Annotated in this window: 50 protein-coding genes (1 of these 50 running past the window's edge); 27 read left to right on the top strand and 23 right to left on the bottom strand. The window is 63.5% G+C overall.

The window, feature by feature from the left end:
* A protein-coding gene (locus TRIHO_RS22730) for a glycosyltransferase family protein (protein WP_068249052.1) crosses the window boundary here: on the top strand, positions 1-813 show its 3' portion. It extends 414 nt beyond the left edge of the window; only the last 813 of its 1227 coding nucleotides appear in the window; its start codon lies beyond the left edge, outside the window; its stop codon occupies positions 811-813.
* A 31-nt stretch (positions 814-844) separates the two neighbouring features.
* On the opposite strand, the gene TRIHO_RS22735 is transcribed toward TRIHO_RS22730, so the two are convergent.
* On the bottom strand, positions 845-2596 hold the full coding sequence (locus TRIHO_RS22735) for a sugar phosphorylase (protein ID WP_068249054.1): 1752 nt from the start codon (positions 2594-2596) through the stop codon (positions 845-847).
* Positions 2597-2937: 341 nt separating this feature from the next.
* Between TRIHO_RS22735 and gap the strand changes: the two genes are divergently transcribed.
* Complete coding sequence (gene gap, locus TRIHO_RS22740) at positions 2938-3942, top strand: type I glyceraldehyde-3-phosphate dehydrogenase (protein ID WP_068249055.1); 1005 nt, start codon at positions 2938-2940, stop codon at positions 3940-3942.
* Positions 3943-4050: 108 nt separating this feature from the next.
* Here gap and TRIHO_RS22745 read toward each other — a convergent pair whose 3' ends face one another.
* Both TRIHO_RS22745 and TRIHO_RS22750 read right to left on the bottom strand, forming a co-directional pair.
* A complete protein-coding gene (locus TRIHO_RS22745) occupies positions 4051-4686 on the bottom strand; it encodes a ChrR family anti-sigma-E factor (RefSeq protein WP_068249056.1) in 636 nt (211 codons plus the stop codon).
* Positions 4683-5210: a sigma-70 family RNA polymerase sigma factor gene (locus tag TRIHO_RS22750; protein ID WP_232367869.1), complete on the bottom strand. Its 528-nt coding sequence runs from the start codon at positions 5208-5210 to the stop codon at positions 4683-4685. Before TRIHO_RS22750 ends, TRIHO_RS22745 begins: the two co-directional genes overlap by 4 nt.
* A 271-nt stretch (positions 5211-5481) precedes the next feature.
* Here TRIHO_RS22750 and TRIHO_RS22755 point away from each other — a divergent pair, with 271 nt between their 5' ends.
* From TRIHO_RS22755 to TRIHO_RS22775, 5 genes are all read left to right on the top strand, one after another.
* Positions 5482-6792 carry an NAD(P)/FAD-dependent oxidoreductase gene (locus TRIHO_RS22755; RefSeq protein ID WP_068249058.1) on the top strand — a complete coding sequence of 437 codons (1311 nt, stop codon included), beginning with the start codon at positions 5482-5484 and terminating at the stop codon, positions 6790-6792.
* Positions 6789-7553 carry a DUF1365 domain-containing protein gene (locus TRIHO_RS22760; protein ID WP_068249059.1) on the top strand — a complete coding sequence of 255 codons (765 nt, stop codon included), beginning with the start codon at positions 6789-6791 and terminating at the stop codon, positions 7551-7553. The genes TRIHO_RS22755 and TRIHO_RS22760 overlap by 4 nt, the downstream gene beginning before the upstream one ends.
* Entirely contained in the window at positions 7553-8713 is a 1161-nt protein-coding gene (locus TRIHO_RS22765) for an SAM-dependent methyltransferase (protein WP_068249060.1), read from the top strand. Before TRIHO_RS22760 ends, TRIHO_RS22765 begins: the two co-directional genes overlap by 1 nt.
* A gap of 72 nt (positions 8714-8785) precedes the next feature.
* Positions 8786-9343 carry a DUF3833 domain-containing protein gene (locus TRIHO_RS22770; RefSeq protein ID WP_068249061.1) on the top strand — a complete coding sequence of 186 codons (558 nt, stop codon included), beginning with the start codon at positions 8786-8788 and terminating at the stop codon, positions 9341-9343.
* A 120-nt stretch (positions 9344-9463) separates the two neighbouring features.
* On the top strand, positions 9464-11425 hold the full coding sequence (locus TRIHO_RS22775) for a sensor histidine kinase (protein ID WP_068249142.1): 1962 nt from the start codon (positions 9464-9466) through the stop codon (positions 11423-11425).
* A gap of 26 nt (positions 11426-11451) precedes the next feature.
* Here the strand turns inward: TRIHO_RS22775 and TRIHO_RS22780 are convergent, their stop codons facing one another.
* From TRIHO_RS22780 to TRIHO_RS22815, 9 genes are all read right to left on the bottom strand, one after another.
* Positions 11452-12801: a sigma-54-dependent transcriptional regulator gene (locus TRIHO_RS22780; RefSeq protein WP_068249063.1), complete on the bottom strand. Its 1350-nt coding sequence runs from the start codon at positions 12799-12801 to the stop codon at positions 11452-11454.
* A 13-nt stretch (positions 12802-12814) separates the two neighbouring features.
* Entirely contained in the window at positions 12815-12940 is a 126-nt protein-coding gene (locus TRIHO_RS24345) for a hypothetical protein (RefSeq protein ID WP_269745374.1), read from the bottom strand.
* A 199-nt stretch (positions 12941-13139) separates the two neighbouring features.
* On the bottom strand, positions 13140-14357 hold the full coding sequence (locus TRIHO_RS22785; protein WP_068249144.1) for a formate dehydrogenase subunit gamma: 1218 nt from the start codon (positions 14355-14357) through the stop codon (positions 13140-13142).
* Between the two features lie 121 nt (positions 14358-14478).
* A complete protein-coding gene (gene fdh3B, locus TRIHO_RS22790) occupies positions 14479-15072 on the bottom strand; it encodes a formate dehydrogenase FDH3 subunit beta (RefSeq protein WP_068249064.1) in 594 nt (197 codons plus the stop codon).
* A gap of 12 nt (positions 15073-15084) precedes the next feature.
* Complete coding sequence (locus TRIHO_RS22795; RefSeq protein WP_068249065.1) at positions 15085-18120, bottom strand: formate dehydrogenase subunit alpha; 3036 nt, start codon at positions 18118-18120, stop codon at positions 15085-15087.
* Between the two features lie 118 nt (positions 18121-18238).
* Positions 18239-18427, bottom strand: a complete 189-nt coding sequence (locus TRIHO_RS22800) for a twin-arginine translocation pathway signal protein (RefSeq protein ID WP_068249066.1) — start codon at positions 18425-18427, stop codon at positions 18239-18241.
* 124 nt (positions 18428-18551) lie between these two features.
* The gene (locus TRIHO_RS22805; RefSeq protein WP_068249067.1) at positions 18552-19160 is read right to left on the bottom strand and encodes a TorD/DmsD family molecular chaperone; all 609 of its coding nucleotides are present in this window, start codon (positions 19158-19160) and stop codon (positions 18552-18554) included.
* A 14-nt stretch (positions 19161-19174) separates the two neighbouring features.
* Entirely contained in the window at positions 19175-19873 is a 699-nt protein-coding gene (locus TRIHO_RS22810; RefSeq protein WP_068249069.1) for a DUF3306 domain-containing protein, read from the bottom strand.
* Entirely contained in the window at positions 19870-20403 is a 534-nt protein-coding gene (locus TRIHO_RS22815) for a DUF3305 domain-containing protein (protein ID WP_068249146.1), read from the bottom strand. Before TRIHO_RS22815 ends, TRIHO_RS22810 begins: the two co-directional genes overlap by 4 nt.
* Positions 20404-20771: 368 nt before the next feature.
* Between TRIHO_RS22815 and TRIHO_RS22820 the strand changes: the two genes are divergently transcribed.
* From TRIHO_RS22820 to TRIHO_RS22835, 4 genes are all read left to right on the top strand, one after another.
* Positions 20772-22730: a 4Fe-4S binding protein gene (locus TRIHO_RS22820; RefSeq protein WP_068249151.1), complete on the top strand. Its 1959-nt coding sequence runs from the start codon at positions 20772-20774 to the stop codon at positions 22728-22730.
* A 177-nt stretch (positions 22731-22907) separates the two neighbouring features.
* A complete protein-coding gene (gene apbC, locus TRIHO_RS22825) occupies positions 22908-23972 on the top strand; it encodes an iron-sulfur cluster carrier protein ApbC (protein ID WP_068249071.1) in 1065 nt (354 codons plus the stop codon).
* Positions 23969-24673: a biotin/lipoate--protein ligase family protein gene (locus TRIHO_RS22830; protein WP_068249073.1), complete on the top strand. Its 705-nt coding sequence runs from the start codon at positions 23969-23971 to the stop codon at positions 24671-24673. Before apbC ends, TRIHO_RS22830 begins: the two co-directional genes overlap by 4 nt.
* A gap of 13 nt (positions 24674-24686) precedes the next feature.
* The gene (locus TRIHO_RS22835) at positions 24687-25166 is read left to right on the top strand and encodes a DUF6505 family protein (RefSeq protein WP_068249075.1); all 480 of its coding nucleotides are present in this window, start codon (positions 24687-24689) and stop codon (positions 25164-25166) included.
* A gap of 61 nt (positions 25167-25227) precedes the next feature.
* On the opposite strand, the gene TRIHO_RS22840 is transcribed toward TRIHO_RS22835, so the two are convergent.
* From TRIHO_RS22840 to TRIHO_RS22855, 4 genes are all read right to left on the bottom strand, one after another.
* Positions 25228-26691, bottom strand: coding sequence for a hypothetical protein (locus tag TRIHO_RS22840; protein WP_068249077.1), 1464 nt, complete (start codon positions 26689-26691; stop codon positions 25228-25230).
* Between the two features lie 13 nt (positions 26692-26704).
* On the bottom strand, positions 26705-27124 hold the full coding sequence (locus TRIHO_RS22845; RefSeq protein ID WP_232367865.1) for a GtrA family protein: 420 nt from the start codon (positions 27122-27124) through the stop codon (positions 26705-26707).
* On the bottom strand, positions 27124-28101 hold the full coding sequence (locus TRIHO_RS22850) for a glycosyltransferase family 2 protein (RefSeq protein ID WP_082705289.1): 978 nt from the start codon (positions 28099-28101) through the stop codon (positions 27124-27126). Before TRIHO_RS22850 ends, TRIHO_RS22845 begins: the two co-directional genes overlap by 1 nt.
* A gap of 242 nt (positions 28102-28343) precedes the next feature.
* Positions 28344-30335, bottom strand: a complete 1992-nt coding sequence (locus TRIHO_RS22855) for a CocE/NonD family hydrolase (RefSeq protein WP_082705290.1) — start codon at positions 30333-30335, stop codon at positions 28344-28346.
* 147 nt (positions 30336-30482) lie between these two features.
* On the opposite strand from TRIHO_RS22855, the gene TRIHO_RS22860 reads away from it, so the two are divergent.
* Positions 30483-31283, top strand: a complete 801-nt coding sequence (locus tag TRIHO_RS22860; RefSeq protein ID WP_068249079.1) for a helix-turn-helix transcriptional regulator — start codon at positions 30483-30485, stop codon at positions 31281-31283.
* Positions 31284-31300: 17 nt separating this feature from the next.
* On the opposite strand, the gene TRIHO_RS22865 is transcribed toward TRIHO_RS22860, so the two are convergent.
* The 6 genes from TRIHO_RS22865 to urtA all read right to left on the bottom strand — a co-directional run bounded on the left by TRIHO_RS22865 (position 31301) and on the right by urtA (position 38736).
* Complete coding sequence (locus TRIHO_RS22865) at positions 31301-32413, bottom strand: CaiB/BaiF CoA transferase family protein (RefSeq protein WP_068249081.1); 1113 nt, start codon at positions 32411-32413, stop codon at positions 31301-31303.
* A gap of 240 nt (positions 32414-32653) precedes the next feature.
* Positions 32654-33349 carry an urea ABC transporter ATP-binding subunit UrtE gene (gene urtE / locus TRIHO_RS22870; protein ID WP_068249083.1) on the bottom strand — a complete coding sequence of 232 codons (696 nt, stop codon included), beginning with the start codon at positions 33347-33349 and terminating at the stop codon, positions 32654-32656.
* A gap of 4 nt (positions 33350-33353) precedes the next feature.
* Entirely contained in the window at positions 33354-34094 is a 741-nt protein-coding gene (gene urtD / locus TRIHO_RS22875; RefSeq protein WP_068249154.1) for an urea ABC transporter ATP-binding protein UrtD, read from the bottom strand.
* Between the two features lie 5 nt (positions 34095-34099).
* Positions 34100-35266 carry an urea ABC transporter permease subunit UrtC gene (gene urtC, locus TRIHO_RS22880; protein ID WP_068249085.1) on the bottom strand — a complete coding sequence of 389 codons (1167 nt, stop codon included), beginning with the start codon at positions 35264-35266 and terminating at the stop codon, positions 34100-34102.
* 81 nt (positions 35267-35347) lie between these two features.
* Positions 35348-37348 (bottom strand): urea ABC transporter permease subunit UrtB, encoded by a 2001-nt coding sequence (gene urtB / locus TRIHO_RS22885; protein WP_068249087.1) that lies wholly within the window; start codon positions 37346-37348, stop codon positions 35348-35350.
* 107 nt (positions 37349-37455) lie between these two features.
* Positions 37456-38736: an urea ABC transporter substrate-binding protein gene (gene urtA, locus TRIHO_RS22890; RefSeq protein WP_068249089.1), complete on the bottom strand. Its 1281-nt coding sequence runs from the start codon at positions 38734-38736 to the stop codon at positions 37456-37458.
* A gap of 613 nt (positions 38737-39349) precedes the next feature.
* Between urtA and TRIHO_RS22895 the strand changes: the two genes are divergently transcribed.
* From TRIHO_RS22895 to ureG, 10 genes are all read left to right on the top strand, one after another.
* Positions 39350-40180 carry an urease accessory protein UreD gene (locus tag TRIHO_RS22895; RefSeq protein ID WP_068249091.1) on the top strand — a complete coding sequence of 277 codons (831 nt, stop codon included), beginning with the start codon at positions 39350-39352 and terminating at the stop codon, positions 40178-40180.
* Between the two features lie 21 nt (positions 40181-40201).
* Positions 40202-40504 (top strand): urease subunit gamma, encoded by a 303-nt coding sequence (locus TRIHO_RS22900; protein WP_068249093.1) that lies wholly within the window; start codon positions 40202-40204, stop codon positions 40502-40504.
* A 23-nt stretch (positions 40505-40527) separates the two neighbouring features.
* Entirely contained in the window at positions 40528-40698 is a 171-nt protein-coding gene (locus TRIHO_RS23630) for a peptidase M23 (RefSeq protein WP_106406221.1), read from the top strand.
* Complete coding sequence (locus tag TRIHO_RS22905; protein WP_068249095.1) at positions 40695-41000, top strand: urease subunit beta; 306 nt, start codon at positions 40695-40697, stop codon at positions 40998-41000. The genes TRIHO_RS23630 and TRIHO_RS22905 overlap by 4 nt, the downstream gene beginning before the upstream one ends.
* Positions 40997-41317 carry a hypothetical protein gene (locus TRIHO_RS22910; RefSeq protein WP_068249097.1) on the top strand — a complete coding sequence of 107 codons (321 nt, stop codon included), beginning with the start codon at positions 40997-40999 and terminating at the stop codon, positions 41315-41317. Before TRIHO_RS22905 ends, TRIHO_RS22910 begins: the two co-directional genes overlap by 4 nt.
* Before the next feature lie 86 nt (positions 41318-41403).
* Positions 41404-43140 (top strand): urease subunit alpha, encoded by a 1737-nt coding sequence (gene ureC, locus TRIHO_RS22915; protein WP_068249099.1) that lies wholly within the window; start codon positions 41404-41406, stop codon positions 43138-43140.
* A 378-nt stretch (positions 43141-43518) separates the two neighbouring features.
* Positions 43519-43746: a hypothetical protein gene (locus TRIHO_RS22920; RefSeq protein ID WP_068249101.1), complete on the top strand. Its 228-nt coding sequence runs from the start codon at positions 43519-43521 to the stop codon at positions 43744-43746.
* 49 nt (positions 43747-43795) lie between these two features.
* Entirely contained in the window at positions 43796-44332 is a 537-nt protein-coding gene (gene ureE, locus TRIHO_RS22925; RefSeq protein WP_068249103.1) for an urease accessory protein UreE, read from the top strand.
* The gene (locus TRIHO_RS22930) at positions 44322-44978 is read left to right on the top strand and encodes an urease accessory protein UreF (RefSeq protein ID WP_068249105.1); all 657 of its coding nucleotides are present in this window, start codon (positions 44322-44324) and stop codon (positions 44976-44978) included. Before ureE ends, TRIHO_RS22930 begins: the two co-directional genes overlap by 11 nt.
* Positions 44975-45616 carry an urease accessory protein UreG gene (gene ureG / locus TRIHO_RS22935; RefSeq protein WP_068249107.1) on the top strand — a complete coding sequence of 214 codons (642 nt, stop codon included), beginning with the start codon at positions 44975-44977 and terminating at the stop codon, positions 45614-45616. Before TRIHO_RS22930 ends, ureG begins: the two co-directional genes overlap by 4 nt.
* Positions 45617-45679: 63 nt before the next feature.
* On the opposite strand, the gene TRIHO_RS24350 is transcribed toward ureG, so the two are convergent.
* Positions 45680-45811, bottom strand: a complete 132-nt coding sequence (locus tag TRIHO_RS24350; RefSeq protein ID WP_269745375.1) for a hypothetical protein — start codon at positions 45809-45811, stop codon at positions 45680-45682.
* Between the two features lie 376 nt (positions 45812-46187).
* Between TRIHO_RS24350 and pgi the strand changes: the two genes are divergently transcribed.
* The 5 genes from pgi (at position 46188) to TRIHO_RS22960 (ending at position 53202) form a co-directional block, all read left to right on the top strand.
* The gene (gene pgi, locus TRIHO_RS22940; RefSeq protein ID WP_068249109.1) at positions 46188-47798 is read left to right on the top strand and encodes a glucose-6-phosphate isomerase; all 1611 of its coding nucleotides are present in this window, start codon (positions 46188-46190) and stop codon (positions 47796-47798) included.
* Between the two features lie 69 nt (positions 47799-47867).
* Complete coding sequence (gene zwf, locus TRIHO_RS22945; protein ID WP_068249111.1) at positions 47868-49319, top strand: glucose-6-phosphate dehydrogenase; 1452 nt, start codon at positions 47868-47870, stop codon at positions 49317-49319.
* A 32-nt stretch (positions 49320-49351) separates the two neighbouring features.
* Positions 49352-51163, top strand: a complete 1812-nt coding sequence (gene edd / locus TRIHO_RS22950; RefSeq protein ID WP_068249113.1) for a phosphogluconate dehydratase — start codon at positions 49352-49354, stop codon at positions 51161-51163.
* 3 nt (positions 51164-51166) lie between these two features.
* The gene (gene eda, locus TRIHO_RS22955) at positions 51167-51817 is read left to right on the top strand and encodes a bifunctional 4-hydroxy-2-oxoglutarate aldolase/2-dehydro-3-deoxy-phosphogluconate aldolase (protein WP_068249114.1); all 651 of its coding nucleotides are present in this window, start codon (positions 51167-51169) and stop codon (positions 51815-51817) included.
* Between the two features lie 353 nt (positions 51818-52170).
* Positions 52171-53202, top strand: a complete 1032-nt coding sequence (locus TRIHO_RS22960; protein WP_068249115.1) for an AraC family transcriptional regulator — start codon at positions 52171-52173, stop codon at positions 53200-53202.
* Positions 53203-53296 lie beyond the last annotated feature (94 nt).

Below are 53296 nucleotides of genomic sequence, written 5' to 3' on the forward strand. Positions count from 1 at the left end.
GCGGAAAGCTCCGTCGTTGCAATACATGATTGCGACATCACCACCTATTCCAAGGAAATGCTCGCCCGGCTGGTCTACCCGGTGGCCCACCCTGCGTTTTCCTATCAGCTTTCCAAGGGGTTCTATGCCCGCATCGGCGGTGGCAAACTGAATGGGCGGGTGTCGCGACTGCTCGTTTCGCCCCTGCTGATCGCGCTCAAACGCACGATTGGAGACCGCGATTACATCGATTACCTGCGCAGCTTTCGCTATCCTTTGTCGGGGGAAATGGCCATGCGGACGCCGCTGCTGCCGGATTTGCGCATCCCGTCAGACTGGGGGCTGGAAATTGGCGTCCTGTCCGAGGCATGGCGCAATCTTGGCCGCAAGGCCGTCTGCCAGGTCGAGATCGCCGACAACTATGACCACAAGCACCAGACCCTCAGCCCCGAGGACGCCACAGCGGGTCTGAACCGGATGTCGACCGACATCTGCAAGGCGATTTTTCGCAAGCTGGCCGCCGATGGCACCGTTTTCACCCCGAATGTCTTTCGCACGCTCAAGGCGACCTATTACCGTTCCGCGCTGGATTTGCTGGAGGCCTATTCACATGATGCCATCATGAACGGGCTTGAAATGGACCGCCACGGCGAGGAAAAAATGGTCGAATTGTTTGCCAACAATATCATGACAGCCGGCCAGGTGTTTCTGGAAAACCCGCATGAATCCCCCTTCATTCCGAACTGGAACCGCATTCACTCCGCCAATCCCACCTTTCTGGGCGACCTGAAGGCCGCAGCCCTTGCGGATGATGCGGAATTCGCAACGCCCTGAGGGTTTGAACGAAGTCACAGCGGCGCCTCCCTTACCGGCGGCGCCCCCGGTTTGTGATCCAGCGACACTGATAGGGTGCAAGCGACGTTACGCCCTCGGCTTCGAACGCCTCGCCCGTCAGCAGGTCGTACCAGTCTTCGCCCTCGATCAGGTTCAACGCGGCCGGTGGCAAGTCAATCTCATCGGCGCTGACATTGTGAAGGGCAAAGATGGATTGCGACCGGTCCAACGACTGGCGCCAAAGCCCGAACACCCGATCATCCAGTTGCAATGTGAACTGCGTCGCGTTCGGATGGAACGCCGGCTGGCGTGCCCGCAAACGCAGGCGCGTGGACAAAGCCGACAGGACCTGTGCCTGCTCGGTCTCCGGATCGTCCAGCCGTGCCATCAGTTCGGGATAATCCCAACGGTGCCGATTGATCGCCCGGTTCATGCCGCGACGCTCCACTGCCTCATGGTCGTTCGGGGTCGCCAGCATCGCGTGTATATAGAAGGCCGGAATGCCTTCCAGACTCATCGGGATGGTTTGCGAACAGATAAACCGCGCGATTTTCAGATCATCTGGTCCGTCAAAGGTCCGGGACATGGCATCAAAGAAGGTACAATTCACCTCATACGGCGCCTCGCCTCCCCCCGGCAACGACCGCATCGACACGACGCCGCCGCTGTCACGAATGGTGTCGATCATCTGGTCGACCGCCTCTTGCGGCAGCACACCCTCGGCCGGCCGCATCCCGATGCCGTCATGGCTCGCGGTGAAATTGAGATAGGCGCAACCAAGCGGCGCCGGTGGCATCGCCCGGGCCCATTTCAACAGGTACGCAACCGACCCCGCCATCATCGCATGCAGGATCAGCGGCGGCAGCGGGAAGTTATAGACAACATGGGCCTCGTTGCGATTGCCGAAATAGCTCAGGTTCTCGGCCCGCGGCACATTGGTTTCCGTCAGCAACACCACCGTCTCTGTCGCGTAATCGGCCAACAGGCGCAACAGCTGCACGATCGCGTGGGTCTCCGGCAGATGGATGGAATTGGTTCCCACCTTTTTCCAGATGAAGGCAACCGCATCCAGGCGGATGATCCGCACCCCCTGGTCGATGTGCATCCGGATGATGCGCAGGATCTCCAGCAGAACCTCCGGGTTTTCAAAGTTCAGATCCACCTGGTCGTGACTGAACGTACACCAGACGTGTTTGGCGCCATTTGCGGTTTCGACCTCTTGCAGCAGCGGGGTGGTCCGCGGGCGCACCACTTCGCTTAGGTCATCCGAGGGATCGGCCTCGTAGAAAAACCGGTCAAAGGGCGGCTGCCCCTGCCGATAGGCGTTGAACCATGGGCTTTGCGACGACACGTGGTTCAGCACCATATCCGACATCAGGTGGAACGCCGCGCCGATCCGGCGAATATCCGCCCAGTCTCCCAGTTCGGGATTCACCTTGCGATAATCCGTGACCGCAAAACCGTCATCCGAGGTGAACGGGAAAAACGGCAGGATATGAACCCCGTCCACCACCCCCTTCATGTGCCGCAGCAGGAAATCATGCAGCAGGTCCAGCGGCTTGTGCGCACCGTCCACAATGGAATTGCCATACGTGATCAGCAGCGCATCCGCCTCTGACCACAATCCGTTGCCCGGCACACGCGGGCGCTTGCGCCGGTGGGTCTCCTCCGGCCAAAAGGCTTCCACGACCTTGGAGGCCAAAATTTCACTGTCCAGCTCTGGATAGATTTCGCACAAAAGCCGTGACAGGCGGGCCCCGAACGACGCGCTGCCTGATGCCATCTTGTTATTCTCCCACGTTCCGCGACGCTTTTTTCTCTTTCGCTCAGATGCTTCCGCTGCACCAAGCCATCACTTCCAGTTTAGTCCCAGCCGTCACCCGCCGTAAACCTTCGCCGCACAATCTTGCGCCACGCGACAAAAGTTTGACCAATTTGCGGGCATCCCGCAGGACTCTGGCCGCCGCAGCCCTACCATCCCTCTTGCCAACACAGGCGATCCACCACCGCAGCCCGACGCATGAAGGGCTTGATCGGCCTGATCGTTAGCGATAACGATGTCCCCGAGTGATAGCGGTATCAATAGGGTGCCGCGCCCGGAAAACCAAACCGGAGTTTTGTCCGATGACCCTGAAAATTGCGATCAATGGATTCGGCCGGATTGGCCGCAACGTGCTGCGTGCCCTTCTGGAAAACGACACCGCCGATGTCGAAGTGGTGGCGATCAACGATCTTGCAGCCCCCGCCACCCAGGTCCACCTCCTGAAATACGACAGCGTTCATGGCCGCCTTGCCGCCGATGTCGTGGTCGAAGGCGACACCATGAAGGTCGGTCGCCACGAAATCCGCCTGACGGCAATCCGCAACCCGGAGGAGCTGCCCTGGTCCGACGTCGATGTGGCCTATGAATGCACCGGCCTCTTCACCTCCCGCGAAACCGCCGCGCGGCACCTGAAGAACGGCTCGCAACGGGTTCTGGTCTCGGCCCCCGCGTCCGATGTGGACCGCACCGTGGTCTTTGGCGTCAACGATGGCGCGCTGACCGCCGAGGATGTGATCGTCTCCAACGCCTCCTGCACCACCAACTGCCTGGCCCCGGTGGCAAAGGTGCTGGACGACGCCTTTGGCATCAAGACCGGCTACATGACCACGATCCACGCCTATACCGGCGATCAACCCACCCATGACACGACCCACAAAGATCTCTACCGCGCCCGCGCCGCCGCCCTGTCGATGATCCCGACCTCCACCGGGGCCGCCCGCGCGATCTCCCTGGTGTTGCCGCATCTGAAAGGCCGCCTCGAAGGCTCCGCGATTCGCGTCCCGACCCCCAACGTCTCGGTCGTCGACCTGACCTTCGTGCCCGAAAAGACGGCCACCGTCGACGGCATCAACGCCGCGATCAAGGCCGCAGCCGCAGAGGGCCCCCTCAAAGGGATCCTTGGCTACGAAGAGGAACCGCTGGTCTCGATTGATTTCAATCACGACAAACGCTCGTCCATCTTTGCCGCACCGCAAACCGCCGTGACCTCCGAAGGTCTGGTGCGCGTTGTCAGCTGGTATGACAACGAATGGGGCTTCTCAAACCGCATGATCGACACCGGTCGCGCAATGGGCAAATTCCTCTGATCCGACGCCGGGTCAAACCAGAACATGGAAAGGGCCGGTGCAGATGCAGCGGCCCTTCATCTTTTTGAAAATACCTCGGAGCGCGAGGCAGCGCCTCGCTCCCGCCCTTCAAATCCGAAAGAACGGCTGCAACAGGCGCGGCACCAGGGATCGGAACCGCAGCGACGCATCGGTGACCGCCAGACAGATGCAGGCCGGTCCGTCCTCAGCCACCGGCTCATGCTCCAGCTCGCCGTCCGCAACCTCCACATCGCCGACGCCATATCGGCCGGTCTCATCCCGGAATGCGCCCTGCAGCACCATCGTCAGCTCCAGACCATTGTGCCCGTGATCCGGCACCCCCTGCCCGCCAGGAATATATAGCAACCGCGCGCTTCCCTCGGCGGTGTGGCTGAGGATCATCTGCCGCACACCCAGACCGAGCGGTTTCCATTTCGGCGGCAATCCCCGCAGCGCCGCCATCACCGGGGCGGGAAATATGCCCGACCGGTGATAGGTTTTCTCGGCGGCGACCGGGGCGTCCAGCCCGTCAAGCACCCGTGCGCGCAGATCTTCGGCGACAGTTTCGCTCGGGGTCTCCTCCAGCAACGTGCCGCCCAGCGCCTCATGCGCCTCAAGCTGGGCCCGACAGTCGTCACACATCGACACATGCGCAGCCACGGCCAGCGAGAATACCGACGACAGGCTGCCCGCCGCATAGGCAATCAGCAGCTCGTCCGGAATATGGTGGGTAATGGCGGTCATTTGCGATCCGTTCCCTTCAATTCATGACGCAGCTTTTCCAGCCCCAGCCGAATTCGTGATTTGATCGTGCCAAGTGGCAATCCAGTCTCCGCCTTGATCTCTGCATGGCTCAGCTCGCCAAGATAGGCCCGCTCCACCATCACGCGTTGCGCCGGTTTCAGCCTCTTTAGCGCCGCCCGCAACGCGCGTGTTTCCTGTTCCAATGCCAGGACTTGCGCGGCGTCGACATCGGTTTGCTCGACCTGGCGCAGCTCTTCCGGCACCGGGCGGCGCTCTTTGCGCACAATGTCGATCTGACGGTTGCGCGCAATCTGAAAAATCCAGGCCGCCACCTGCGCCCGCCCCGGATCAAACAGATCCGCCTTGCGCCAGACCGTCAGCATCACGTCCTGCACGATGTCCTCAGCCTGTGCCGCAGGCAGACCGGAGCGGCAAATCATGCCCTTCAGACGCGGTGCGAAATGATCGAACAGCCGACCGAAGGCCACTTTGTCCCGGTGATCTCGCACCGCCAGCATCCACATTGTCGTCTCGGCGTAATCCTTGCCCGTCACCTTGCTGCGCTCCCCGGCACGATTTGCGCCGCTGACCACCGTAGCGGTCAACGGGCCCTCCTCAAGAACAAGATCTGCTTCAGCTTCGAACATGTTGAAAATACGCCACGCCATGGCCACTGGATCAAAAAAATCTCGCGACGCGGCAGGTCGGCACATCGGGTGATCCGCCTTTTCTTTTCTCTTTTTGATCCGAACCGGCCCATTGCATCGTAAGCTTCTGAAAATGGATGGAGATTACATGTCGTTTGATGCGCTGACCTCACCCCGCCGCCGGATCGCGATCATCGGCGGCGGAATTTCCGGCCTGGCGGCGGCCTGGCTTCTGGGGTCACGCCAGGATGTGACCCTGTTTGAAGCCGCCCCGCGCTTTGGCGGTCACGCGCGCACGGTGATGGCCGGGATCCGGGGGGATCAACCGGTGGACACCGGGTTCATCGTGTTCAACTATGTCAACTACCCCCATCTGACGCGCATGTTTCAGGCACTCGACGTGCCGGTTCAGCGCAGCGATATGTCCTTTGGGGCCACGATCCAGGATGGGGCAATGGAATACGGGCTCAAGGACCTCTCTGCCCTGTTCGGTCAGCGCAGGAACCTGACCCGGCCTGCGTTCTTTGGAATGGTCCGCGACATTTTGCGGTTCAATGCCCGCGCCGAAGAGATGGCGCATGACGACAGCACCACCCTGGGCGAACTTGTCCGCGATCTGGCCCTGGGCGATTGGTTTCAGCGCTACTACCTGATGCCGATCTGCGGTGCCATCTGGTCGACCCCACCAGAGGAAATCCGCGCCTTTCCCGCCCGCGCTTTGGTCCGGTTCTTTCGCAACCACGCCTTGCTCAGCGCCTCCGGGCAGCATCAATGGTGGACGGTCAAGGGCGGCAGCATCGAATATGTCACCCGGCTCTGCGCGCATCTGCAACGGACCGGGGTTGATCTGCGCCCCGCGACCCCGGTGCGCGCGGTTGAACGCGCAGACAACAGTGTCACCCTGCGCCTGTCCGATGGTCGCGCGGAGCGGTTTGACGACGTGATCTTTGCCTGCCACTCTGATGATGCGCTGGCGCTGCTGGCCCAGCCCACCGCACAGGAGCGCGCCACGCTGGGCGTAATGCGGTATCAGGACAATCACGTCATCCTGCACCGCGACGCCGGCCAGATGCCTCGACGTCGGGCCTGCTGGTCCTCCTGGGTCTACAAGGCCGATCAGACCGACGACAGGTCGGCCGTCGGCGTCACCTATTGGATGAACAAATTGCAGAACCTGCCGGAAAGCGATCCTCTTTTTGTGTCCCTGAACCCGGTGCGGGAGGTCAATCCGCAGCTGATCTATGACGATGTCAGTTTTCGCCATCCCGTCTTTGACCGTGCCGCCGTCCGCGCGCAGGTGCAACTGGGCACGATACAGGGCCAGAACAACACCTATTTTGCCGGCGCTTACCTGCGGCATGGGTTCCACGAGGACGGCTTTGCCAGCGCGGTTCGCGTGGCCGCCGCCTATGCCGAGGCCGGCCACAACGATCAGGGCGTCGCGCGGGTGTTTGCATGACCCCTGCAAGCAACATATGGCCAGAACACCTCGCCGGATATACCACCCATGCACGGCGCGGCGGCATCCAGAATGCCTTTCGCTATGGGGTGGACTACGTCCTGATCGATCCGGCCTCTGACGCGGGGCCCACCTTGTTTTCGCGCAATGGCTGGAACCTGGCGGCGGTGCACGACAAAAACCACGGCGGCCCGCCCAAGGCCGGGCGCGGGCTGGCCTGGGCCGAGGAGGTTCTGACGAATGCCGGGCTGACCTGCGCCGGGCTGCGGATCCTGTTGCTCGCTCAACCGAGCTTTTTGGGCTATTGTTTCAACCCCGTCAGTTTCTGGCTCGCCTATGATGGCGCGACCCTGCGGGCGGTGATCGCCGAAGTGACCAATACCTTTGGCGACCGTCACAGTTATCTCTGTGCAGAGCCGGGTTTCGCGCCGATCACAGCACATTCCCGCCTGAGTGCACAAAAAATTCTGCATGTGTCCCCTTTCCAGGAGGTCGCGGGCACCTATCGGTTTATCTTTGACATAGGGACAGATCGGATCGCGATCCGAATTTCCCATGACAATGGCACCGACGGCGTGGTTGCAACGCTTGTCGGCAACCGCGCGCCGCTCAGCAATGCCCGGCTGATCACCGCAACCCTGCGCCGTCCGGCGGGGGCGTTGCGCACCGTCATCCTGATCCACTGGCAGGCGCTCAGGCTCAAACTCAAAGGGGCGCGGTATCGCAAGCGCCCGCGTCCGCCGGAACAGGAGGTCAGCTGATGCTATTCGTTACCAACCGCGTGAAACGCGATTTTCTGGACAGCTGCGCCAAGATCCGGCGCGGCAGCCTGCGCCTGATCACACCTGAAGGCGAGGTGCATGATTTTGGACAGGGCGCGCCGCAGGCGGAAATGCAGATCAACGACTGGGGCGTGGTCACCGCACTGGCCTCGCGCGGCGATATCGGCCTGGGCGAAGCCTATGTGGCCGGCCTCTGGGACACCCCCTCGATCGAGGCGGTCACGCAGGTCGCGCTCCTCAATCTGGACTACCTTGAGGCCTTTGCCTATCCAAGCCCGCTTGCGACGCTGAAATTCCGCCTTGTGGACCGCCTGCTGCGGGCCAATTCCCGCTCCGGCGCCAGCCGCAACATCAAGGCGCATTACGATGTCGGCAACGAATTCTACCAACTCTGGCTGGATGACAGCATGACCTATTCCTCCGCCCTGTTCGCACCGGGCGACAGCCATCTGGAGGATGCACAGCATCGCAAATATGATCGGATCCTGGACCGCTCCGGCGGGGCCGAAAACATATTGGAGGTCGGCTGCGGCTGGGGGGGCTTTGCGGAACGCGCCGCCGCGCAGGGGCGCCACGTCACAGGCATCACCATTTCACCCAGCCAATATGGTTTTGCAGATGCCCGTCTGGACGGGCGCGCGGATATCCAGCTGCGTGACTACCGCGACACCAAGGGCAAATTCGATGGGATCGTTTCGATAGAGATGATCGAAGCCGTCGGCGAGCGGTATTGGCCGCAGTATTTCCAGATGCTGAAGGACCGCCTGTCGGACAGCGGCCGTGCGGTGGTGCAGGCCATTACCGTGCCCGATGCCTATTTCGACATCTATCGCAAAGGCTCCGACTATATCCGGCAATACACCTTTCCCGGTGGTATGCTGCTGTCGGATGCGATGATCTCGCACCATGCAGAGCGGGCCGGATTGAAGGTGACAGACAACTTCGGCTTTGGGCTGGACTATGCCCGAACCTGCCGCATGTGGTCTGAACGCCTGTCAGATGCCTCGGACAAGGTGCTGCGGCTTGGCTACGATCAGTCCTTTCTGCGCAATTGGCAGTTCTACCTGCAGATCTGCGCCGCGTCCTTTGAAACCCGGCAGACCGATGTCGTGCAGGTGGAGCTGGCCCATGCGCCCTGACACATCAGATCCCGCACCACGCTGCTTACAGCTCCCCACGTCCCATCGCTCCGCCCCGCCAATGGGTGCTGCATGAAACTCTTTCTGGTTCTTGTAATTGTTGTCCTCCTGTTGCTGCTGCTCCGCCCGGGTTTCGGATTTCGCGCGCAACGCCCGGCGACCTATGCCGACACCGGGCCAGCGTTTGACCTGCGCACGCAGCTTTCCGGCCCGCTGATCTCCGAAGGGATGATCTACGGTCCGGCTGGCCGTGTCGTGTCCACCTTCGTGGCAGAGATGCACGGCAGCTGGGACGGGGACAACGGTCTCCTGTCGGAGGATTTCCGCTATAGCGGCGGTTCGGTCCAACATCGCAGATGGCAGCTGACACTGGGCCCCCATGCCACGTTTACGGCAGAAGCGCCGGATCTGGTCGGCACCGGTCATGGACAACAGTCCGGCGCGACCGTGCGCCTCTCCTATCGCATTCGCCTGCAGGAGGACGCCGGAGGCCATGTGCTGGATGTCACCGACTGGATGTATCTGATGGAGAACGGCACCATCATGAACCGATCCGAATTGCGCAAATTCGGGATCAAGGTTGCGGAGCTGATCGCCACAATCCGGCCGGCCCCAACCGGAGACCGGTAAAGCCAGGGCCGCGCGATCCGGCCGAGGCGCCCTTGCGCCCACCCGGGCTATGGGCAAGACTGTCCAGATCTGAGGGCAAGCCGACGGACCCGCTGCCGGAGGGAGGAGAACCCGCTTTTGCTGAATTCCGTGCGCCTGCGCCTGCTGATCCTTGCCCTCTTGCCGCTGATCGTTTTGATGCCGCTCCTGATGGTTCTGGCGATGGCCCGCTGGAATTCGGACTATGACAAGGTCCTGATCGCCAATGTCGAAAGCGATCTTCGGATTGCGGAACAATACCTTGGGCAACTTCAAAGTAACTCTGCCCGCGCGCTGCAGGGGATCGCGGATTCTGCCCGCCTTGCGGCGTTGATGGCCGGGAACGCCACGGGACTGGAGATGTTTCTGGCCGAACAACAACAAGCGTTGGAGCTGGACTTTCTCTATCTGCTGGAGGGGGAGACGCTCACACAGGCCAAGGCGAAATGGCCGGTGATCCATGCCGCCGCTGCCGGTCGCCGGTCGTCGCAGATCGACATCTTTGATGCGGCAGACCTGAAAGCCCGATCTGCCGCTCTGGCAGAGCAGGCCCGTATCGACCTGATCGACACCGAGGCCGCCATCCCCACAGCGCGCGCGGTCGAGGATCGCGGCATGGTCGTCCATTCTGCCGCGCCGGTCCGTGGCATTGGTCCTCCGCGCGTGCTGGTCGGTGGGCTTCTGCTCAATCGCAACCTGGATTTCATCGACACCATCAATGCGCTGGTCTATCTGCATGGCCAGTCCGACGTCAGCCGTCAGGGCACGGCGACATTGTTTTTGGAGGACACCCGTGTCTCGACCAATGTACGTCTGTTCGAGGATGTCCGCGCCCTGGGCACCCGTGTGTCCGCCGCCGTGCGCGCTGCCGTCCTGACCCAGGGGAAAACCTGGCTGGACCGGGCCTTTGTCGTCAACGACTGGTATATTTCCGGCTACCTTCCGCTGACGGACAGCTTTGGAAAACGGGTGGGCATGCTCTACGTCGGCTTTCTGGAATCGCCGTATCAAACCGCCAAACGTGCCGCCTATTGGACCGTTTTCGGCGCCTTCGTTTTTGTCATCGCCCTGTCAGTGCCACTGTTTTTGTGGCTGGCCAAAGGCATTTTCGCCCCGCTTGAACAAATGACGCAGACGATGGAACGCGTGGAACGCGGCGACCTGACGGCCCGCAACGGCACCCGCGGGCGCAGCGACGAAATCGGCCAGGTTGCCGCCCATCTGGACAGCTTGCTGGACCAGGTGCAGGAACGCGACCGGCGGCTGCGCAATTGGGCGGACGAATTGAACGCCCGTGTGGAGGAGCGCACCAGCGAGTTGCAAGTCGCCAATGCCAAGCTGGAGGAGACCTTTCGCCAATTGGTGATGAGTGAAAAGCTCGCCTCGATCGGCGAGATCACAGCCGGCGTAGCCCATGAGATCAACAATCCCGTTGCGGTCATCCAGGGCAATGTCGACGTGATGCGCATGACCCTTGGCACGGCGGCGGACCCGGTGCGCACAGAATTGGATCTGATCGACAATCAGGTCATGCGGATTGGTGCCATTGTCGGCAAGCTGCTCCAATTCGCCCGGCCATCAGAGTTTGGCACCTTTGCCGAAAGCGTCGATATCGCCGCAGTGGTTCAGGACTGCCTGGTCCTGGTGGACCATGTGATTTCGCGGCAGGAAATCCGGGTCCTCACCCAGTTTGAGGACACGCCGACGGTCCATATCGACCCCGGCGAATTACAACAGGTGGTGATCAATATCATCATCAACGCCAGTCAGGCGATGGAGGGGCGCGGAACGCTTGCGATCTCACTGACCGCCGAAGACCGCGATGGCATCCCCGGCGCCGCCCTGCGCATTGCCGATACCGGGCCGGGCATTCCGGCGGATCGATTCGACCAGATTTTCGATCCGTTCTTTACCACCAAACGCGGCGAAGGCACCGGCCTTGGGCTGTCGATCAGCCAGACCCTGATCCAGCGGGCCGGGGGGCGGGTCAGCGTGCGCAACCGCCGTGCGCGCGGCGCGGAGTTCCTGCTCTGGCTGCCTGAACGGTCTGCAATTTTCGACTAGGGGTTATGGCCAACCGGCGCGTCCGGTCAGACCCCCCAGCTGGCACATTTCCGATCTATCGTCTTGCGTGAAACGCCCAGTCGGCGCGACGCTTCGGCGCGATTGCCGTCGCAAGCGTCCAGCACATGCATGATGTGGCGTTGCATCACCATGTCGAGATTGTCGATTGCGGCCAGGCCCGTGACCGAGCCGGTTCCGGCAAACGTGTCGGGAAAGGCGCCCAGGATCACCGAACGTTCAATCAGATTGCGCAGCTCGCGCACGTTGCCCGGCCAGTCATAACGCGAAAATTTCAGCAGGGTCTCCTGATCCAGCTCCAGCGCCGGCATGCCGAGACTGAGCGAAAACTGTTCCATGAACAGCGCCGCCAGCTCCACGATATCTTCGATCCGGTCCTTGAGCGGCGGCATCTCGATATTGACCACATTGATCCGGTGATAAAGGTCGGCGCGAAACCGACCCTCCTGCACCGCATCCGGCAGGGCGGCATTGGTGGCAAACAGAAACCGCAAGTTCAGCGGAATATCCCGTTCGGCGCCAACCGGACGGACCTTCTGATCCTCCAGCACCCGCAACAGCGCCGCCTGAACCTGGTCCGGCATCTGGGCGACCTCATCCAGAAACAGCGTGCCGCCATCGGCATGCAGGAACAGCCCGTCCCGGCGGCGGTCCTGTGCGTCGATGACGCCGAACAGTTCCTCCGCCAGCCGTTCCGGCGACAGGCTGGCGCAGTTGACCGCCACAAAGGGTTTCTCGGCCCGGTCCGAAAGCGAATGCAGGGTGCGCGCCGCGATCTCCTTGCCGGTGCCCGAGGGGCCGGTGAACAACACCGGCGTCGGCAGGGGCGCCAGCCGTTTCAACATGTCGCGCGCTTGTTCAATCGCATCGGACTTGCCCAGCAGCCGCCCACGGGCGCCGGGGTGCTCTGCCGAAAGCGCGTGTTTCAACAGGTAATTCTCGCGCCGCAGGTATTTGCGATCCAGCGCCCGGGCCACCGCGTTCAGGATCTGATTGGCGCGAAAAGGCTTCAGCACGAAATCGGCGATCCCGATGCGCAGGGCCTGGATCGCCGTATCAAGATCCGCATAGGCCGTCACCAGGATGGTATCGGCAAACAGGCCGACGCGGCGTTGCTCGGCGACCCAGTCCAGCCCGGTTTTGCCCGGCATGATGTTATCCAGGACGATCAGATCAAAATGGGCCTTGTCGAGAATATCCGACGCTTCGCTCGCAGAGGCCGCCTGCTCCACGCGTTTGCAGCGCGGGGCCAGCACCTTGGTCATGAAGTTGCGCATTCCCGGTTCGTCGTCGATCACCAGGATCGATGCCGACGACAGGGATTCCGAGTATTCATCGCGGATCGCAGTGACATTCATGGGTGCGCGACGATCAATTCAGCCGCACCGCTGCGCCGGAGTTTCGCTCCTGCGCGGAGAACCCTGCGTAGTCGAGGGCGAAATCGGAACCCACGGCGATAGCGCCGATCAGCACAAACCCAGCCAGCATGGCTTTCATATCTGTTGTCCTCTTGATTGGTGGTCGCGGTCATCAGACCCTCTGTCAGGTCCGGGTGGTTTTGCAGCGTCATGGCCCGTTTCATCGACAGCTGGTCTGCGTCTTGTCAAACTGGACTATAGCGAGCCGGGCCAAGGTCAAACAGGGGGCACGGCCTCAGAACCGTGCCGCGCCCCCGCTGTATCACCAGGTTTGATCGCTATTCTGCCGCGGTCGCCCCTGCCTCTTGCGGCTTTGCGCGTTCTTTTTCCTGCACCTCCTCCAGCCAGATGGAATGGTGCTGATGGGCCCAGGCCTCATCGACCTCGCCGGTTCCCATGGCATCATAAGCGCCCTCCATCCCGAGGGTCCCGATGTAGATATGCGCGATGATGATCGCCATCAGCACAAAGGCGACAATCGCATGCCACAGCTGGGCCAGCTGCATTTCCTCCTGCGGCGCCAGATCTGTTGGCAGCGGGCCATAGCCCACCCAGTTTGGCAGGCCGATATCGTTCAGGATCGTGAATGTCTTGGCAAAAAGCGGCAACTCGAAGGGGAACAGCAACGACAGGCCAGAAACAGAGATCGACGCCCCGAACAGGATCACCGACCAGAAGATGAGTTTCTGACCGGCGTTGAATTTTTTCGCCGGCGGGTGCTTCTTGCCGACGATGCCGCCGAATTGCCTGATCCAGACCAGATCGAGCCGGTTGGGAATATTATGCGCCACCCACAGCACAAAGACCACGATCAGCGCCAGCATGAACGCCCAGGACACCGAATTGTGGATCCATTTGGAGCCGATCAGCAGGACGGAGTTCACCTCCTTGCCCAGCAAGGGCTGGATCGCCACCCGGCCAAAAAGTGTCAAGAGCCCGGTCACCCCCAACAGGATGAACGACCCCGCAAGCGTCCAATGTGCCATGCGTTCAAAAAACGCAAAACGGGTGACGGTGCGGCCGGTTTTTTCGGCGTCGACGCGGACACGCCCCCGCAGCACAAAAAAGATCGCCAGAAGGCCGATTGTGACCAGCAGCAGGCCACCGCCATAGGTGCGCAAAGGTCTCTGCCGGACCGACAGCCAGCGCATGCCGCCATCCTGCACCAGCACGGTGGCCACCTCGCCCCCGGCTGAAACCCGCAGATCCGCGGAATTGTAGCGCAGCGCGCGCCACAGCTCCGGGTCGGACTGACCGCCCAGGGTCCCCAGCTGGTCGGCCATCGCTGCGGCGGAATTGGGATCGCCTGTGGCCATACTGCGGAAGCTGTCGTCGATGGGCTCGCCACGTTGGCGCGCCAGGATGTCGTCGAGCGTTTGCGCGCCGCCCGTGGCGCTGCGGTCCGGCGCAGCCGGTGTCGTCGCCTCTTGAGCCATGGCGGACAGACCGCACAGCAAGGCCAACTTCAGAACGATTGCGAAAATCAGGCGCGGCATGGACATACTCCCCCGAGAGGCCGGATTTGAATTCATAGCGTGTGACTGGATACCCCGGAGGGGCCCACCAATTGGCGGGCCACCCCCGTTTCACATTGCCGATTGGATCGGTCAGACGGCCTTAGCCGCCTTTCTGATCGTAGGCCGTTCCCCAGCCCCAGGCACCGGAGCCAAAGCCCCGCGCCACGACACGTTCACGGTAGACTGCGGAGACAATGTCTCCGTCCCCCGCCAACAGCGCCTTGGTGGAGCACATTTCGGCGCAGATCGGCAATTTGCCTTCTGCGATCCGGTTGCGTCCATACTTCTGGAACTCGGCCTGAGAGTTGTTTTCTTCGGGTCCGCCAGCGCAGAAGGTACATTTGTCCATCTTGCCACGCGAACCGAAGTTGCCTGCCTGGGGATACTGCGGCGCACCAAAGGGGCACGCGTAGAAACAGTAGCCACAGCCGATGCAGAGATCCTTGGAGTGGAGAACCACGCCTTCCTCGCTCTGGTAGAAACAATCGACCGGGCAGACCGCCATGCAGGGGGCATCGGAACAATGCATGCAGGCGACCGAGATCGACCGTTCACCGGGTTTGCCGTCATTGATGGTAACCACCCGACGCCGGTTGATGCCCCAGGGCACCTCGTGCTCGTTCTTGCAGGCAGTGACGCAGGCGTTGCATTCGATGCAGCGTTCGGCGTCGCACAGGAATTTAGCTCGTGCCATTTATCCGTCTCCTTACGCTGGCATAATCTTGCAGAGAGTGGCCTTGGTCTCCTGCATCTGGGTGACCGAGTCATACCCGTAGGTCTGGGCCGTATTGGTGCTTTCGCCCAGCACATAGGGGTCGGCGCCATCGGGATATTTCGATCGCTGATCCTCGCCCTGGAAATGCCCGCCAAAGTGGAACGGCATGAAGGCGACGCCTGATCCGACCCGTTCGGTCAGCATGGCCATGACTTTGACCTTGCCCCCCTCGGGGCCTTCGACCCAGACCTGCGCCCCGTCGCGGACCCCAAGATTGTTGGCATCGCGCGGGTTGATCTCGATGAACATGTCCTGTTGCAGTTCGGCGAGCCACGGGTTGGACCGGGTCTCGTCGCCGCCGCCCTCATATTCGACCAGACGGCCGGAGGTGAGGATGATCGGATACTCCTTGGACACATCGTTTTTCTGGATCGAGGCATACATGGTGGGCAGACGGTAGAATTTCCGATCCTCATAGGTCGGATAATCCGCCACCAGATCGCGCCGGTTGGAATAGAGCGGTTCGCGGTGCAGCGGCACCGGATCCGGGAAGGTCCAGACCACGGCACGGGCCTTGGCGTTGCCGAAGGGGGCGCAGCCATGCTTGATCGCGACGCGCTGGATACCGCCCGACAGGTCGGTCTTCCAGTTGACGCCTGCGGCCTTCTCGTCAAAGTCCGACGGGAAGGGAGACATCGACTGTTCGCCCACCTCTTCGCTGGCACCCTGGGTGCCGTCACCACTGGTCAGGCCCTGGGTTTCGCCATCGTCGCTTTCGCCGACGGTGTCGCCAATCGACAGCCCCGCCACCGAGGCAATCGAGCGGCGCTCCTCATCCGTCAGATCCCCGGCCCAGCCCAGATCCACCAGCATCTGATAGGTGAACTCCGGATAACCGTCCTGGATTTCCGCACCGGGGTTGGAGACCCCATCGGCCAGCAGATTGTCGCCATCGCGTTCCACCCCGAACCGGGCGCGGAAACACAGCCCGCCCTCGGCCACCGGTTTCGACATATCATAGAGGTTCGGCGTGCCCGGATGGTTCATCTCGGGCGTGCCCCAGCAGGGCCATGGCATGCCGTAGTAATCCCCGTCTGCGGGACCGCCGATCGCCTGCAGCGTGGTGCGATCAAACGTGTGCTGGTTCTCCATGTGGAGTTTGATCCGCTCCGGGCTCTGACCGGTGTAGCCCACCGTCCACATGCCGGAGTTGAACTCGCGGGTGATGCTCTCGATGTTGGGGGTTTCCGCGTCTTCCATCTCGATATTGCGGAACAGCCGGTCGGCCCAGCCGAACTTGTTGGCGAACTTGGCAATGATCACATGGTCCGGCAGGCTCTCGAACAAAGGCTCCACCACCTTGTCGCGCCACTGGATCGAACGGTTGGAGGCCGTCACCGAGCCTCGTGTCTCGAACTGGGTTGCGGCCGGCAACAGATAGACCCCATCGGTGCGATCATGCAAAACGGCCGACACCGTCGGATAAGGATCCACCACGACAAGCATGTCGAGCTTTTCCATTGCCGTCTTCATTTCCGGCATCCGCGTCTGCGAGTTGGGCGCATGCCCCCAAAGCACCATCGCACGGACCTTGTTGGGCTGATCCATGTTTTCGGCATCTTCCAGCACGCCATCAATCCAGCGGCTGACCGGGATGCCGGTTTCCTGCATCAGGTTCTTGTCCTTGCCATCGGCGCCTTTGACGATCTCGAACTGGGACTTGAGCCAGTCCATATCCTCGCCCCAGACACGCCCCCAATGGGCCCATGCCCCGGCCGACAGACCGTAGTAGCCCGGCAGCGTATGGCTGAGAACGCCGAGGTCGGTCGCCCCCTGCACATTGTCATGTCCGCGGAAGATATTGGTGCCGCCGCCTTCGGTGCCCATGTTGCCCAGCGCCAGCTGCAGGATGCAATAGGCGCGGGTGTTGTTGTTGCCATTGGTGTGCTGGGTGCCGCCCATGCACCAGATCACGGTGCCGGGACGGTTGTTGGCAAGGGTGCGCGCCACACGTTCCAGCTGGCGGCCGGGCGTGCCGGTGACACGTTCGACCTCTTCCGGGGTCCATTTGGCGACTTCGTCACGGATCTGATCCATGCCCCAGACACGGGTGCGGATGAACTCCTTGTCTTCCCAGCCGTTCTCGAAGATGTGCCACAGGAGGCCCCAGACCAGCGCCACATCAGTGCCCGGGCGGAAGCGCACATATTCGTCAGCATGGGCCGCCGTGCGTGTGAAACGCGGATCGCAAACGATCAGCGGCGCGTTGTTCTGCTCTTTGGCCTTCAGCACATGCAGCAGCGAGACGGGATGCGCCTCGGCCGGGTTGCCGCCGATGATGAAGATCGCCTTGGAGTTATGGATGTCGTTGTAGCTGTTGGTCATGGCGCCGTAGCCCCATGTATTCGCAACACCGGCAACGGTGGTGGAGTGGCAGATCCGCGCCTGATGGTCCACGTTGTTGGTGCCCCAATAGGCGGCGAACTTGCGGAACAGATAGGCCTGTTCGTTGTTATGCTTGGCAGAGCCGAGCCAGTAGACGCTGTCAGGTCCGCTTTCTTCGCGGATCTGCATCATGCCGTCGCCGATCTCGTTGATCGCCTGCTCCCAGGAGATCCGCTTCCACTCGCCTCCCTCTTTTTTCATCGGGTACTTCAGGCGGCGTTCGCCATGCGCGTGTTCGCGCACCGAGGCCCCTTTTGCGCAATGGGCGCCAAGGTTGAAGGGGCTGTCCCAACCGGGTTCCTGACCGGTCCAGACGCCGTTTTGCACCTCTGCCACCACGGTGCAGCCGACCGAGCAATGGGTGCAGACGGATTTGATCGTCTCGACGGCTCCGGTGGCCGATGCGGCCGCGTTGGCCTGCGTTACGGTTCCACCTGTCGCACTGATCGCGGCAAGCCCGCCAATCGCGAGGCCAGATCCGCGCAGAAACGCGCGGCGGTCGACGGATGTGTCACCGACCTTGGACAGGATACTGGTCCGCTGGGGGCGTCGCGCAACCCCGTTGGTCTTTTTCCTAAGCATGTTCTACCTCCCTTGCTTGTTCCTGACATCAGGAACGCGCTGGGTTTGTTGGAAAACCTTCGCTCTGTCGGGCGTCACGCAACCAGTTGGCAAAGGCACGAAGGCATCCGGCTGAAAATCAGAACCGGGTGCTGTCGTAGTAGGCCCGCGTGTGCGCGGTATCCTGTATCTTGTCAGATGACAGGTCGGGGGTCGCGGCTTCCGCCTCGCCTCCGGTGGTGGCAAGCGCCACGGCCGCTGCCGGCGTGGTGGTTGCTGCCAGTTTCAGAAACGCGCGGCGACTGGCGCCTTCTTCGTTCCGTGCCATTGGGATCCTCCTCCTCATTGAACTGTCGGGACCCGGTTCTGCTTGGGTCCCTATCTCGGGCAGCTGGTCCGCCCTCCCCTGCGCGTGCCCCTCACGCGCGTCTGACTGAACAGATGGCGGGCCCTCAGCCCCCCAGCCGAAATCCTTCTGCCTCGATCTCCATGAAGGCGCGCCCGACCGCCCCGAGCGACGCATAAAGAACCGAATTCTTCGCCCCTTCGAGATCGGCAAAGAAATGCCCGGCCCATGGGCCGATGTGTTTGTTGAAAAAAGTCTTCTGGACCTCGAGCGTCGCGGGCGTACCGAACCGACCGGCAATCAACGCGCCCATCATCTCCATCAGGGAGGCGATGTTGTCTTCCGGCTCGAACACGTTTTCTGCGCGGCTCAGCCCCCGGGCCGTCATATCGTTGCGCAGCGCGGCCAGCGGCTTTTCGTTGAGAAACCCCGTCAGATAATAGCTGGCATAGGGCAGCAGCTCGCCGCGCCCCAGGCCGATGAACAGCGCATTGAACTCCCGTTCCACGCCCGCGGGTTTTGTTCGCTTTGCCACCCGCGCCATCTGCGTGATCGCCTGCCCAAGCGGTGTGTCATCGCCAGTCAGACCCGCCGTCTGATCCAGCAGCATCTGGTCCGGCGGGGCGGACAGCATCAGACCCAGATAGTTGTAAAGATCCGCGCGCAGGCGGTCCTCGTCGCTCACCTTCGGCATCGCCAGAGCTGCATCGGTCATCCGGTTCTCCTGTGTCATGCGGTCTCTTCCGCGCTGTCAAAGACAAACCGCATCCGACGGGGTGCCGCCTGCAACGGCATCTCGTCGTCGAATTCCTGCGGCGCGGCCTCGGCTACGGCGGTCGGGTCTGCATCGGGTTGGGGCGCCGTCCCCGCGTCGATTGGCCCCTGCGCCATGGCGGGATCTGCATCGGGCGCGGGAGCGGTTGCGGCAACGGCGAGTTCTGACTCCGCCTCGGGCGTCGCGTCACCCTCGGCACCGTCAGCCTCGGGCAGCTGCGAATCCTGGGCGGCCTTTTCGGCGGCCGCTTCCGCTTGCCGTGCCAGTTCCTCGACATGGGCAGTCATGCCCTTGCCGACCTGATACGCGGTCTGAATATGCTCCACCGCCATGGCCGCATCGGTGAAATCATCGCCGTAATCCAACAGCCCATCGACATTGGCCAGAACCGGGTTCGTGATCCAGAGACGACGCAGCGCGCGCGTCTTGATCCTCGCCGGGACGACGTCAGTCAAAAAGGCCTTGAAGTCATCGCCCGGACCCAGCGTTTCCGGGTCCGGCAGATCGAGCGACGCGAGGATCTCTGCGTCATCAACCTCGGCCAGCTCCGCCTCGCGCGCGGCGATGTCCGCATCTGCGGTCGCGCGTGCCTCAGCCTGCGCCTCCGCCTCGACCGCTGCGCGGCGGCGGTCCCAGAAGGTCCGGCCCGTCATTGCAGCCGCTCCTTGCGGGCCTTGACAGGGGCGCGGTAGACATCGGTCATCTGCGGAATACGGGCATCGCCGACACCGTCTTCTTCCAGATCGGTGCGGGTGCGGTCGCGGCGGCGTTTGCGGAATTCTTCTTCCTTGAAATGCGCCAAAGTGAAATCCCGCACCCAGGCGACCAGCCCGGCAGGCATCTCAACCTTTTCGACCTGATCCTCGCCGGTATCGGCATAGTCCTGCGCCTCAAAGGGCGAGGCCGTGACCAGCGTCAATTCGGGGCGCGCGCCGGCGCCTGTGCGCATCACCACATAGACGCTGGGCGGGCTGGCGGTCAGCCCTTGCATATAGGCCTCCGCATCGGCGCGGTGCAGTTCCAGCGGCAGGGTTGCGGCATGAAACTCGCAGGCGCCCTCGTCCTCGCGCAACGGCCGCCAGTCGGCAGGGGCGGCGCCGGGCAGAACGGCCACGGCTTTCCACGCCCATTTCGCCCAGAGCGTGACCCCCGGACTGCGTCGGATGACGATCCCCAGCGGCATCATATCGATTTTGGCCTTGGCTTGGTCCACGCGGTCATCCTTGCTCTTGCCCCGCAAGACTGCCGCAAAGTCACCCCGCTGCAAAAGGACGCTGTTCGCTGCTTGCTGCCATTTTCAGCACATTCGGACAATTTGGACCGCCTTTCGGTCACGCGTCGCCACGCCTGGACGAAATGTCTATTTTTAGTTTTTTTATCAGGCATTCAATTTTGCTGATCTCTGCGCGAATCACTTCGCCAAGGCGGGGCCGCCTGACGCGGGCCCAGCGCCGAAGCAGTGGTTTACGTGGTGGCGGAATCATGCCTAGGGTGTGCACCTGAACCGTGAAACCGGCACCCAATGCCAGCCTGACCGCCAGCGAGGAAAAGATGTCCAAACGCCTGATTTTATGTGATTGTTCTGGCTCTCAACCGCTCGACCCAAAGGCCCTGTCAGACGCCACTGGCTTTGCCTGTTCCAAAGTCCATTCCGCCCTCTGCAGCACGGAATTGGACGCCGCCGCCACCGCGCTCGGGACGGCGGACGCAGTTTTTTGCTGCACACAGGAAAGCCGGTTGTTTGCCGAACTCGCGGCCGAAATCGGGGTGGAGGCCCCCGCCGTCCTCGACCTGCGCGACCGGGCCGGATGGTCGCAAGACGCGACAAACCCTGCGGATCTGATACCCAAAATGTCCGCGCTGGTCGCCGAAAGCCAGCTGACCGGCACAGCGGCGAAGACACTCGATGTGGTCAGCGAGGGGATCTGTCTGATCGCCGGACCAGCCGAGGTCGCCCTGCACGCGGCAGAAAAGCTGCAGGACATCCTCAGCGTCACCGTGTTGTTGACCACCCCGGCAGAGCCCCCACTCGGACGCGGGTTCGACTGTATCCAGGGATCTCTGCGCAGCGCGCGCGGTGCCCTCGGCGGCTTTGTGGTGACGGTCGACGCGCTGCAACAGCTCGATGTCACGGGCCGCAGATGGTCCTGGACGCCGCCGCGCGATGGCGGCCAGTCCGCCTGCGACATTCTGCTTGATCTGCGCGGCGGGACACCGCTGTTTCCCGCCCCCGAAAAACGCGAAGGCTATCTGCGGGCTGATCCGAAATCCGCCCCCGCCCTGGCCGATGCCATTCTTGCCGCGAGCCAGCTGGTCGGGACATTTGAAAAACCGCTTTATGTGAAAACCGAACCCCTGTTATGCGCCCATTCCCGCGCCAGGCAGACCGGATGCACGCGCTGTCTTGACGTCTGTCCCACCGGCGCGATCACACCGGATGGCGACCATGTCCGCATCGATCCCATGATCTGCGCGGGCTGTGGTGCCTGCGCTTCGCTCTGTCCCTCCGCTGCGATAACCTATGATGCGCCCGCGGCGGATGATTTGTTCCGCCGTATCCAGACCCTGGCAAAGGCCTATCTGGCTGCAGGTGGACAGGGTCCGCGTTTGCTGGCCGTCGACGCCCATGGCGGCGACATGATCCGCCTGGCTGCCCGGTTCGACCGTGGCCTGCCAGCGGCGGTGATCCCGCTCGAGGTCGAGGCGTTGAATACCGTCGGTCACGCTGAAATTCTCGCCGCACGCGCCGCCGGTTTTCTCGAAGTGGCGGTGCTGCCCGGCCCCCGCACGGATCTGGCGGTGCAGGAGCGTGAAATCCAGCTGGCCAATGCCATTTCGCCCGGCGCCGCCCGCCTGATTGATGCGGCAGAGCCGGAGGCCCTGTGCGACGCGCTTTATGCCCCGCAGGACATGGCCAGCGCCGTCGCAACGCCACAGCGTCCGATGGGCACGCGGCGCCAGATCACCCGTCAGGCGGCGCTGGCGCTCAACGGGCCGGAGGCCCGGTTGCCGCTGCCCGCCGGGGCCCCGTATGGCGCGGTTCTGGTCAATCAGGAGGCCTGTTCACTCTGCCTGTCCTGTGTATCGCTCTGCCCCTCAGGCGCGCTTGTCGACAACCCCGACCTGCCGCAGCTGCGCTTTCAGGAGGATGCCTGCCTGCAATGCGGTCTTTGTGCCAATATCTGTCCCGAGGATGCGATAACCTATGCACCCCGGCTCAACCTCAGCCCGAGCGCGCTGGATCAGGTTGTGCTGCACGAAGAAGAGCCCTTTGCCTGCGTCGAATGCGGCACCCTGTTTGGGGTGAAATCCACGGTGGAAAAGATCACGGAAAAACTGGCGGGCAAACACGCCATGTTCGCCAATCCTGATGCCGCGAGAATGATCCAGATGTGCGATGATTGCCGGGTGAATGCCCAGTTCCACCAAAAGAATTCCCCTTTTGCAGGAGCCGAACGCCCCCGGGTCCGCACCACCGAGGATTACCTCAGCAAACGGCGCGACCACTAGGTGGGGCGCTGTCGTGGCCCAACCGCTGCCCCCTGCCGCAGCCGCCACGCAGCACAGGGTGGCGGGTTGCTTAATCCTGTCACTCCGGCCATCGGCCATGCTAGGAAACCAACAAGACATGCGTCACGCCCGCTCTGCGGCGCCTGACACCCAACGCCAACCAAGGAGAAGCCCCGCGTGTCCATAACCCGCGACGCCGTCCTCGACGCCCTCAAGACCCTTACCGACCCCAACAGCGGCAGCGATATCGTCGCCGCCGGCATCGTCCGTGCCCTGACGCTGGACGGGGCGAATGTCCGTTTCGTGCTGGAAATCGACCCGGCCCAATCCGAGGCCTACGCGCCGATCCGTGATCAGGCCGAGGCCCTGGTCAAGGCCTTGACCGGGGTTGGCACCGTCTCTGCCCTGATGACCGCCCATAGCACCAAGGCGCCGCCGGATCTGAAACCCTCCAAACCCGCCTCCCCCACCGGCCCACAAAGCATCCCCGGCGTCGCCCGGATCATCGCGGTGGCCTCTGGCAAGGGCGGCGTCGGCAAATCCACCGTCTCGGCCAATCTCGCCTGTGCACTGGCGCAGGCTGGACGGCGGGTCGGGCTGCTGGATGCGGATGTCTATGGCCCCAGCCAGCCTCGCATGCTGGGCGTGTCGGGTCGCCCGGCCAGCCCGGATGGCAAGACCATCCTGCCGCTGCGCAACCATGGCGTCACCATGATGTCCATCGGGCTGATGACCAATGATGACCAGGCTGTGGTCTGGCGCGGACCGATGCTGATGGGCGCGTTGCAGCAGATGATGATGCAGGTGCAATGGGGGGCGCTCGACGTGCTGATCGTGGACCTGCCGCCCGGCACCGGCGATGTGCAGATGACGCTGGCGCAAAAGGCCCACGTGGACGGGGCCATTGTGGTCTCCACCCCGCAGGATGTCGCATTGATCGACGCCCGCAAGGGCATCGACATGTTCCAGAAGCTGAACGTGCCGATCCTCGGGCTGATCGAAAATATGTCGACCCATATCTGCTCCAACTGCGGGCATGAGGAACATATCTTTGGGCATGGTGGCGTCGCCGCCGAAGCAGAGAAGCTGAACGTGCCGCTGCTGGCCGAGGTGCCGCTGCACCTGGATGTGCGTCTGGCCTCTGACGGGGGGGCGCCCATCGTGGTCTCCAAACCCGACAGCCCTCAGGCAAAGGTGTTCCACGAGATCGCCGCAGGTCTGGTGGCCCGGGGCGTGGCATGAGCGCCGAGGTCACCTTTCCTCCCCTGATGTCGGGGGAGGCCGTGGCCCCGGGGATTGATCCTTTCGACCTGGCGCGCCAGCGGGCGGAGCTGGGGGTGGACGCCGGGCTGGTTGTTCATGACCTCGGCGCCACCACCCTGCGCGCCGCGCTGGTGCTGGCCCCCGATGTGCCCCTGCACAAAGCCATGGCCATGCTGCCGGTCTGTGGCCTCGGGTTTCAGAACGCGCTTGGTGCGCTGGCCCCACCGGAGGTGGCCGTGCACCTTGAATGGGATGGAGGGCTGCGCATCAACGGGGCCGCCAGCGGCCGCCTGAAAGTGGCCGCCAGCGACACGCGCCCCGACACCGTGCCCGACTGGCTGGTGGTCGCCCTGACCCTGCCGCTCTGGCCCGAGGGCGAAGGCGGTCAGACCCCGGACCAAACCGCGCTTTTTGCGGAGGGCTGTGCCGATGTCTCGGCCCCGCGCCTGCTGGAAAGCTGGGCCCGCCATTGCCTGCACTGGATCAACCGGTGGGACGATGGCGATATGAAGGCGCTGCATGACGACTGGCGCGGCCTTGTTCACGGGATCGGCGAACAGACCACCTGCGCCGGACACAGCGGCACCTTCCTTGGTGTTGACGAGGATTTCGCCATGTTGCTGCGCGACGACAAAACCACCCATCTGATCCCCCTGACCAGCCTGCTGGTCCAGGATTGACAGGAGAGAGCCGATGAAGCTGGCCCGCGCCATTCACTTTGACGAAAGCGACATGAATGTCTTTGCCAACCCGGCCCGCACTGGCGAATGGTGCATTTCCGGTGGCTTTGAATTTTCCAACTGGACCGAAGGCGATCTGGTCGGCAAGCAGCGGCAGGCCTTTGCCAATGGCTGGATGGGTCTGGAGACCGGCGGACGGGTGACATTTGTCGCCGTCACCCAGGTGCAGACAGATGAGATCACCGCTCTGATCGAACAATTGGCTAGCCATTTTGTGGCGGTCTACGGCGCCCCCGGCCTGGATGCCGCCCGCCCCGTCGCCGAAGCGGAACTGGATCACATGGCAGAGCTGTGCGAAGACCATCCGGCCAATACGCTTCTGACCGTCTCGCGCGAGCTGACCGAAGCGGGCGTGCGCGAGAGTTTCCGCAGTATCGAACCCCAGGATGCCGGCTTGGAACAGTTTGCAATCCACGTAACACCGGAGGCCTGAACCACCGCCGTCCCCCCGGCGCATCTGACATCCCGCGCGAACCTCGGTCGCGAACAGGCGCCTAGTTTGCCGCGGGACGCCGGGTGGGGATCCGCGCCGGCCGCAGGGGGATATCCGACAGGCGCAGGACGACGGCACCCTCCGCATGGGCGACGGACCAGTCCAGCCCGGTGGCGGGGTGACGCAGCGACGGCGGCAGCGCTTCGCAGGCCTGTGGCTCTTCCTCGCACAGAACCACATCGCGACCGGTCAGATAGACCAGACGGAGCCGGAGCGCACGGGCATGCTGGATCGCGGCCCCGCGCACCGCAGGGATCGACAGATAGGTCCCGGTCACAAACAGGGTCTGCGGACCGGTGCCGATCTCTGTCGCGAAGCGGCGCGTTTCATGCTGCCAGCTGACCATATTGCGGTATTGCAGGACCGAAAACATCGCAAACAGCATCGCCAGCCCGGCCAGCGTCACCCGCGCCGCGCGCAGCGACAGGCTCTGCGACAGATGCCCCAGCAGCACCGCATAAAAGACAAAGGCAAACCCCAGAACCCGTGGCGGCATCACCACGCCGCTCTTGATCGCCTGCACCGCGATCAGTGCAAGCCCCATCGCGATGCCGAGCAGCGGATAGGCGGCCTTCCACACATCGCGACGCCCCACCTGAAACAGCGCGAGCAGGCCAAGCCCCAGCAGGACATAGGTCAAGGGCATGGTATCGTAAGAGATGACCCGCGCGGTCAGCGCCAACACCTCGACCAGCCGATCAACATTCGCCAGGGCCGAGGCGATGTCATGCGCCGGAGTTGGCGTTCGCCAGTCAGCCATCGGAATGCCAAAAACGCCGTGATAGGCAAAATTCAGCGTGTAGATCAGCAGCATGCCCAGCGCAAAGCTGCCGACGAAAATCGCCAAGACCTGTGCCAGATGCCCCGCACTCCGCGGCGCATCCCGACGGGTCAGGCAGATCGCCAGCAACAGGAGCGGGTTCATCGTGTAGCCCATCAGCGCAATCGGCACGAAGGCCACCAGCAACCAGCGCCCCCACCGCTCCGGCAGCAGAACGCACAGCACGCCATAGGCGGCGCAGACCATCGCGCCCGGCAGCAATGTATTGAACCAGAACGAAATCAGCAGCATCGGCGCCGACAGCCCCGCCAGCAGCGCCACCGAAAGCTTGCGCCAGAGCTCCGTATCGCGCCCGAAAGCCAGATGCACCAGCGCCCCGAGGTAGACGGCCCAACTGCCCTGATACAGCGCAAAGCTCAGCGGGGCGGGCCAGGGATCGGTCCAGAGCAACCAAAGATAATTGAGCCAGCGCCCCTCGCTGCGGGTCTTGGGGTAATATCCGCGTGCATCGTTGAACAGCGCCTGAAAATCGTCGTGCCGCAGCAACGGGTCCGGCACCTGTGGCGCGGCGGCCAGCATCAGCCCCGCGAAGGTCAGCGCGATCAGCAAAAAGAGGCCGCGCAGATTCCGGTCGCCAGTAACGCCCATCCGGTCCGCAAACAGGGCGCGGATTGCAACTGGCATCCCTGCGCCCTCTCTACTCATCAGGCGCGGCATAGACCCAGATCCGAAAGATCACATAGTTCTGCACCGGCAGCCAGATCATCACCAGGGCCCCGGACAGCAGCGGCGTCCAGCCAAAGTGCGGGCCGACAACGGCCGTGATCAGTGTCGAGGTGACAAAACCCAGCGCCACCGTGCATCCGAACCGAAAGATCTGCTCTGGCACCGCCAACGGGCGGCGAAAGGTCCAGGCCGTCTGCGCCACATATTGCACCAGCACCGCACAGATGAGGCTGACGAGATTGGCGACCCCCATCGGCAGGCCCAGCTGCACCGTGCCCAGGAACAGCGCCAGGTAAAGCCCGGCAACCCCCGTGCCGACGATGCAGAATCGCAGGATCTGACCCAGATCGTGGCGTGTCGCGGCGGGAAAATTCGCGGACATGGCGCTCATCAGGCCTGCTGCCGGCTGTGCGTGTCCGCCTCGATGTCATCAAAGCTCTCGCTTTGATAGCCGTCGGTTTGCTGGTCGACAAAGAACAGCGGCCGCTGTTTCATTTCCATATAAAGTCGGCCGATATATTCGCCCATGATGCCAAGGGTCAGCAGCTGGATGCCGGAAAAGAACGACATCGCCAGCAGCATCGACGCCCAGCCCGGCGCGGTTTGGTACATCACCAGAGAATGGAACACATAGACCGCGACCAGCCCGGAAATGCCGAGCGTGCAGAACGACAACCGGGTGGCAAAGCGCAGGGGCTTGATCGAAAACCCGGTGAGCGCATCAGTCGCCAGTTTCAGCATCGCCTTCAGCGGGTATTTCGTTTCGCCCGCCGCGCGGGCCTCTCGCTGATACTCCACCCCGATCTGACGAAAGCCCACCCAGGCAAACATGCCGCGCACGAACCGCGACCGTTCCGGCATCTGCAACACGCTGTCCAGCGCACGGCGACTGACAAGGCGAAAATCGCCGGTGTCCTTGGGAATTTTCACATCCGACAGCGCGTTGAGAAAGCGATAGAACGCCCAGGCGGAGGCCTTTTTGAACAGGGTCTCCCCCTGCCGTTCGGCGCGTTTGCCATAGACCACATCATAGCCCGCATCCATCAGCCCCATCATCTCCGGCAGGATCTCCGGCGGGTCCTGCAGATCTGCATCAAGCATGAAAATGCGTTGCCCCTCGGCGGCGGCCAGACCCGCTGTCAGGGCAATCTGGTGGCCCCGGTTTGCCGACAGTTTCAAGCCGCGCACCTGAGGGTGGCGGGCATGGGCAGCTTCCAGAGCCGCCCAGGTGCCATCGGTGGAGCCATCGTCGATCAGGATGACTTCGGTCTGGCCCGCCCAGGGCGCAACCGCCGCCAACAGGCGCTCCACCAGCAGCGGGATCGACTCTTCCTCATTGTAACACGGTACCACGACCGACAGTAGCATGGGGGCTGCCCTCACTTTATCCAGCTGCACTCTTGCGCGCTAATGTGCAGGTGCGCCCCGGCGGGTTTCAAACCCCGACAGGCGCGTGACAGCACTTTCACACCATTTGGTTAACGGGTTGTGAGCTTTTGGACACGCATCGTGGCAGCCCTGTGGCGGCGATAAGACCCGCGCCACATTGCTGCCATGGGATTGCTGATTTTGTCTTTAAAATTGCGCAGTTAGAATGCCCGCCGCCGATGTCAGAGCACACCTCGCGGCACCGATTCGCGCCACTCCTGAGTCAGGACGACCGCGCCGTTTTCCCGTGCCACGACCTTGCGCCAGAGGTGGAAATCCGTCCGGTCACAGGTCATCCGATTTTCGGTCAGCACCTCGACCTGCCAGTCCCCCCGCGCGAATTCAAAGGTCCAGTCGCTCTCGAAACAGGCCGTGGACGGGTCGTCCGGGTGGATCGAGTAGCGCATCATCACGCTGCTGCCGACCACCAACCCGTGGTCCGGGTTCTCTGCCTTGCCATAGTCGTCAAACGTTTCCAGAACATGGCGGCCGTCCGCTGTTACCTGCCGGTTGGACCTGCCAGATGCCGGCCGGATGTCCGTGGCGGCGAGCACCGGATAGTCTCGGGCCGGCGGCGGTGCCACCGGGTCGATTTCGTCCTGCACCCGGCGTTCCGGCAAAATCAGGGCACAGCCTTCCAGCTCCAGGGTGATCTGCGCCACTTCGGGGGCGGGCCAGACGATGGGCCAATAAGAGGTGGACAGGGCCAGCCGCAGCCGATGCCCGGCGGCCAGGCGATGTGCACATTCGTTCAGCTCAAAATCCACCTCATAGACCTCGCCCGGCACCAGCCGGGTCGCGTGCTCGTGGCTGTCGTCGTGACAGAGATTGCGGGCGCGGTAGCTGATCCGCTGCGACACCCCATCCGGGGCCACATCGCAGAGCCGCGCCATCACCTGCGCCACCGGTTTGTCCACCTGGAACCGCAGCCGCACCCGGGGTCGGCCAAGCAGTTCCAGCGGCGCCGCCAGCGCGTCAGTGTCAAAACAGAGCGACAGGGCATCATCGCCCTGCTGATCTTCGGGCAGTTCGTTGTCGATCCGCATCCCGGCGCAAAAATATCCCCCCGCCTGCCCCAGCGTCGCAGGGTTCGAGACCGTGACCCGGCCGGTCTCGGGCGCTTGTGCAAATCCGCCCACGGCCAGCGGCCAGGTCACCTCCTGCACATGCGGCGAGGGCCACTGCGCCTCCGCCACCCAGCGCCCCTTGCGCGGCGTGTTCTTGGCGGTCGGGTTGAAATGGTCCTGAACAAAGGCACGGTAATCGGGCAATTCTGCCGCGCCCGTCTCTTCGCCCTTCAGATATTGATCGAACCAGCGCAGCACCTCGCCATGAAAGTCCGACGCTTGCAGTTTGGAGATATGCCCATAGCGGTGTTCCCAGGGCCCCATCAGTGCCTTGCCCGGAGCCGAAGACAGGTTTGACGCGATCGCGGGCGGCGCGTTCACATAGGCATCTGCCCAACCGGTGATGGCCAGCACAGGGGCGGTAATCGCCGACCAGTCCTCGCAGATGGAGCCATGTTTCCAGAAGTCATCCCGCGTCTGATGCTTCAGCCACTCTGCCCCCATGAAGGGCAGTTCTCGGATCCGGCCCAACCATTCCTCGCGCCAATCCGGGCGCAGGTCCGGGTCCAGCGGCCGTGTCATATAGGCGAACATCTGGCTCGACCAGTTCTTGTTGTCGCTCAGCAGACAGCCGCCCATATAGTGGATGTCATCCGCATAGCGGTCCACGGTCGAGGCCACAGACACCACCGCCCGGAGCGGCGCTGGCCGCCGAAACGCCAGTTGCAAGCCATTGAAGCCGCCCCAGGAAATCCCGATCATTCCGACCTTGCCGGTGGACCAGCCCTGCGCCGCGATCCAGTCCAGCACCGCTTCGCCGTCGGCGAGTTCCTGTTCGGAATATTCGTCGTCGAACCGGCCGTCACTATCGCCCGATCCTGCGATATCCACCCGGATGCAGGCATAGCCATGGGCGGCAAAGACCGGATGCGTTGTGGCATCGCGCGGCGCGGTGCCGTCGCGTTTGCGATAGGGCAGATACTCCAGAATCGCCGGAAACGGGCCCTCCCCCTCCGGGCACCACATCCGGGCGGCGAGGCGGCGACCATCTGGCAGCGGGATCCACAAATGGTCAGTCACGGTGATCGGGGTCAGCTCTGTTGGCACGGCTCTTCAATCCTTCGATCTGGCGGGCGCGGTGGGCGCCCTGTCAAACCCAGCCTGCGGCAGCATCGCCGTAAAGAAAACTCCGCACTTGTACGCGACTGTTAGCGAGGCTACGCATAATCGTGTCAGATCGCGAAAGGCAGCGCCATGCACACCGATTTTTCCAGCAACTTGCGCTTCCTCTGCGCCGAGGCCCCCTCGATTGCGCAGATCTGCCGAGACATCGGCCTGAACCGCCAGCAATTCAATCGCTACCTCTCCGGCAAGGGGCTGCCCTCCGCTCATAACCTGCGCCGCATCGCCCGCCATTTCGCGGTGCCAGAGGCAGAGCTGTTTAGCGACCCCGCAGCCTTTGCCGCCCGGCACCGCCCGCGACCAACGCCCCCGCTGCCCGCTCCGCTCTTGCACCTTGGTCAGGGGTTCGCCGATCAGGCCCGATTGCTGCGCCGTTTTCTGGGCAGCTACCACGCCTACTACCGCACCCCCACCTGGCCGGGACAGGTGTTGCGGTCGCTTGTCCGGCTCAAGGAAATCGACGGCTACGTGGTCAGCCATACCTTTGAACGCGCCCGCGCCAGGGATGGCAGCATTCGCCAGCGCAGCGCCTACCGGGGGCTGGTGGCGGCCCGCGGCGGGCGGCTCTGCCTCTGCGAAAGGCCCCGCAACGAGGTGGGCGCGATATCAGAAACCATTCTGATGCCAGAGCACCCGCATCAGATCTCTTATCTGCAAGGGCTGACACTGGGCGTGTCTGCCGGCGCCAGCCGACGGCCCTTTTCCAGCCGCACGGTCTGGCTGCGACTGGAGGAAAAACTGACAGCCCGCGCCGCCCTTGCCGCGACCGGCGCATTTGCGCAGGACAGTGCGCGGTTGGATCCCAAGGTGCGGCGACTGCTGGGCGAGGACGCGCCGCTCAGCCTCGCGCCGGAAGCATTTCCGCCCAGCTAGGTCCCAGGCCTCAGCCCTCAGCTCTCCTTGCGGGGCAACACGGGCGCGCTGCGGTCCAACGCCAGCTCGGCGTCGGAAAACACCCATGGTCCGCGCACCCCGGGCACACCTTCTGGCGCAATCCGAAGCCCACGATGCTGGATCTGCGCATCGTCAAAGGCCTGCCCGATGGTGTTGATCGGCCCCGCCGGCACCGTCGCCGCCTCCAAGGCCGCCAGGAGCGCGTCCCGGGGCCATTGTGCCAGTGCCGCAGCCAGCACCGGCGTCAGCGCCTCCCGATTGGCCACCCGCAGCTGATTGGTCTGAAACCGCGGATCGCTTTTCAGCCCGCCAAGGTTCAGCACATCGCAAAGACGGCTGAACTGGCCATCGTTGCCCACCGCCAGGATCACATGGCCATCGCGCACCGCCATCACCTGATAGGGGGCGATATTGGGGTGTTCGTTGCCCATCCGGGTCGGGCTTTGCCCGGTGGTCAGATAGTTCATGTTCTGGTTCGCCAGCATCGCGGTGGCGCAGTCCAGCAACGACATGTCGATATGCTGCCCACGGCCAGTGCGGTGGCGCTGTTCCACCGCGGCCAGAATGCCGATGGTGCCATAAAGGCCGGTGACCACATCGGTGATCGCCACGCCGACCTTCTGCGGCTCGCCATCGGCGGCACCGGTGATGGACATCAACCCCGACATGCCCTGCAGCAGAAAGTCATAGCCCGCCCGGCTGGCATAGGGGCCGTCCTGGCCAAAACCGGTGACCGAGCAGTAGACCAGGCGCGGGTTCAGCTCTGCCAGGCTGGCATAGTCCAGCCCGTATTTCGCCAATCCGCCGACCTTGAAATTCTCGATCAGGATATCGGCCTCGCGTACCAGCGCACGCACCTCGGCCTGGCCTTCGGGGCTGCGGAAATCTGCCGTCACACAGGTCTTGCCCCGGTTGGCGGCATAGTAATAGGCCGCCGTACGGTCGCCGTCGCGCTCGATAAATGGCGGCCCCCAGCGGCGGGTGTCATCGCCTTCGGGGCTTTCCACCTTGACCACTTCTGCGCCCAGATCCGCCAGCGCCTGGCCAATCCAGGGGCCGGCAAGAATGCGGGCGAGTTCCACCACTTTGAGGCCTTTCAGCGGGGTCATGAGCGGGCATCCTTTATGCGAGGGTCACAGGTCCCGCCTCTCTAACCGAGGCCCGCCCCGAAGGCCAAGCCTTCCGCCACGCGACATCGGCCCTTCGCTCCCCTTGCTGGCCTGCATCAGCGGCCAAACAGGCGCCCAGCGCACCGCAGGTGCGCTGCCGGGCCCAACGGGTGTGGCGGCATTTTCAATGCAGACACCACCGGGCGGGAGCCCCCCGGCCCCGCTGCCCCGAGGGGCGGATCAGACCGACACGCCCTCCAGAAGCGCCTCCCGCGCGACGTCGCCTTTTTGCCCCGCCAGCACCACCTCGCCCCGGCGCAGAACCACGAAACGGTCGGCCAGCGCATAGGCAAAGTCGAAATACTGCTCCACCAGGATGATCGCCATCTCGCCCTGATCGCGCAGCAGTTTGATCACCTCGCCGATCTGGGTGATGATATTGGGCTGGATACCCTCGGTCGGCTCGTCCAGCACCAGAAGCTTGGGCCGCGAAATCAACGCCCGCGCGATTGCCAATTGCTGCTGCTGCCCGCCGGACAGATCGCCGCCCCGTCGGGCGATCATCTCTTTCAGCACCGGAAACAGCTCGAAAATATGGTCCGGGATGAAATGCTCGCTGGCAGGCAGGCAAGCGAAGCCGGTTTCGAGGTTTTCCTTGACCGTCAGCAACGGAAAGATGTCGCGCCCCTGGGGCACATAGGCAATGCCCTTCTGCGCCAGCGCATGCGCGGGCAGCACGCCCAGCGTCTCGCCATTCAGCTGCACGCTGCCGCCAGAGCGCGCATGGGTGCCGGTGATCGCCTTCATCAATGACGTCTTGCCGACCCCGTTGCACCCCATGACACAGGTGACTTCGCCCACCACGGCCTGCAGGGAGATCCCTTTCAGGATCTGGCTATGGCCGTAATGCAAAGTGATATCGTTCAGATCCAGCATAATTCTAGCGCCCCAGGTAAACGTCGATGACGTCCGGATTGGCCGTCACGTGATCCAGCCCGCCCTCGGCCAGAACGGAGCCTTCGTGCAGCACCGTGACCTTGCAGTTCAGGCGGCGGACAAATTCCATGTCATGTTCCACAACGACGACAGCGCGGGTCTTGGCCGCTTCGACCAGCAGATCCGTGGTATGTTCGCGCTCCTCCGGTGTCATGCCGGCGGCGGGTTCATCCACCAGTAGCAGACGCGGCTCCTGCGCCAGCAACATGCCGATTTCCAGCCATTGTTTCTGTCCATGGCTGAGTTCGCCCGCGATCCGGTCAAGCTGGTCGCGCAAGCCGACCTGATCGGCCAGCTCCTGCACCCGCGCCATATCCGGCGCTTCGGGTCGAAAGGTCAGCACCGACCACCAGACGCGCGGCGCCTTCAGCGCCATCATCAGGTTTTCATGAACGCTTTGCTCTTCAAACACGGTCGGCTTCTGAAACTTCCGCCCGACCCCGGCCTGGGCGATCTTTGCCTCGCTCATCGCCAGCAGCGAGACGGATTTTTCGCCAAACAGCACCCGTCCTTCGTCGGGCCGGGTCTTGCCGGTGACAATATCCATAAAGGTCGTCTTGCCCGCGCCATTCGGCCCGATCACCGCGCGCAGTTCTGCCGGACCGATCTGGAAACTCAGGTTGTTGATCGCCTTGAACCCGTCGAAGGAGACGGACACGCCAGAAACCTCAAGAAGTGTGTTCATCTGGCTCATGACCGGGACTCCCGTTTCAGCAGGTCAAACAGCCCGCCAATGCCCTTGGGGGCGAACAGCGTGACCAGAACGAAGGAAATCCCAAGGATCACTTGCCACCAGTCGACCCACTGCACGGTGTAAAAGCCCAGGTTGATATCCGGGGCCTGACCGCCGGTGAACCAGGTCGAAACCAGCGACACAAAGGCCGCCCCCAGCACCGCGCCATATAGTCGGCCGCGCCCGCCAATCGCCACCCAGACCGCCAGATAGATCGAGGCGATAGGGGCGATTTCCGCCGGGTTGATGATGCCCGCCTGCGGATAATAAAGCGCCCCCGCGATGGCCGCGATCATCGCGGTCAGGGTGAAGAGCATCAGCTTGAACGTCTCTACCGGGTAGCCCAGGAACCGGACCCGCGCCTCGTTGTCGCGAATGCCCCGGATGACCGACCCGAATTTGCCCGAAATCACCCAGGCGCTGACCAGATAGCCCGCGCCCAGCGCCAGCGCCGAGGCCCAGAAGAACCACATGGAGACAACGGATTGCGGCGCGGTGACCCCGGGCAGGTTCTGCAGCCCGGACAGGCCGTTGTTGCCGCGCAGGCCGCTATCGTTCTGAAACAGGTAGAGCGCCAGCGCCAGGGTCATCGCCTGGGTCAGGATCGACAGATAGACGCCGGCGACCCGGCTGCGAAAGGCCAGCCAGCCAAAGACCAGCGCCAGCACGCCGGGAACCACCAGGACCAGCAGAAGCTGCAGCACCAGACTGTCGGCAAAGACCCAGATCACCGGGAAGTCGGAACTGCCGACGACGCCGAAAATCTGACTGCCGATACCGTCGATCACCTCCTGCGCGGTGGGCGGAATATCCCCCTGCGCCAGCGCGTTCTGGACGATGATTTCGGTTCGGGCATACATCAGCCACATCCCGATCATATAGCCACCAAGGCCGAAAAAGGCGAAATGCCCGAGGGAGAGAATGCCGCAATAGCCCCAGATCAGATCCATCGCGATGGCCACGAGGCAAAGGCACAGCGTCTTGCCCAGGGTCTTGATGAAACTGGTGGACAGGACACCGATGCCGAACCCTTCGGCCAGGAGGCTGACCGCCAGGGTAAAGGCCGCAAGGCAAAGCAGGAAAATCAGGATCGACGGGTTCTGCCCGATAAAGGATTTACGCATGGAACGGACCTTTCCGCGCGGGGGACCAGCCCCCCGCACCCCCCGAGGTATTTCTGAAAAGATGAAGGCAAGAGGTCATGATCAATCCCCCGCCGCCCGGCCCTTGAGCGCGATGATGCCGCGCGGTCGGAACTGAATGAAGATGATGATGAAGATGATCATATAGGTCTGCGCTGCCAGGGTGTTGGAGGGGTTGAGCCACTCGATGCCCTTTTGCAGCGAACCGATCATGGTCGCGCCCAGGAGAGCGCCCCAGATGTTGCCGACCCCACCGACGACGACGGTCATGAAGCTTTGCACGATGTAGTCCGCGCCAAGTTCAGAGGTGACCTTGGCGTAAAGGCCGATGGCAACCCCAGCGATACCGGCGATGCCGGAGCCAAGCCCGAAGGTCAGCATGTTCACCCGGCCCGGGTTGATGCCCATCGAGGCCGCCATGCGGGGGTTCTGGGTCACGGCGCGGGTTTCCAGCCCCAGACGGGTGCGTTTCATCAGGAAGAGGAAGAGCCCGAGGAAGATCAGCGCCAGCACGAAGATGGCGATCCGGATATAGCTGATGGCGAGCACGTCGTTCATCACCAGGGCCCCGTCCAGCCAGCCTGGAGAGGTCAGCGGGCGGGCCTGGGTGCCGAAAATATTCTTCGCCAATTGCTGCAGGGCAATGGAGATCCCGAAGGTCGCCAGCAGCGTTTCCAGCGGACGGTGATAGAGGTGCCGGATCACCAGGCGTTCCATCGCTACCCCGGCCGCAAAGGTCACGGCGAAGGCCAGCGGGATGGCCACGAGGATGGACACCGTATGGTTGGGGATCACCTGTTGCACCACATAGCCGGTATAGGCGCCCATCATGATGAATTCACCATGGGCCATGTTTATGACCCCCATCAGGCCAAAGGTGATGGCCAGCCCGATGGCCGCCAGAAAATAGATCGACGCCAGCGAGATCGCGTCAAGACCGAGGTCCAGCGCCTGGTTCACCCCGACCCGTGTTGCGATGGTGGCAAGGGCGGCATTGGCAGCGGCCGTCACGGCGGGGTCTTTTTCGGCGTAGCTTTCAAAGAAGACATGGGACGCGAGGGCGGCGTCGACATCCGCCTCTGTCACCAACTGCGGCACGACGCCCGCGGCGGCCAGCGCGGCATAGGCGGTAACGCGGGCCTCTGGGTTCGACAGCTGTGCGACCGGAACACCGCCGACGCGACCTGCGTCAATATGCTGAGACAGCTGCGATTTCAGCTCGGCCGCGGATTGGTGCGGCGGTGCCAGCCCGGCGTCGACGAGCATGACATAGGCCGCGTCACGCGACAGATCCTCGCTACCGGGGGTCAATTCACGGGCCAAGTTGATGTCTTCGGGCAGGGTCTGCGCGACCTGGCGCTGCGTCGCCACCAAAGGGTTCAGGGCGGCGCGGACATCGACACCAAGGTCGGTCGACATCGCTTCGATCGCGTCGATCCGCGCGGCGGGATCTGCGTCATAGGCCATGGTCAGAAGCCGTTCGATCCGGGTCTTGCGCGCCTTCAGCTCGGCATCCGGCTCGGCCGGGATCGAGGCGCGCAAAGGGGTCAGCAAATCGGGACCGGGACGGCGTTCGATGGCTACCAGCGCCTCGACCCGGGTATCGCGATTGGGATCGGAAAGCTGGAACTGCACCAGGGCGGTGGCAATCAGCCCCCGCACGCCGCTGTTGGGTTTCAGCTGGTCAAGCTCATCCTTGGCAGCCGTGCCGACCTCGGTGCCGGTGTCGAGATCCAGCAGCCTGTAGGTCTTGCCATCCGCCTTGGTCGCGACAAAAAACAACCCGTCTTCGGCGCGCTGCCAGACGTCCTTGTTCTGCCAGGCCGAGAGGAAGTGCGGAACGCTGGGCAATTCAGAGGCGACGATGGCGTCGATGATCGGGCCGATCGTGGTCCGGGAGGCTTTGGCGATCAGCGCTGCATCCTGTTGTAGAACCGTTTGCAACGGTCCGAGCTGGCCCGGCTGCGGATCCGGCGCGGTATCGTCCTGCGCAAGGGCAGCCTGCGCCAGCAGCACAAAGACACCACAGATCAGAATGCGACAGGCGTGAAGGAATTTTGACATGTAAAAAGGTCCGACCCTGTTGCCGCCCGGTTCGTGCCGGGGGTCATGACTGCAGCACCCGGGCGAGCCTTCCCGCCCGGGTGCCTTTCATATCCTGTGTGCCGCAATCAGTAGTTTGATTTCAGCTGGACGCAGGTTTCGGTCGTGGTGTTGTACATACCGCAGCCCAGGTCTTTCCAATCGGACTTCAGCACGGCAGAGGCCGGCAGGAAATCGGTCCAGGCATCGCCCGGCACCGGGTCGGTGGCGGAAATGATGTCAAACTGGCCATCTTCCTGGATTTCGCCGATCAGAACCGGCTTGGCCAGGTGGTGGTTCGGCAGCATGACCGCGGTTCCACCGGTGAGGTTCGGGAATTCCTGACCGTACATCGCCGTCCGCACGGCATCCACATCGGTGGTTTCTGCCGCGGTCACCGCGTTGGCCCACATGTTGAACCCGATGTAATGCGCTTCCATCGGGTCGTTGGTGACGCGCTCTTCCCCCATCAGGGTCTTCCACTTTTCGATAAAGGCCGCGTTGGCCTCGGTATCGGCGGACTGGAAGTAGTTCCATGCCGCGAGGTGACCGACCAGGTTCGATGTGTCCAGACCGGAGAGTTCTTCTTCACCGACGGAGAAGGCCACGACAGGAATGTCGTCCGCAGAAATACCCGCTGCCGCCAGTTCCTTGTAGAAACCGATGTTGGCGTCGCCGTTGATGGTGGAGATCACGCCGACCTTTTTGCCATCCGCGCCGAGCGCGACGACGTCAGAGACGATCTTGGACCAGTCGGAATGGCCAAAGGGCGTGTAGTTGACGAAAATGTCGGATTCCGCGATGCCCTTTTCTTTCAGGTAGCTTTCCAGAATGTTGTTGGTGGTACGCGGGTAGACATAGTCGGTGCCGAGCAGCGCGAATTTTTCAACGCCCAGCTCTTCCAGGAAATAATCGGTTGCAGGGATGGCCTGCTGGTTGGGCGCGGCGCCGGTGTAAAAGACGTTCTTAGACGATTCTTCACCTTCGTACTGCACAGGGTAGAACAGCAGGCCGTTCAGCTCTTCGATCACCGGCAGGACGGACTTCCGGCTGACCGATGTCCAGTTTCCGAAGATCACATCCACATCGTGGACGCTCAGCAGCTCGCGTGCCTTTTCGGCAAACAGTGGCCAGTCGGAGGCCGGGTCAACGACGACCGCCTCAAGCTCGCAGCCCAAAAGGCCGCCTTTTTCGTTCTGATCGTCCACCAGCATCAGCATGGTGTCTTTCAGGGTGGTTTCAGAAATCGCCATGGTGCCGGACAGCGAGTGCAGGACACCCACTTTGATCGGGCAATCGGCGGCCATGGCCGCGCCCGCGCCCAGGGTCAGGGCCAGCGCGCTGGCAGCGGTTTTATTCAGAAATGTCATAGATCCCTCCATGCAGGTCACGGCGATAGCGGTCCCTTGCCCCTCGGGCAGCGGAACGTTACCTGTGTCCCTGCAACTGTTGTTGCGCATAAGTGTGGCGGCCCGACCGAGGTGCAATTCGTACGGTCGCCACACGTCTTCAAATGAAAGCCCGCAGGGTGACGACATCTCTTGTGGAAGTCTTTGTCGCCCTCGGCCCGCCTAAGGTTTCGGCAGCGCTGGATCGCTTGGCAATTGCCGACAGTGGGCGCCCTGCGCAAAATATCGACATGCTTGTTTCTTGGGCATGTTTTGCGCAACCCGCCGCAAAATTAATCACCAGACCCACGACGCGTTGCAATTCTGCGGTGGAAATTGGCAGTTTCGCGACTTGGCTGGGAAAAGGTTATCAAACACAGTGTACCGCAGGAGGCGGCGCGCCGTGGCACCTGCGGCGCAGTTGCGAACATATGGAATGGCCGGTGCGCCTGCGCACCGGGTCGCGCCAGGCACCGCTGACCACCCGGTCGATCCGATCGGCAGGGTGGCCGGTTGGTCAAGAGCTGCGGCGACAAAGGGGGAGTAAGGTCAGATCAACAGCATCGCCCAAATCACGGCGCAGCAGGGCGCCCCGGTGGTCGCGGATCAGCCGCGCGCGGTCGGGCGTGTCTTTGTCTCTGCCAAGCGACGCCGCGATGGCTGCGTGGCGCTGGACGGGCTGCGCCAGTCCGGGGCGCTGAAACTCTTGTTCCCGCAGGGACGCCCCCCGGTCGAGGCCGTCATGGTCAATACCGCCGGTGGCATCACCGGGGGCGACCGTTTCGCGGTCGAGGCCACCGCGGGGGCCGAGGCCCAGCTGACCCTCACCACCCAAGCGGCCGAGCGTGCCTATCGCGCCCAGACCGGCCAGACCGGCCAGATGCGCAGCACGCTGACGGTGGCCGAGGGCGCCAGCCTCAACTGGTTGCCCCAGGAAACCATCCTGTTTCAGACCTGCGATTTCGACCGTCACCTGCGCGCCGATCTGGCCGAAGGGGGCCGTCTGCTGCTGGTGGAGCCGCTGGTCTTTGGCCGCGCGGCCATGGGCGAGCATCTGTCCTCGGCGCGGTTTCAGGACCGGATCGAGGTGTATCGCGCCGGGCGCCGCATCTACCACGATGCCATTCGCCTGCACGGCGACCTTGCCGCGCATCTGGCCGGTCCCGGCACCGCCGGCGTCCTTGCCGCGCCCTGCGGGGCGATGGCGACCGTGCTCCTCGCCGCACCCGAGGCCGAGGCCGCCTGCGACTGGCTGCGCGCCGCGCTGCCCGCCGGTGGCACAGCCCTTGGCGGGGCCTCGCTGCTGGCCCCCGACCTCATTCACCTGCGGCTTTTGGCGGTGGACAGCTTTGTCCTGCGCCAGAGCCTGTTGCCGATCCTCGACCGGCTGACCGACGGCGGCCTGCCCCGGTGCTGGAGACTTTGACCTCATGAAAGTGTGGAACCGATGAACCTGACCCCCAGAGAAAAAGACAAGCTGCTGGTCGCCATGGCGGCCGAAGTGGCGCGCAAACGCCTGGCCCGTGGCGTCAAGCTGAACCACCCGGAAGCGATTGCCCTGATCACCGATGCGGTGGTCGAAGGCGCCCGCGACGGCCGGTCGGTGGCCGAAATGATGCAGGCCGGGGCCGAGGTCATCAGCCGCGATCAATGCATGGTCGGCGTGCCCGAAATGATCCACGAGGTCCAGGTCGAGGCGACCTTTCCCGATGGCACCAAACTGGTGACCGTTCACAACCCCATTCGCTGACAGTCCCCCGGAGAATACAGATCATGAAAACCCTGCCCCTTGCCGCTGCCGCCCTCCTGTTCACCACCCGCTCTGCGCTGGCCCATGGCGGGGCCCATGTGCATCCGCATGGCGCCGAAACCTGGATCGCCCTCGTCGTGGTCGCGGTTGTCGCCATCGGCTGCGCCAGCCTGATGCGGGGCGGCCGCAAATGATCCCCGGCGAGATTTTTCCCGCAGCGGGCGAGCTGATCCTCAACGAAGGCGCCGAGGCCATCACCCTGATGGTCGCCAACACCGGCGACCGCCCGGTGCAGGTCGGCAGCCATTATCACTTCGCCGAGACCAACCCGGCGCTGGATTTCGACCGCGCCGCCGCGCGTGGCCTGCGCCTGGACATCGCCTCGGGCACCGCCGTCCGGTTTGAACCCGGCCAGCGCCGCGAGGTGTCGCTGATCCCCATTTCGGGGGCCCGCAGAGTTTTTGGCTTCAACCAAGCTGTCATGGGTGACTTATGACCAGAGTTTCGCGTTTTGATCCTTTCGCATTTGTGAAATTTCAGACCCAGGCCACCCTCATGTCGATGGAGGCGGGCGCCGTGATCTGGATGCGACTGATGGGAATGGCCGGGCTCTGGGCCGTGGCCCCCGGCGAGAACACCAGAATGGTCACCGAAAAACAGCAGGCCTTTCACAAGGCCGCGACTGCCATGGTCACCGGCACGATGAAGGGACAGGGTCTCGACAAGACGCTCGACCAGGCCCTGCGCCCCATTCGCCGGACCACCAAATCCAATGTCGGCCGGCTGGTCAAGCGCGGCCCGACACGCAGCTGAGCCCCCAAAGCCCCGGATCGCCGCCCGCTCGACCCATCGGGCCCACCGCCGGGGCGCATCGCCCTGATCTCTAGGAGACCCGTTTCATGCCCGCACGCATTTCCCGCTCCGACTATGCCGCCATGTATGGCCCCACCACCGGTGACAAGCTGCGCCTTGCCGATACCGACCTCATCATCGAGGTCGAGCGCGACCTGACCGCACTCGCCGCCGGGCAAAACGCCCCGATGTATGGCGAGGAGGTCAAATTCGGCGGCGGCAAGGTGATCCGGGACGGGATGGGGCAATCGCAGGCCACCCGCGCCGCCGGTGCCGTGGACACCGTCATTACCAATGCGCTGATCCTGGACTGGACCGGCATCTACAAGGCCGACGTCGGCCTGCGCGATGGCCGGATCCACGCCATCGGCAAGGCCGGCAACCCGGACACCCAGCCCGGCGTCGACATCATTGTCGGCCCCGGCACCGAGGTGATCGCCGGCGAGGGGCGCATCCTGACCGCAGGCGGTTTTGACAGCCATATTCACTATATCTGCCCGCAACAGATCGAGGACGCTCTGCATTCCGGCCTCACCACCATGCTGGGCGGAGGCACCGGGCCGGCCCATGGGACATTGGCCACCACCTGTACCCCCGGTGCCTGGCACCTTGGTCGCATGATGCAGGCCGCAGATGCCTTCCCGATGAACCTCGCGTTTGCGGGCAAGGGCAATGCCTCGCTGCCGGCCGCACTGGAAGAGCAGATCAACGCCGGCGCCTGTGCGCTGAAACTGCACGAGGACTGGGGCACCACCCCGGCCGCCATCGACTGCTGCCTGGCCGTGGCCGACGCGATGGACGTGCAGGTGATGATCCACACCGACACCTTGAACGAGTCGGGGTTTGTCGAACATACGGTCAAGGCGATGAAGGGCCGTACGATCCACGCCTTTCACACCGAGGGCGCCGGGGGCGGCCACGCGCCGGACATCATCAAGATCTGCGGCGAAGAACATGTGCTGCCCTCCTCGACCAACCCGACGCGGCCCTTCACCGTCAACACGCTGGAAGAACATCTCGACATGCTGATGGTCTGCCACCATCTGGACAAATCGATCCCCGAGGACGTCGCCTTTGCCGAAAGCCGCATCCGGCGCGAAACCATCGCGGCCGAGGACATCCTGCACGACATGGGCGCGTTTTCGATCATTGCATCGGACAGCCAGGCGATGGGGCGCGTCGGCGAGGTCATCATCCGCACCTGGCAAACCGCCGATAAGATGAAGAAACAGCGCGGGCGTCTGGCGGACGAGAGCGGCGAAAACGACAACTTCCGCGTCCGCCGCTATGTGGCGAAATACACCATCAATCCGGCAATCGCCCATGGCATCGCCCATGAGATCGGGTCAATCGAGGCCGGCAAGCGCGCAGATCTGGTGCTGTGGAACCCGGCCTTTTTCGGGGTGAAACCGGAAATGGTGCTGATGGGCGGGAACATCGTCTGCGCGCAGATGGGCGATCCCAACGCCTCTATTCCGACGCCGCAACCGGTCTATTCGCGCCCGATGTGGGGCGCCTATGGCCGCTCGGTCGAACATTCCGCGGTGACCTTTGTGTCCGAGGCGGCGCAGGCGGCCGACATCGGCAAATCGCTGGGGCTGGCTAAACAGACGCTGGCGGTGAAGGGCACGCGCGGGATCGGCAAATCGGCCCTGAAGCTGAACGACGCCACACCCCATATCGAGGTTCACCCGGAAACCTACGAGGTCCGCGCAGATGGCGAATTGCTGACCTGCCAGCCGGCGGTGGAACTGCCAATGGCGCAACGGTATTTCCTGTTCTAGCCCGGCCCGGTCCCCGCGCGCCCGGTCCCGGTTCCCCCACAGCACAGGCCAAAGGCAACTGTACTGTGGGGACTTCTACGGGTGGGGACAGTACGGATGGAAAGAGGCGGCGCAGACCGGCGGCTGCAACCAGGCCCGCAACGCCCCGCTCCGGCCTGGACCGGACTGCGCCAGTCGGGACCGCCGACCCTGGGGTCCGGGACCACAAACGACTGCTAAACGATCAGAGCCTTGAAATGATGCGAAAAAATATTGCGAAATCCCTAACGTTGACTCTGGTGCATGACGGGAATGCGTCAGAACCACTAACCTATTTGCTGCGATGCAGCTATGTTGAAGCCACGGGAGCGATAACCTTGAACACAGGAGCATATCCCAATGGCATTTGCATCGAACGCACAAGCAACCAACACCCTGAACCCGCTGGCCCTGATTGCCGGCTTCTTCCGCGCGATCGGAAACGGGCTCGTGACCATGGCCGAATCCAACCAGCGCCTGAAGCGCGCGCGCAACCTGATGGATCTGTCGGACGCCGAATTGGCCGCCCGCGGCATCAAGCGCGAAGATATCGTCAAGCACGCCTTTGGCGACATCATGTACATCTGAGCCACCTCGCCCGGATACACGCTGATAGAATCAACCTGGGGGCCTCCGCATGAGCGCCCCCCGGTTGACCGCCCAAAGCTACCACGACCACGCCCATGACCAGAGCCCCCGTGACCGTGTGGTGCTCGATTATGACGCCCGCTTTTTGCGCCGCAAGGTTCTGACCTGCGAAAGTGGCGCGCGGCTGCTGGTCGACCTGTCTCAGACCACATCCTTGAATCACGGTGGCGTCCTTCTGCTGGAGGGCGGCGGCGAAGTCCTTGTGCAGGCCGCACCGGAACCGCTGCTGGAGGTCACGGCCGCGCATTTGCCGCGCATTGCCTGGCATATCGGCAACCGCCACACCCCCTGCCAGATCGAAGAAACCCGCCTGCTGATCCAGCGCGATCACGTGATTCGCGCCATGCTGGGCCATCTCGGGGCCGAGGTGCGCGAGGTGGAGGAGCCCTTCACCCCCGAAGGCGGCGCCTATGGCCATGGCCGCACCCATGCGCATGAACACGGCCATACGCACCACGATGGCGGCCACGGCCATGCACACAGCCACCCGGACCACGCCGACCACGATCACAGCCATGAGCACTGATCCGGCACTTCTCCTGATGCAATGGCTCTCGCCGGCCTATCCGGTCGGGGCCTTTGCCTATTCGCACGGGCTGGAATACGCGGTGGCAGAGGCGCAGGTTGGCACCGGTGAGGCGCTGTCGGACTGGCTGCGGGGCCTGCTGACCCATGGCGGCGGGCAATCCGATGCGGTGCTTCTTGCGGCGGCCTACCGCGCCCAGGGGCAGGCCGATCTGACCGAGATCGACCAGCTCGCCCGCGCCTTCTGCCCATCGGCGGAACGGCTGCGTGAAACTGACCTGCAAGGGGCGGCCTTCTGTCAGACCACTGCCGCGATCTGGAGCGATCTCTGGGATGGCGATCTGCCGGGGCTGACCTACCCGGTGGCCCTGGGATATGCGGCCCGCCAGCATGACATTCCGCTGGAGCTGACTTTGCAGATGTATCTGCACGCCTTTGTGTCGAACCTGATCGCGGCCGGCCAGCGGCTGCTGTCGCTGGGTCAGCTGGAGGCACAGCGGCGGCTGTCGGCCCTCGCACCGCAGATCAGCGCCACCGCAGCGACCGCCGCCGCCGGAACTCTCGACGACCTGCACGGCGCCTGCTTTGCCGCCGACATCGCCTCGATGCGCCACGAAACCCAATATTCAAGGATCTTCCGCTCATGAGCACTCAGAACGGCCCGCTCCGCGTGGGCATCGGTGGCCCCGTCGGGGCCGGCAAAACCACCCTCACCGCCCAGCTCGCCCGGGCGCTGAAGGATCACCATTCCATCGGGGTCATCACCAATGACATCTACACGCAGGAGGATGCCGAGGCGCTGATGCGCATGCAGATCCTGCCGCAGGACCGGGTGATCGGGGTTGAAACCGGCGGCTGTCCGCATACCGCAATCCGCGAGGATGCCTCGATCAACCTGGCGGCCGTCGCCGAGATGCAAAAACGCCATCCGGACCTGGAGATCGTGCTGATCGAGTCGGGCGGCGACAACCTGTCGGCCACCTTCTCGCCAGAGCTGGCGGATGTGACGCTCTATGTGATCGACGTGGCCGCGGGTGAGGAAATCCCCCGCAAGGGCGGCCCGGCGATCACCCGGTCAGATGTACTGATCATCAACAAGACCGATCTGGCGCCCCATGTCGGCGCCTCCCTCGAGGTGATGGAGCGGGACGCCACCCGCATGCGTCGCGGGCTGCCGTTTGTCTTTACGGCCCTGCGCCATGGCGACGGGGTCGAGGCCGTGGTCCGCCATCTGTGCGACATCGGCGGCATTGACCACCCGGTCGCACAGGCCGAACCCGCCTGACCGCAATCGCGCCGCCACCTGCCTCCCTCAAGATTGGGGGCGGGACGGCGGCCCTCAGTCCGTTCAGTCCTGCGTCAGGACGACGTGCCCGGCGGGCATGGTCTCGGCACAGGCGCTGTCGGTGGCATAGGCCTTGGTCAGGGAAACGACCGCGATCAAGGCGGCCAATGCAATGGTTTTAATGTGCTGGATCATATCCAATCCTCCGGCGATCAGGGGCTGAACATCGCCCTCTTGTCTGCTTTTGATATCAGCGACGGATCGCCGGAAATATGAACCGCATCACACAAGAGCTGAAAAACACAGATCTTCTGTTGGTCCCGTCCCGCCGCCGTGGCATATAGGCTCCGGGCGGCAGCAAGCAGAAGGTCAGGACCATTGGCAACACCCGTGGACACGCGCAACTGCCCCGCCGCCCGCTGCACGATCCCTCTGGGACATCCCCGATAGTGAATGAAAATTAGAACTGGAATTGTTAGCGCTAACTTGGCATATAGGCGGCGAGTCTCCCTCGGCCCGCGTCTGCGCCAGTGCACCTCCATTGCCCGAGACCCATCAAGGAGCTGACCCGATGAGCGATATTTGGACCCAACTCGCCGCCCACCGCGCCGCCACTGAATCCACCCCGCTCGCCGCCCTGTTCGAGGCCGACGCAGAGCGGTTCACCGCCTTCTCCGCCGAGGCGGACGGGCTGTTGATGGATTATTCCAAGACCGCGCTGGACCAAAAGGGCCGTGACCTGCTGATCGAACTGGCCGACCGCACCGACCTGCAGGGCAAGATTGATGCGCTGATGTCCGGTGCCCGACTCAACAGCACCGAAGACCGTGCCGTGCTGCACACCGCCCTGCGCGCGCCCGCCGATGCGGTCATCAAGGTGGACGGTGAAAACGTGATGCCCGGCGTGCACGAGGTGCTGACCCGCATGGGCGGTTTTGCCACCGCGTTGCGCAACGGCAGCTTTGCCACCGCGTCGGGCGCGGCCTTCACCGATGTGGTGAATATCGGCATCGGCGGCTCCGACCTCGGGCCGGTCATGGCGACCCTGGCGCTGGCCCCCTATCACGATGGGCCGGCCTGTCATTTCGTGTCCAACGTGGACGGGGCCCATATCCATGATGTGCTGGCAGGGCTGAACCCCGAGACCACGCTTGTGGTGATCGCCTCCAAGACCTTCACCACCATCGAGACGATGACCAATGCCCGCACCGCGATCAAATGGTTGCAGGGCGCATTGGGCGCGGATGTCTCTGGCCATCTGGCGGCCGTCTCCACCGCCAAGGACAAGACCGCCGCCATGGGTATTCCCGACGCCCGCGTCTTTGGCTTTGCCGATTGGGTCGGCGGACGCTACTCCATGTGGGGGCCGATCGGCCTGCCGATCATGATCGCGGTGGGGCCGGAGCATTTTCGCGCCTTTCTCGACGGGGCGGCGGCGATGGACACCCATTTCCGCGAGGCGCCGCTGGCGGAAAACCTGCCTGCCCTGCTGGGGCTGATCGGCGTCTGGCACACCAATATCTGCGGCTATACCTCGCGCGCGGTGCTGCCCTATGATCAACGCCTTGCCCGCCTGCCGGCCTATCTGCAACAGCTCGACATGGAATCAAACGGCAAATCCGTCAGCCTCGACGGCAGCCCCCTGCCCCGCGCCTCTGGTCCGGTGGTCTGGGGCGAGCCGGGCACCAATGGGCAGCACGCCTTTTACCAGCTGCTGCATCAGGGCACCCAGGTGATCCCGACCGAATTCCTCATTGCCGCCACCGGGCACGAGCCGGACCTGGCCCATCAGCATGCCCTCCTGAAGGCCAATTGCCTGGCCCAGTCCGAGGCGCTGATGCTGGGCCGCTCGCTCTCCGAAGCCCACGCCATTGCCGAGGCGCGCGGTTTTGCCGGGGCCGAGGCAGAGCGCATGGCCGGTCATCTCGCCTTTCCCGGCAACCGCCCCTCCGTGACGTTGGCCTACCCCAAGCTCACGCCCTTCGTGTTTGGCCAGATCATCGCCCTATATGAACACCGTGTGTTCACCGAAGGCGCGATCTGGGGCATCAACTCCTTTGACCAATGGGGGGTCGAGCTGGGCAAGGAACTGGCCACCCGGCTGCTGCCCCTGATCGAGGGCGGCGATGCCTCAGCCAAAGACGCCTCCACCCGCGGCCTGCTCGCCAAGCTTTCGACCTGAACGCAACTTTCGCGCGGCGTGGCTGACACGTCGCGCGCCCTGACACGCCACACAAGAGGACGACACCACATGGTATCCCGCGTCATCCCCGTAGACAGCTTCGATTTCGTCCTGTTCGGCGCCACCGGCGACCTCGCCCGGCGCAAGATCCTGCCCAGCCTGTTTCACCGGTTCCAGATCGGTCAGTTCGACGACAGCAGCCGGATCATCGGGGCGTCGCGGTCCAAGATGGATCAGGGCGAGTTTCAGACGCTGGTCAGCGACGCGCTGACGGAATTCGGCGGCATTCCCGCCGATGCGCAGCCGGATGTGGACCGTTTTCTGGCGCTGCTGGACTATGCCTCTGTCGATGCCAAGGGCGACGGCGGCTGGTCCGATCTGGGGGCCAAGCTGCGCGATGGTGTGGTGCGGGCCTTTTACCTCTCGGTGGCGCCCAGCCTGTTTGGTGCCATTGCCGGTCAGCTGAAATCCACCGGCATCGCCGATGACGACAGCCGCATCGTGGTGGAGAAACCCTTTGGCCACGATCTGGCCTCGGCCCAGGCCCTGAATGCGGCGCTGCGCGAGCATTTCGAGGAAAACCAGATCTATCGGATCGACCATTACCTCGGTAAGGAAACCGTGCAGAACCTGATGGCCCTGCGCTTTGCCAATTCCCTGTTCGAACCGCAGTGGAACTCGCACCACATCGACCACGTTCAGATCACCGTCTCCGAGAGCATTTCCGTGGCCGGGCGCGGTGAATATTACGACAAATCCGGCGCCATGCGGGACATGGTGCAGAACCATCTGATGCAGCTTCTGTGTCTGACCGCGATGGAGCCGCCCTCCACCTTTGAACCCAACGCCGTGCGCAACGAGAAACTCAAGGTCATCGAAAGCCTTGAGGCAACGCCGATGGACAACATCGTGCGCGGCCAGTACCGCGCCAAGGCCGGCGATGACAGCTATCGCGATCATGCCGGTGATCCTGCCAGCCGCACCGAAAGCTTTGTCGCGATGAAGGTCGAGGTGGCCAACTGGCGGTGGGCCGGTACGCCGTTCTACCTGCGCACCGGCAAATGCCTGCGCGAACGGGTGTCCGAAATCGCCGTTTATTTCCGCAAGCCGCCGCATAACATCTTTGGCGAGGACAACGCCATCGACGGCAATATGCTGGTGATCCGCCTGCAACCGGACGAAGGCATCACGCTGAAGACCACCATCAAGGATCCCGGCCCCGGCGGCATGCGCCTGACCTCAGCCGATCTGGACATGACCTTTGCCGACAGCCTGCCCGAGGCGGGCCGGCCGCAGGACGCCTATGAACGGCTGATCATGGATGTGATCCGCGGCAACCAGACCCTGTTCATGCGCGGCGACGAGGTCGAGGCCGCCTGGACCTGGGCCGATCCCATCATCGGCGCCTGGGACAATTCCACTCGCGTGCCGCAACCCTATGATCAGGGCGGCTCCGGCCCCGAAGATGCCCTACTGCTGCTGCACCGCGATGGCCGCCGCTGGCGCCCCATCGGCGCCTGACCCCAGTTTTGACCCCAAAAGGAGGCACGCCAATGTCGCTCCACGCCACACTCGCCGCCGTCACCGACCGGATAATCGAACGCAGCGCCCCCACCCGCGAGGCCTATCTGGCGCGGATGCGCGCCGCCGGGCTTCAGGGTCCGGCCCGCGCCCACCTCAGCTGCTCCGGCCAGGCCCATGCCTATGCCGCCACCGGCGAGGATCAGGCCACCCTGGCCAGCGGGCTTGGCGGCCATCTGGGTATCGTCACCGCCTATAACGACATGCTGTCGGCGCATCAGCCGTTTGAAACCTACCCGATGGTGATCCGCGAAGCCGTGCGCGAGGTCGGCGGCACCGCCCAGGTCGCGGGCGGCGTGCCGGCCATGTGCGATGGCGTCACCCAGGGCGAAGCCGGCATGGAACTGTCGCTGTTCTCGCGCGACAGCATCGCCATGTCGGTCGGCATCGCCCTGTCGCATAACGTCTTTGACGCCGCCGTCTTCCTCGGGGTCTGTGACAAGATCGTCCCCGGTCTGGTGATCGGCGCGCAGGCGTTCGGTCATCTGCCGGCGGTGTTCCTGCCTGCGGGGCCGATGACCTCCGGCCTGTCGAACGATGAAAAGGCGCAGATCCGCCAGAAATTCGCCAAGGGCGAGATCGGCCGGGACGAGCTGTTGAAGGCCGAAATGGCCGCCTACCACGGCCCTGGCACCTGCACCTTTTATGGCACCGCCAACACCAACCAGATGCTGATGGAATTCATGGGGCTGCACCTGCCCGGCTCCTCCTTTGTCAATCCCGGCACCGAGTTGCGCGACGCGCTGACCCGCGAAGGCGCGAAACGCGCGCTCTCGCTCTCGGCGCTTGGCAACGCCTATACGCCGGTCTGCGATATTCTGGATGAAAAGGCCTATGTGAACGGCATGGTCGGCCTGATGGCCACCGGCGGCTCCACCAACCTGCTGATCCACCTGATCGCCATGGCGCGCGCCGGGGGTATCATCCTCGACTGGCAGGATTTTTCCGAGATCTCCGACGTGGTGCCGCTGATCGCGCGGGTCTATCCCAACGGTCTGGCAGACGTGAACCATTTCCACGCCTCGGGCGGTCTGGGCTATATGATCGGCCAGCTGCTGGACGCGGGTTATCTGCATCCCGACACCAAGACCGTCACCGGCGAGGGGCTCGGCGCCTATCTGATGGAACCCTTCCTGGAGGGCGCGACCCTGACCTGGCGCAAGGGCACCTCCGAGAGCCTCAACGACAAGATCCTGCGCCCGGCCTCCGATCCGTTTCAGGCCACCGGCGGGCTGCAACGACTGACCGGCAACCTTGGCACCGGCGTGATGAAGATCTCTGCCGTGGCCGAAGAACACCGGCTGGTCGAGGCCCCGGTGCGGGTCTTTCACGATCAGGACGAGGCCAAGGCCGCCTTCAAGGCGGGCGAGTTGAACGAGGGCGACGTGATCATCGTGGTCCGTTTCCAGGGTCCCAAGGCCAACGGCATGCCGGAACTCCACTCGATGACGCCCTTCCTGTCGATCATGCAGGGGCGCGGACAAAAGGTGGCGCTGGTCACCGATGGCCGCATGTCCGGCGCCTCGGGCAAGGTGCCGTCCGCGATCCACGTGGTGCCAGAGGCGCTTGACGGTGGTGCCATCGCCAAATTGCAGGACGGCGACATTGTCCGCGTCGATGCGGTCAACGGCGCGCTCGAAATCATCACCGAAGGCGTGCTGGACCGCCCCGCCGTCACCGCCGACCTTTCTGCCTATCAACATGGCACAGGCCGCGAATTGTTCGCCCTGTTCCGCAAATCTGTCACGTCCGCCGACACCGGCGCAACCGTATTTGGAGTCTGATTGATGCCGCTTACCCCTCAGGATGCCAGCAAACAGGCGCGCGAAATCTGCGCCCTGGCCCCCATTGTGCCCGTCTTGGTCGTGCAGGATGTTGCCCATGCACGTCCCCTCGCCGAAGCCCTCATCGCCGGTGGCCTGCCCGCGCTCGAAGTCACCCTGCGCACCCCCGCCGCCCTGGAGGTGATCCGCGAGATGGCCCAGGTCGAAGGCGGCGTCGTCGGTGCCGGCACGCTGGTCACCCCGGCCGATGTGACGGCCGCCGTGGCTGCGGGCGCGAAATTCGGCGTTTCTCCCGGCTCCACGCCACTGTTGCTGGACGCCGCGCTGGCCGCCGACCTGCCTATGCTGCCCGGTGCGGCCACCGCATCCGAGGCCATGGCGCTGCTGGAACTGGGCTATGACATGCTGAAATTCTTCCCCGCCGAGGCCGCCGGCGGCGCTCCTGCGCTCAAATCCATCGGCGCGCCGCTGCCGCAGATCTCCTTCTGCCCCACCGGCGGCGTCAGCCCGCAAAACGCCGACAGCTATCTGAGCCTGCCCAATGTGATCTGCGCCGGCGGCAGCTGGGTGGCCCCCGCAAAACTGGTCGAGGCGCGGGATTGGAAAGCCATCGAAGAACTCGCCCGCGAAGCCAGCCAACTGCCGCGCGGCTAAAACCCGGCCCCGGATGCGCAGGCCCGTACGCGCTGGCCGGCGCGCTCTGGACAGGTACGCACAGAGCGCACAGACTTGGGGCGCGCCGGATTGAAACACCCACATACAAGATCGCCCGGACCGCGCCTGCGGTTCGGGCGATCTTGTATGTGGGGGCTGGTCGGCGCTCTTGCGGATCCGGCAGATCGTGCCAGCCCGCTTGCAAATCGTGCCAATTGAAGGCTTTTGCCGCAGGCCCTCTTGCGCCGGGACAAATTGCACCGATCTATTGAAGGCCCGTTTCCAACCGCTTCCCTCCCGTTTCCAGTCCGATTTTCCTGCCCACAGGCCAGTCCCGAAAGTTGAGGTCTCCCATGGCGAAATCAGAGCGTTTCCCATTCGTCAAAATTCTGAATGGCTGTTGCGCCCTGTTGCAGATCCCCCCGGAGCACGTGCTGCGCCGTGCCGGCCTGCCGGTCGAACTGCTGCAGAACGATCAGCAAGGCATCACCGGCAACCAGGTATTCGACGTCTGGGAGGCGACCTTTGCCGAAGCGGGGTCCTTTGAAAAGATGATGCACCTGGCCAAAACCTCGGCCAGAACCCCGTTCAAACCAGCGCTGCTGGCCTTCTCCTGCAGCCCCGATGTGGTGACCGGCCTGGAACGGCTCAACCTGTTCAAACCCCTGGTCGCCCCGGTGCAGATCACCTGCGCCCGCATGGCGACCGGGACCCGCGTGATCATCACCTCGTCGCTGCCGGAACGCCCGGTGCCCGCTGTGATGGCGGTGTTCGAGCTGATTTTCTTTCTCGAGCTGATCCGGGCCTGTACCGCCCATCATGTGGTGCCGCTGTCGATCACCCTGCCGGCCTGCGCCACCGCCCTGGACATCGACATGACCACCCTCGAAGCCGAGGCCGGCTGCCAGATTGACACCGGCGACAGTCTCAGCCTGCTGCTGTCGCCCGAGGACAGCACCCGTAGGCTGATCTCCGAAGCTTCGGACCTCTGGCCCGCCTTTGAAAAGGAACTGCGCCGCCAGATGCTGGACTGGCGCGCCAATCAGCCGATCGCGGCGCGGGTCAAGGGCGCGCTGCTTGAATTGCTGCCCTCCGGTCATGCAACCGCCGATGCGGTCTGCCGTCAGGTGGTGATGTCCAAACGCACCCTCTACCGGCATCTGGCGCGTGAGGCGACGACGTTTCAGGCCGTGCTTGACGAGACCCGGACCGAACTGGCGCTGCACTATCTGGGGCAGGACGACATCAGCGTCGAGGAGATTTCCTTTCTGCTCGCCTATAGCGATCCGAACTCCTTTTATCGCGCCTTTCGCAACTGGACGGGGATGACCCCGCTGCAGGCCCGCGCCCGGCTGGCCGCAGGCGAACTGGTTGCCGCGCTCTGACCGCTGGCGCAACAGCTTTGCCCGCCGCCGTGTTGCCCGCCGTCGCTAGTTTTGTCGGATTTGGCCGGGTGGGTCTGGCCACCCAGGTCCCCCT

It is taken from the genome of Tritonibacter horizontis, from assembly GCF_001518015.1.
GTDB classification, from domain to species: Bacteria; Pseudomonadota; Alphaproteobacteria; order Rhodobacterales; family Rhodobacteraceae; genus Epibacterium; species Epibacterium horizontis.

What these genes read in the sequence shown, in the direction of transcription:
- ureE (WP_068249103.1), top strand. Translation starts at nt 43,796, where the DNA reads ATGAGCGCCCCCCGGTTGACCGCCCAAAGCTACCACGACCACGCCCAT.
- ureC (WP_068249099.1), top strand. Translation starts at nt 41,404, where the DNA reads ATGCCCGCACGCATTTCCCGCTCCGACTATGCCGCCATGTATGGCCCC.
- TRIHO_RS22860 (WP_068249079.1), top strand. Translation starts at nt 30,483, where the DNA reads ATGCACACCGATTTTTCCAGCAACTTGCGCTTCCTCTGCGCCGAGGCC.
- eda (WP_068249114.1), top strand. Translation starts at nt 51,167, where the DNA reads ATGCCGCTTACCCCTCAGGATGCCAGCAAACAGGCGCGCGAAATCTGC.
- TRIHO_RS22805 (WP_068249067.1), bottom strand. Translation starts at nt 19,160, where the DNA reads ATGACCGATGCAGCTCTGGCGATGCCGAAGGTGAGCGACGAGGACCGC.
- TRIHO_RS23630 (WP_106406221.1), top strand. Translation starts at nt 40,528, where the DNA reads ATGAAAACCCTGCCCCTTGCCGCTGCCGCCCTCCTGTTCACCACCCGC.
- TRIHO_RS22850 (WP_082705289.1), bottom strand. Translation starts at nt 28,101, where the DNA reads ATGCTACTGTCGGTCGTGGTACCGTGTTACAATGAGGAAGAGTCGATC.
- TRIHO_RS22810 (WP_068249069.1), bottom strand. Translation starts at nt 19,873, where the DNA reads ATGACGGGCCGGACCTTCTGGGACCGCCGCCGCGCAGCGGTCGAGGCG.
- TRIHO_RS22910 (WP_068249097.1), top strand. Translation starts at nt 40,997, where the DNA reads ATGACCAGAGTTTCGCGTTTTGATCCTTTCGCATTTGTGAAATTTCAG.
- TRIHO_RS22800 (WP_068249066.1), bottom strand. Translation starts at nt 18,427, where the DNA reads ATGGCACGGAACGAAGAAGGCGCCAGTCGCCGCGCGTTTCTGAAACTG.
- TRIHO_RS22830 (WP_068249073.1), top strand. Translation starts at nt 23,969, where the DNA reads ATGAGCGCCGAGGTCACCTTTCCTCCCCTGATGTCGGGGGAGGCCGTG.
- TRIHO_RS22900 (WP_068249093.1), top strand. Translation starts at nt 40,202, where the DNA reads ATGAACCTGACCCCCAGAGAAAAAGACAAGCTGCTGGTCGCCATGGCG.
- TRIHO_RS22865 (WP_068249081.1), bottom strand. Translation starts at nt 32,413, where the DNA reads ATGACCCCGCTGAAAGGCCTCAAAGTGGTGGAACTCGCCCGCATTCTT.
- TRIHO_RS22930 (WP_068249105.1), top strand. Translation starts at nt 44,322, where the DNA reads ATGAGCACTGATCCGGCACTTCTCCTGATGCAATGGCTCTCGCCGGCC.
- TRIHO_RS22755 (WP_068249058.1), top strand. Translation starts at nt 5,482, where the DNA reads ATGTCGTTTGATGCGCTGACCTCACCCCGCCGCCGGATCGCGATCATC.
- urtE (WP_068249083.1), bottom strand. Translation starts at nt 33,349, where the DNA reads ATGCTGGATCTGAACGATATCACTTTGCATTACGGCCATAGCCAGATC.
- TRIHO_RS22845 (WP_232367865.1), bottom strand. Translation starts at nt 27,124, where the DNA reads ATGAGCGCCATGTCCGCGAATTTTCCCGCCGCGACACGCCACGATCTG.
- TRIHO_RS22840 (WP_068249077.1), bottom strand. Translation starts at nt 26,691, where the DNA reads ATGCCAGTTGCAATCCGCGCCCTGTTTGCGGACCGGATGGGCGTTACT.
- TRIHO_RS22960 (WP_068249115.1), top strand. Translation starts at nt 52,171, where the DNA reads ATGGCGAAATCAGAGCGTTTCCCATTCGTCAAAATTCTGAATGGCTGT.
- ureG (WP_068249107.1), top strand. Translation starts at nt 44,975, where the DNA reads ATGAGCACTCAGAACGGCCCGCTCCGCGTGGGCATCGGTGGCCCCGTC.
- TRIHO_RS22770 (WP_068249061.1), top strand. Translation starts at nt 8,786, where the DNA reads ATGAAACTCTTTCTGGTTCTTGTAATTGTTGTCCTCCTGTTGCTGCTG.
- TRIHO_RS22835 (WP_068249075.1), top strand. Translation starts at nt 24,687, where the DNA reads ATGAAGCTGGCCCGCGCCATTCACTTTGACGAAAGCGACATGAATGTC.
- TRIHO_RS22765 (WP_068249060.1), top strand. Translation starts at nt 7,553, where the DNA reads ATGCTATTCGTTACCAACCGCGTGAAACGCGATTTTCTGGACAGCTGC.
- TRIHO_RS22920 (WP_068249101.1), top strand. Translation starts at nt 43,519, where the DNA reads ATGGCATTTGCATCGAACGCACAAGCAACCAACACCCTGAACCCGCTG.
- TRIHO_RS22735 (WP_068249054.1), bottom strand. Translation starts at nt 2,596, where the DNA reads ATGGCATCAGGCAGCGCGTCGTTCGGGGCCCGCCTGTCACGGCTTTTG.
- zwf (WP_068249111.1), top strand. Translation starts at nt 47,868, where the DNA reads ATGGTATCCCGCGTCATCCCCGTAGACAGCTTCGATTTCGTCCTGTTC.
- TRIHO_RS22780 (WP_068249063.1), bottom strand. Translation starts at nt 12,801, where the DNA reads ATGAATGTCACTGCGATCCGCGATGAATACTCGGAATCCCTGTCGTCG.
- urtD (WP_068249154.1), bottom strand. Translation starts at nt 34,094, where the DNA reads ATGAACACACTTCTTGAGGTTTCTGGCGTGTCCGTCTCCTTCGACGGG.
- TRIHO_RS22750 (WP_232367869.1), bottom strand. Translation starts at nt 5,210, where the DNA reads ATGTGGATGCTGGCGGTGCGAGATCACCGGGACAAAGTGGCCTTCGGT.
- urtB (WP_068249087.1), bottom strand. Translation starts at nt 37,348, where the DNA reads ATGTCAAAATTCCTTCACGCCTGTCGCATTCTGATCTGTGGTGTCTTT.
- gap (WP_068249055.1), top strand. Translation starts at nt 2,938, where the DNA reads ATGACCCTGAAAATTGCGATCAATGGATTCGGCCGGATTGGCCGCAAC.
- TRIHO_RS22905 (WP_068249095.1), top strand. Translation starts at nt 40,695, where the DNA reads ATGATCCCCGGCGAGATTTTTCCCGCAGCGGGCGAGCTGATCCTCAAC.
- TRIHO_RS22815 (WP_068249146.1), bottom strand. Translation starts at nt 20,403, where the DNA reads ATGCCGCTGGGGATCGTCATCCGACGCAGTCCGGGGGTCACGCTCTGG.
- urtA (WP_068249089.1), bottom strand. Translation starts at nt 38,736, where the DNA reads ATGACATTTCTGAATAAAACCGCTGCCAGCGCGCTGGCCCTGACCCTG.
- TRIHO_RS22820 (WP_068249151.1), top strand. Translation starts at nt 20,772, where the DNA reads ATGTCCAAACGCCTGATTTTATGTGATTGTTCTGGCTCTCAACCGCTC.
- urtC (WP_068249085.1), bottom strand. Translation starts at nt 35,266, where the DNA reads ATGCGTAAATCCTTTATCGGGCAGAACCCGTCGATCCTGATTTTCCTG.
- TRIHO_RS22745 (WP_068249056.1), bottom strand. Translation starts at nt 4,686, where the DNA reads ATGACCGCCATTACCCACCATATTCCGGACGAGCTGCTGATTGCCTAT.
- pgi (WP_068249109.1), top strand. Translation starts at nt 46,188, where the DNA reads ATGAGCGATATTTGGACCCAACTCGCCGCCCACCGCGCCGCCACTGAA.
- fdh3B (WP_068249064.1), bottom strand. Translation starts at nt 15,072, where the DNA reads ATGGCACGAGCTAAATTCCTGTGCGACGCCGAACGCTGCATCGAATGC.
- TRIHO_RS22795 (WP_068249065.1), bottom strand. Translation starts at nt 18,120, where the DNA reads ATGCTTAGGAAAAAGACCAACGGGGTTGCGCGACGCCCCCAGCGGACC.
- edd (WP_068249113.1), top strand. Translation starts at nt 49,352, where the DNA reads ATGTCGCTCCACGCCACACTCGCCGCCGTCACCGACCGGATAATCGAA.
- TRIHO_RS22785 (WP_068249144.1), bottom strand. Translation starts at nt 14,357, where the DNA reads ATGCCGCGCCTGATTTTCGCAATCGTTCTGAAGTTGGCCTTGCTGTGC.
- TRIHO_RS24350 (WP_269745375.1), bottom strand. Translation starts at nt 45,811, where the DNA reads ATGATCCAGCACATTAAAACCATTGCATTGGCCGCCTTGATCGCGGTC.
- TRIHO_RS24345 (WP_269745374.1), bottom strand. Translation starts at nt 12,940, where the DNA reads ATGAAAGCCATGCTGGCTGGGTTTGTGCTGATCGGCGCTATCGCCGTG.
- TRIHO_RS22760 (WP_068249059.1), top strand. Translation starts at nt 6,789, where the DNA reads ATGACCCCTGCAAGCAACATATGGCCAGAACACCTCGCCGGATATACC.